The organism is Flavobacterium xizangense (genome assembly GCF_054075145.1).
This window is the reverse complement of sequence record NZ_JBSIPG010000014.1, coordinates 1-57,671: the sequence shown is the minus strand read 5'-3', so window position 1 is coordinate 57,671 and position 57,671 is coordinate 1. Positions and strand designations below refer to the sequence as shown.

48 protein-coding genes and 1 other RNA gene (1 of these 49 running past the window's edge) are annotated in these 57,671 nt (G+C 33.2%); 24 read left to right on the top strand and 25 right to left on the bottom strand.

Annotated features, from left to right (window positions below; genetic code table 11):
• The 3 genes from ACWA1B_RS20775 to ACWA1B_RS20765 form a co-directional block, all read left to right on the top strand.
• On the top strand, nt 1–125 hold the 3' end of the coding sequence (locus ACWA1B_RS20775; RefSeq protein WP_456910276.1) for a c-type cytochrome. 220 nt of this gene lie to the left of the window's left edge; 125 of the gene's 345 nt are visible here — the last part of the coding sequence; its start codon lies off the left edge, out of view; the stop codon is at nt 123–125.
• Between the two features lie 72 nt (nt 126–197).
• Complete coding sequence (locus ACWA1B_RS20770) at nt 198–677, top strand: YceI family protein (RefSeq protein ID WP_456910274.1); 480 nt, start codon at nt 198–200, stop codon at nt 675–677.
• 28 nt (nt 678–705) lie between these two features.
• Nucleotides 706–1,197: a CHRD domain-containing protein gene (locus ACWA1B_RS20765; protein ID WP_456910272.1), complete on the top strand. Its 492-nt coding sequence runs from the start codon at nt 706–708 to the stop codon at nt 1,195–1,197.
• Between the two features lie 137 nt (nt 1,198–1,334).
• On the opposite strand, the gene ACWA1B_RS20760 is transcribed toward ACWA1B_RS20765, so the two are convergent.
• The 5 genes from ACWA1B_RS20760 to ACWA1B_RS20740 form a co-directional block, all read right to left on the bottom strand.
• Nucleotides 1,335–2,762, bottom strand: coding sequence for a TlpA family protein disulfide reductase (locus ACWA1B_RS20760; RefSeq protein ID WP_456910270.1), 1,428 nt, complete (start codon nt 2,760–2,762; stop codon nt 1,335–1,337).
• A 304-nt stretch (nt 2,763–3,066) separates the two neighbouring features.
• Entirely contained in the window at nt 3,067–5,070 is a 2,004-nt protein-coding gene (locus ACWA1B_RS20755) for a RagB/SusD family nutrient uptake outer membrane protein (protein WP_456910268.1), read from the bottom strand.
• A 13-nt stretch (nt 5,071–5,083) separates the two neighbouring features.
• On the bottom strand, nt 5,084–8,452 hold the full coding sequence (locus ACWA1B_RS20750; protein WP_456910266.1) for a SusC/RagA family TonB-linked outer membrane protein: 3,369 nt from the start codon (nt 8,450–8,452) through the stop codon (nt 5,084–5,086).
• A 512-nt stretch (nt 8,453–8,964) separates the two neighbouring features.
• The gene (locus ACWA1B_RS20745; RefSeq protein ID WP_456910264.1) at nt 8,965–9,657 is read right to left on the bottom strand and encodes an SIMPL domain-containing protein; all 693 of its coding nucleotides are present in this window, start codon (nt 9,655–9,657) and stop codon (nt 8,965–8,967) included.
• A 52-nt stretch (nt 9,658–9,709) separates the two neighbouring features.
• Complete coding sequence (locus tag ACWA1B_RS20740; RefSeq protein ID WP_035650852.1) at nt 9,710–10,348, bottom strand: rhomboid family intramembrane serine protease; 639 nt, start codon at nt 10,346–10,348, stop codon at nt 9,710–9,712.
• A 112-nt stretch (nt 10,349–10,460) separates the two neighbouring features.
• On the opposite strand from ACWA1B_RS20740, the gene ACWA1B_RS20735 reads away from it, so the two are divergent.
• Both ACWA1B_RS20735 and ACWA1B_RS20730 read left to right on the top strand, forming a co-directional pair.
• Entirely contained in the window at nt 10,461–11,336 is an 876-nt protein-coding gene (locus ACWA1B_RS20735) for a lysophospholipid acyltransferase family protein (RefSeq protein WP_456910262.1), read from the top strand.
• A 225-nt stretch (nt 11,337–11,561) separates the two neighbouring features.
• Nucleotides 11,562–13,046, top strand: a complete 1,485-nt coding sequence (locus ACWA1B_RS20730) for a glycosyl hydrolase (RefSeq protein ID WP_456910260.1) — start codon at nt 11,562–11,564, stop codon at nt 13,044–13,046.
• 72 nt (nt 13,047–13,118) lie between these two features.
• Here ACWA1B_RS20730 and glmM read toward each other — a convergent pair whose 3' ends face one another.
• Nucleotides 13,119–14,507: a phosphoglucosamine mutase gene (gene glmM, locus ACWA1B_RS20725; protein WP_456910258.1), complete on the bottom strand. Its 1,389-nt coding sequence runs from the start codon at nt 14,505–14,507 to the stop codon at nt 13,119–13,121.
• 195 nt (nt 14,508–14,702) lie between these two features.
• Here glmM and ACWA1B_RS20720 point away from each other — a divergent pair, with 195 nt between their 5' ends.
• The 8 genes from ACWA1B_RS20720 (at nt 14,703) to ACWA1B_RS20685 (ending at nt 28,807) form a co-directional block, all read left to right on the top strand.
• Nucleotides 14,703–15,287, top strand: coding sequence for an acyl carrier protein phosphodiesterase (locus ACWA1B_RS20720; protein ID WP_456910256.1), 585 nt, complete (start codon nt 14,703–14,705; stop codon nt 15,285–15,287).
• A gap of 29 nt (nt 15,288–15,316) precedes the next feature.
• On the top strand, nt 15,317–16,999 hold the full coding sequence (gene ggt / locus ACWA1B_RS20715; protein ID WP_456910254.1) for a gamma-glutamyltransferase: 1,683 nt from the start codon (nt 15,317–15,319) through the stop codon (nt 16,997–16,999).
• 85 nt (nt 17,000–17,084) lie between these two features.
• Nucleotides 17,085–18,869 carry a chloride channel protein gene (locus ACWA1B_RS20710; protein ID WP_456910252.1) on the top strand — a complete coding sequence of 595 codons (1,785 nt, stop codon included), beginning with the start codon at nt 17,085–17,087 and terminating at the stop codon, nt 18,867–18,869.
• Nucleotides 18,870–18,985: 116 nt separating this feature from the next.
• Nucleotides 18,986–21,817 (top strand): excinuclease ABC subunit UvrA, encoded by a 2,832-nt coding sequence (gene uvrA, locus ACWA1B_RS20705; RefSeq protein WP_456910250.1) that lies wholly within the window; start codon nt 18,986–18,988, stop codon nt 21,815–21,817.
• 460 nt (nt 21,818–22,277) lie between these two features.
• Complete coding sequence (locus ACWA1B_RS20700) at nt 22,278–22,427, top strand: hypothetical protein (protein WP_456910248.1); 150 nt, start codon at nt 22,278–22,280, stop codon at nt 22,425–22,427.
• A 28-nt stretch (nt 22,428–22,455) separates the two neighbouring features.
• Nucleotides 22,456–23,184, top strand: a complete 729-nt coding sequence (locus ACWA1B_RS20695) for an LOG family protein (protein WP_320567991.1) — start codon at nt 22,456–22,458, stop codon at nt 23,182–23,184.
• A 272-nt stretch (nt 23,185–23,456) separates the two neighbouring features.
• A complete protein-coding gene (locus ACWA1B_RS20690) occupies nt 23,457–26,207 on the top strand; it encodes a gluzincin family metallopeptidase (protein WP_456910366.1) in 2,751 nt (916 codons plus the stop codon).
• 188 nt (nt 26,208–26,395) lie between these two features.
• Nucleotides 26,396–28,807: an alpha-ketoacid dehydrogenase subunit alpha/beta gene (locus tag ACWA1B_RS20685; RefSeq protein ID WP_456910246.1), complete on the top strand. Its 2,412-nt coding sequence runs from the start codon at nt 26,396–26,398 to the stop codon at nt 28,805–28,807.
• A 213-nt stretch (nt 28,808–29,020) separates the two neighbouring features.
• On the opposite strand, the gene kdsB is transcribed toward ACWA1B_RS20685, so the two are convergent.
• On the bottom strand, nt 29,021–29,755 hold the full coding sequence (gene kdsB / locus ACWA1B_RS20680; RefSeq protein WP_456910244.1) for a 3-deoxy-manno-octulosonate cytidylyltransferase: 735 nt from the start codon (nt 29,753–29,755) through the stop codon (nt 29,021–29,023).
• A 214-nt stretch (nt 29,756–29,969) separates the two neighbouring features.
• Nucleotides 29,970–30,782 (bottom strand): class I SAM-dependent methyltransferase, encoded by an 813-nt coding sequence (locus ACWA1B_RS20675; RefSeq protein ID WP_456910242.1) that lies wholly within the window; start codon nt 30,780–30,782, stop codon nt 29,970–29,972.
• Nucleotides 30,783–31,202: 420 nt separating this feature from the next.
• On the opposite strand from ACWA1B_RS20675, the gene ACWA1B_RS20670 reads away from it, so the two are divergent.
• Nucleotides 31,203–32,531, top strand: a complete 1,329-nt coding sequence (locus ACWA1B_RS20670) for an outer membrane protein assembly factor BamB family protein (protein ID WP_456910240.1) — start codon at nt 31,203–31,205, stop codon at nt 32,529–32,531.
• A gap of 4 nt (nt 32,532–32,535) precedes the next feature.
• Here ACWA1B_RS20670 and ygiD read toward each other — a convergent pair whose 3' ends face one another.
• The gene (gene ygiD, locus ACWA1B_RS20665; protein WP_456910238.1) at nt 32,536–33,366 is read right to left on the bottom strand and encodes a 4,5-DOPA-extradiol-dioxygenase; all 831 of its coding nucleotides are present in this window, start codon (nt 33,364–33,366) and stop codon (nt 32,536–32,538) included.
• Nucleotides 33,367–33,441: 75 nt separating this feature from the next.
• Nucleotides 33,442–34,851, bottom strand: a complete 1,410-nt coding sequence (locus ACWA1B_RS20660) for an ATP-dependent DNA helicase (protein ID WP_456910236.1) — start codon at nt 34,849–34,851, stop codon at nt 33,442–33,444.
• A 241-nt stretch (nt 34,852–35,092) separates the two neighbouring features.
• Here ACWA1B_RS20660 and ACWA1B_RS20655 point away from each other — a divergent pair, with 241 nt between their 5' ends.
• From ACWA1B_RS20655 to ACWA1B_RS20645, 3 genes are all read left to right on the top strand, one after another.
• On the top strand, nt 35,093–35,914 hold the full coding sequence (locus ACWA1B_RS20655) for a DUF3822 family protein (protein WP_456910234.1): 822 nt from the start codon (nt 35,093–35,095) through the stop codon (nt 35,912–35,914).
• Nucleotides 35,911–36,516, top strand: a complete 606-nt coding sequence (locus ACWA1B_RS20650; protein ID WP_035650813.1) for an RsmD family RNA methyltransferase — start codon at nt 35,911–35,913, stop codon at nt 36,514–36,516. Before ACWA1B_RS20655 ends, ACWA1B_RS20650 begins: the two co-directional genes overlap by 4 nt.
• A 148-nt stretch (nt 36,517–36,664) precedes the next feature.
• Complete coding sequence (locus ACWA1B_RS20645) at nt 36,665–37,084, top strand: hypothetical protein (RefSeq protein WP_456910232.1); 420 nt, start codon at nt 36,665–36,667, stop codon at nt 37,082–37,084.
• 54 nt (nt 37,085–37,138) lie between these two features.
• On the opposite strand, the gene ACWA1B_RS20640 is transcribed toward ACWA1B_RS20645, so the two are convergent.
• Nucleotides 37,139–37,762, bottom strand: coding sequence for a hypothetical protein (locus ACWA1B_RS20640; protein WP_456910230.1), 624 nt, complete (start codon nt 37,760–37,762; stop codon nt 37,139–37,141).
• Between the two features lie 125 nt (nt 37,763–37,887).
• The gene (locus ACWA1B_RS20635) at nt 37,888–40,005 is read right to left on the bottom strand and encodes a TonB-dependent receptor domain-containing protein (protein ID WP_456910228.1); all 2,118 of its coding nucleotides are present in this window, start codon (nt 40,003–40,005) and stop codon (nt 37,888–37,890) included.
• A gap of 136 nt (nt 40,006–40,141) precedes the next feature.
• Between ACWA1B_RS20635 and ACWA1B_RS20630 the strand changes: the two genes are divergently transcribed.
• The 3 genes from ACWA1B_RS20630 (at nt 40,142) to ACWA1B_RS20620 (ending at nt 42,485) form a co-directional block, all read left to right on the top strand.
• A complete protein-coding gene (locus ACWA1B_RS20630) occupies nt 40,142–41,500 on the top strand; it encodes a sensor histidine kinase (RefSeq protein ID WP_456910226.1) in 1,359 nt (452 codons plus the stop codon).
• A gap of 10 nt (nt 41,501–41,510) precedes the next feature.
• Nucleotides 41,511–42,197, top strand: a complete 687-nt coding sequence (locus ACWA1B_RS20625; protein WP_456910224.1) for a response regulator transcription factor — start codon at nt 41,511–41,513, stop codon at nt 42,195–42,197.
• A gap of 93 nt (nt 42,198–42,290) precedes the next feature.
• Nucleotides 42,291–42,485, top strand: a complete 195-nt coding sequence (locus ACWA1B_RS20620; RefSeq protein WP_035650797.1) for a hypothetical protein — start codon at nt 42,291–42,293, stop codon at nt 42,483–42,485.
• 125 nt (nt 42,486–42,610) lie between these two features.
• Here the strand turns inward: ACWA1B_RS20620 and ACWA1B_RS20615 are convergent, their stop codons facing one another.
• Nucleotides 42,611–43,861, bottom strand: a complete 1,251-nt coding sequence (locus ACWA1B_RS20615; protein WP_456910222.1) for a cation:dicarboxylate symporter family transporter — start codon at nt 43,859–43,861, stop codon at nt 42,611–42,613.
• 31 nt (nt 43,862–43,892) lie between these two features.
• An RNA gene (gene rnpB, locus ACWA1B_RS20610) (RNase P RNA component class A) lies at nt 43,893–44,229 on the bottom strand.
• Between the two features lie 124 nt (nt 44,230–44,353).
• On the opposite strand from rnpB, the gene ACWA1B_RS20605 reads away from it, so the two are divergent.
• Nucleotides 44,354–44,647, top strand: a complete 294-nt coding sequence (locus ACWA1B_RS20605; protein ID WP_456910220.1) for an SH3 domain-containing protein — start codon at nt 44,354–44,356, stop codon at nt 44,645–44,647.
• Between the two features lie 105 nt (nt 44,648–44,752).
• Here ACWA1B_RS20605 and ACWA1B_RS20600 read toward each other — a convergent pair whose 3' ends face one another.
• From ACWA1B_RS20600 to ACWA1B_RS20580, 5 genes are all read right to left on the bottom strand, one after another.
• Nucleotides 44,753–45,124 (bottom strand): LysM peptidoglycan-binding domain-containing protein, encoded by a 372-nt coding sequence (locus ACWA1B_RS20600; protein ID WP_456910218.1) that lies wholly within the window; start codon nt 45,122–45,124, stop codon nt 44,753–44,755.
• A 6-nt stretch (nt 45,125–45,130) separates the two neighbouring features.
• On the bottom strand, nt 45,131–45,607 hold the full coding sequence (locus tag ACWA1B_RS20595; protein WP_456910216.1) for a BON domain-containing protein: 477 nt from the start codon (nt 45,605–45,607) through the stop codon (nt 45,131–45,133).
• Nucleotides 45,608–45,777: 170 nt separating this feature from the next.
• Nucleotides 45,778–46,257 carry a cupin domain-containing protein gene (locus ACWA1B_RS20590; protein WP_456910214.1) on the bottom strand — a complete coding sequence of 160 codons (480 nt, stop codon included), beginning with the start codon at nt 46,255–46,257 and terminating at the stop codon, nt 45,778–45,780.
• 53 nt (nt 46,258–46,310) lie between these two features.
• Nucleotides 46,311–46,760, bottom strand: coding sequence for a nuclear transport factor 2 family protein (locus ACWA1B_RS20585; protein ID WP_456910212.1), 450 nt, complete (start codon nt 46,758–46,760; stop codon nt 46,311–46,313).
• A 224-nt stretch (nt 46,761–46,984) separates the two neighbouring features.
• The gene (locus ACWA1B_RS20580; RefSeq protein WP_456910210.1) at nt 46,985–47,365 is read right to left on the bottom strand and encodes a hypothetical protein; all 381 of its coding nucleotides are present in this window, start codon (nt 47,363–47,365) and stop codon (nt 46,985–46,987) included.
• 418 nt (nt 47,366–47,783) lie between these two features.
• Between ACWA1B_RS20580 and dnaX the strand changes: the two genes are divergently transcribed.
• Nucleotides 47,784–48,869: a DNA polymerase III subunit gamma/tau gene (dnaX, locus tag ACWA1B_RS20575; RefSeq protein WP_456910208.1), complete on the top strand. Its 1,086-nt coding sequence runs from the start codon at nt 47,784–47,786 to the stop codon at nt 48,867–48,869.
• 386 nt (nt 48,870–49,255) lie between these two features.
• Complete coding sequence (locus tag ACWA1B_RS20570; protein ID WP_456910206.1) at nt 49,256–49,543, top strand: DNA polymerase III; 288 nt, start codon at nt 49,256–49,258, stop codon at nt 49,541–49,543.
• 20 nt (nt 49,544–49,563) lie between these two features.
• Here the strand turns inward: ACWA1B_RS20570 and ACWA1B_RS20565 are convergent, their stop codons facing one another.
• From ACWA1B_RS20565 to ACWA1B_RS20540, 6 genes are all read right to left on the bottom strand, one after another.
• Nucleotides 49,564–50,142 (bottom strand): NAD(P)H-dependent oxidoreductase, encoded by a 579-nt coding sequence (locus ACWA1B_RS20565; protein ID WP_456910204.1) that lies wholly within the window; start codon nt 50,140–50,142, stop codon nt 49,564–49,566.
• 200 nt (nt 50,143–50,342) lie between these two features.
• On the bottom strand, nt 50,343–50,903 hold the full coding sequence (locus ACWA1B_RS20560; protein WP_456910202.1) for a Crp/Fnr family transcriptional regulator: 561 nt from the start codon (nt 50,901–50,903) through the stop codon (nt 50,343–50,345).
• 3 nt (nt 50,904–50,906) lie between these two features.
• Nucleotides 50,907–51,488, bottom strand: a complete 582-nt coding sequence (locus tag ACWA1B_RS20555; protein ID WP_456910200.1) for a TMEM175 family protein — start codon at nt 51,486–51,488, stop codon at nt 50,907–50,909.
• Between the two features lie 17 nt (nt 51,489–51,505).
• Nucleotides 51,506–52,396: a Ppx/GppA phosphatase family protein gene (locus tag ACWA1B_RS20550; RefSeq protein WP_035650761.1), complete on the bottom strand. Its 891-nt coding sequence runs from the start codon at nt 52,394–52,396 to the stop codon at nt 51,506–51,508.
• A gap of 31 nt (nt 52,397–52,427) precedes the next feature.
• Nucleotides 52,428–54,506, bottom strand: coding sequence for a polyphosphate kinase 1 (ppk1, locus tag ACWA1B_RS20545; RefSeq protein WP_456910198.1), 2,079 nt, complete (start codon nt 54,504–54,506; stop codon nt 52,428–52,430).
• A 5-nt stretch (nt 54,507–54,511) separates the two neighbouring features.
• The gene (locus tag ACWA1B_RS20540; RefSeq protein ID WP_456910196.1) at nt 54,512–54,997 is read right to left on the bottom strand and encodes a SixA phosphatase family protein; all 486 of its coding nucleotides are present in this window, start codon (nt 54,995–54,997) and stop codon (nt 54,512–54,514) included.
• 823 nt (nt 54,998–55,820) lie between these two features.
• Here ACWA1B_RS20540 and ACWA1B_RS20535 point away from each other — a divergent pair.
• Nucleotides 55,821–57,671 (top strand): HYR-like domain-containing protein (locus tag ACWA1B_RS20535; RefSeq protein WP_456910194.1); only part of this gene is annotated, 1,851 nt, incomplete at its 3' end.

Sequence of the window (57,671 nt, the reverse complement as noted above, 5' to 3'; positions counted from 1 at the left end):
CCAATTTAATCTGCAGAATAGAATCTCAATCCTGCGGAGCAAGAATGCCTTTAGGAGGAAGTTTACCTCAAACAGATATTGACATGATAAAACTTTGGGCAGCAAACGGATTTGTAAAAGAATAAATTACAACGATGAAAAAAACAGCATTTTTAATTCTATTATTTTTATTGGGAAACACCATTTTCTCCCAAAAAATGATAACCCGAACCGGACAAATAAAATTTGAAGCTTCTGCACCTTCTTTTGAACCTGTTGCAGCTGTAAATAATTCTGTTTCAGCAATTCTTGATAAATCTAATGGTGAATTTGCTGTACTGGCTTTGGTAAAAGCTTTCAAATTTGAAATTCCGCTTATGGAAGAACATTTTAATGAAAATTATATGGAATCTTCCGTTTATCCAAAAGCCACATTTAAAGGGAAAATCATAGATTTTGATACTTCTAAATTAAGCACTTCAAAAAAATATGATGCAGAAGGTGATCTGACTATACATGGCGTTACAAAGAAGATTAAAATTAAAGTCAGTTTAGCCTTGAAAGATGGAAAATTATATCTCTCCAACAATTTTACAGTAAAAGCCCAAGATTTTAATATCAAAATACCAAGTGTTGTAAAAAGCAAAGTTTCGGAAGATGTAAATATTGCCCTGAATTTTATTCTCGATGGAAAATAATCTTTTTAAACTCTAAAATTATACAATTATGAAATCTCTATTTAATTTTTCAGCGCTCTTACTGTTATTATTTATTGGAGTTTCGTGCTCTAGTAATGACGACAATTCTAGTCCGCCCTCACCTATTATTGTAACATTTAATGCTACTTTGAGTGGTGCAAATGAAGTTCCTGCAAACGCTTCAACAGCAACAGGAACAGCAACTTTGAGTTATAATAAAACCACAAAAATCTTTACGGTTACTGTGACATATTCCGGTTTAACTCCAACTATGGGACATATACATATGGGAGCTGCGGGTACTAATGGTCCTGTAATATTTCCGTTTTCTAGTTTGGCATCACCTATTAGTTATACTAGCACTGCTTTGACTGCAGCTCAAGAAACGGATCTTATGGCTAATAATTATTATGTCAATCTACATTCTGAAGCTTTTGCAGGAGGTGAAATAAGAGGACAACTTGTTACTGCTAATCCAGCCGGAAGCCCTGCTGGTGGCGGCGGTGGTGGAGGCTATTAATCTCCTTTTTTACAATTTATGTTAATTACAAAAGCCTTACTGTTTAATTAGTAAGGCTTTGGTATTTTTAAGAGTTTTTAATTATTTCTAGCATATTGAACTGGATAAAACGATCCTTTATAATACTTTACATATCTTTATTCTTGTAATAATTTATCTAATTCTATTTCAATTTCTTTACTTTCAGGATGTGGTGCTGTGTTGTTAATTAATTCTCCTTTTTTATTGTAAAGTAAATATCTTGGAATTGTTTTCAACAGCAGATTTTGATAAAACTGCGCATTTGGATAATTCACAGCAAATAAATTATTGCTGCTTGAAAATAATTTTTCTTTATCAGAAGCCATTTTCCAAGCTGATAAATCTTTGTCGATGGAAATATTGACAAAAACAACTTCTTTATCCTTATACATTTTTTTTAAATTATTGAATGCCGGAATAGAAACTCTGCAGGGTCCGCACCAACTTGCCCAAAAATCAACATAAATTACTTTGTTTTTATTTTTTGAAAGAATTTCATCCAGTGTGAATTTTTGTTTAGCTGAATTGAGGAAATAAGTAATCTTCTTTTCTTCTTTCATTTTAGAAAGATCGAAAGCATATTTCTCAAAAATTTCATTGCACATTTCTTTATTATGCACTTCTTGCTTGAATTTTTCAAAATACATTTCTGAATCTACATTTGATGATGATTCTATAATTCGACACAAAGTTGTGTACAATAAATAATCTTTTACTATGACAGAAAAAACTTTACTCTTCAAAACATAATCAAATGCTATTTTAGGATTATCTGGTTGTGATTTTGTATTTGTTTCTTTTATTTTTTTGGTAATATAATTGTCTAAAAAAAACTGATAACCTCTCATATACAATAAATCATCCTGTTTTAAATCATCGGCAGAAACTTTAGAAAGAAGTTCTTTGTTTACATTAATCTCGTAATATTTTGTATGCTCTTTATACAATTCCATGACATTTTTAGAAATTAAATCTTTAGCAAACAAAGAGTCGAGAGTAGCATGTATTTTTACTGTATAATCACGTATTTCTGTCTTATATTTTTTGCTTTCCAATTCATTCCGCATTCTTTTGTTTTGATCAAAAAACTCAAAATCATCCAGTGGTTTTTGAATTTTGAAAGAAACTTCAAAATTGCAGTCAAACTCTTTAGTTTTACGACCAAATATCGTTGCTTTCGGCACACCATTTTCATAATCAAAAATTATAGTATCTCCTTTTTGAAACAAGTAATAATACGTTTTGGGAGAATCATAAATATAAGTCATACAAATTAAATCTCCTTTGACTGATCTACTGATTGTATCGGTTTTTGATTTATTATTAATAATCAATTCCGAACGTTTAAAATCCCCTTGTTCTGAAATATAAATTGGGTTAATAGTTCCGCTGATAGTGCGATACTTTGTGGTTGGAACGTGATCATTTTTTTTGAATATAAAAACAATTTCATTGTCTTGCTGACAAGAATTTGTATTTGCTTTTGCCGAGTTTATGGCTAAAAACATAAAAAAAAAGGAGATAAAATGAAGATTTTTGAGCATTGTTTAAATTGGTTTATTGGCTGTTATATAACTTTTTAATAGTTTTAGTTTAATCTTTAAGTTTTCAATTACGTTCAAAGTGACTAAATCTATTATTTCATTTATCAAAATTTATTAGATATATGTCGGCCTCATAACTGACTTTTTAAAATTGTTCTTTGAGTTAAAGCGGGACAATACATTCTAAAATAAAGACAAAAAAACGAGTTAACTATATAAATTAACTCGTTTCTTGTTTTAGCTTTATTTGGGGGCTTCAAGCTATTTTTTCATTTTATATCTCAAATTTTATTTTGAGAAAAAATTAAATTTTACTTTCGTCATCAACAGCATCTTGCCATTTATCCCATACTTTGACAGCTTCATTGTAGCCATCATAACCATAGTTTTGACTTAGCTGACCTTTGATGTTAGGCTCTATAGCAAGTCTATAAGGAATTGGCCAGTAATTATTACGTTTATCCATAGTATAAAACTTTACACCTGGCTTAAGCGAAATACCATTTGGATATTTATTGTAAAGCGTGTAATGAACAATACGTTGCCACCAGTAGCTTCCTCCAGATGCATCTTTACCAGATTGTTTATCCCAAGTTGCTTTATTATAGGTATTACCCCACTCATCAGGTTTTCCACTCATAGCTAAACAGTGCGAAATACGTTTTAACTCCACATTTCTCCATTCTTCCATGTAAAGCTCTCTTCCTCTTTCTGCACAAATATCACCAATAGTTACAGTAGTATACATTTGTGTTGCTTTTGCTCTCGCTCTTACAACATTAACATCCTGAGCTGCTCCAGTCGCATTGCCTTGATAAAAACGAGCTTCAGCACGTAACAAATAAGTTTCAGCTAAACGATAAATGTACATATGTGCACTTGCTCCTGCAGTAGCTCCTTGAAAATCATTTGCTGCTGGATTAGCCTCGGCTACAACATCATGATAAAAGATTTTATAATGAGGAAAATCAAACCAATCGCGAATGGAATCTGTTGCTAGCAATTTACCAGCTGCATCTTTCATTCTGAAATTTTGTCCAGCCCATGTAGCACTTCCCCCCGCTCCTGGAGCATATTTAAGGTCTTCCATGTTTACCCAGTTACCAACAGTACTGTTATGTCTAAGATCCACCTTATCCTCAACACCATTTACAACCCACATAGGATGCTGCGAATAATAAGATCCACTTATAGTCCCGATACCACGTCCTATTGCTCTTTGGTAATCGTATTTTGCATTATAATTCGTTTTGTCTGTCAATGGGAAACGCGGTGCCGCTGTTTTACCATCAGGAGTAATCAAGTTGGCATCGTTCCAGTTAGGCCCAAAAATTCTCATTGAAGCAAATGCTAAAAATGATTGTGCTCCTCCGTTTGGTGCAACTAATATCGCTTCAGTATTAGCAGATATTACTTTGTTCTCTGGTCGGTGTAAATCCCAAATTACATTTCTTGTAATTGGCCATGCCGTAGGATTTCCTCCCGGATCAAAAATACCTAAAGAGTTTTGTACCAAAGAATAACCTGATTGATTGATCAAAATATTAGCTTGTGCTTCAGCATCAGCAAATCTTCCAGATGCCAAATAACACTTAATTAGCAATTGACGACAAGCACCTTTACTAACCATACCTACATATCCTATTTTTGATTGCTCTGGTACCCATTGTACAGCTTTCTCCATATCAGCCGTAATCATTTCAATGATCGCTTCTTTTTTTGTAGAATAATAACTCTGTTTAGGAACCGACAAGATCTTAGTAATCAATGGTATATCACCAAATTCATACACTAAATTAAGATAACGGTATGCTCTGTGAAAATAAGCCTGACCGATATATTTATTTTTAACCTCTTCCGATAAACTTTTTACATTACCAATATAAGTTAATACTGTGTTAGCATTTTTGATACCTGTATAAGCTTCAGTCCATAGGAATCCAAGATAAAGTGATTCACCACTTGGGTCTCTTCTAAAATCTCCAGTTGGAACGATCGTAGCAGCATAATCAGCAATGTTACTTCCTGTATCTGTTTTACCATATTGCGCCATGTCTGAGAAAAGATATTCTGTACCAATAGGCACACTCACACCAGAAAAACCGTAATGAATATAATTATTACGCAACTGTTTATCACATAGTGCTAAAGTTGCCTGCAAACCAGCTTCTGTAGAAAATGTAGTTTCTGGTTCGTAAAACGAAAGCGGGTCAGATTCCAAAAAATCTTTCGAACAAGAACTGGCCAATACTGCCAATAAAGCAAAAGGCACTAGTCTTGTTATTTTATTTTTGATATATTTTTTCATTGTTGAATAATTTTTAAAGTTGGAAATTAAAACCTAAATTAAACTGTCTTGTAGCCAATCCTCCTGTTTCCGGATCTCCAAAATATTTCCATTCTTTAGAAGCAGACCATGTTGCTACGTTTTGAACTGAAGCGTAAATTTTTATATTTTTAATATGCGCGCGATCTAAAAGATCTCTAGGAAGCGTATAAGCAACCGAAATGTTATCCAAACGAATAAAGCTTCTATCATACAATCTTCCTGGTGCAACCGGAGTTCCTGCAGGTCCTTTAGCGTCAAGACGGGCCCATTCATTAGTTGGGTTATCAAGTGTCCAATAAGGGTTTACATATGGATTAAAGTTGAATTTATACAAACTGGCATCGTTGAAAGTGTTCATGTAAATTGAACTAAGTGATTTACCTCCATTGTAAGAATACATACTGATACCCAAATCCCAATTTTTATAAATCTTAAAATCATTACGCAAAGTCCATTGTACTGGAGGATTTGAATTACCTAAAAACTGTTTATCTTTTTCATTATAAACTGCTTTTTTATAAGCAACACCATCTGCGTCTACTGCATCTACGTCATCTGCCGTATAACTGTTATCAACTTTTGGATCTCCAGGACGCTGCCCGTATCTTTGAGCTTCTTTCCACTCATCCTTCTGCCAAATTCCAGTTACTTTATAATCCCAGATTTGAGAAATAGGTCTTCCTATAAACCATCCATTAGCTGAATCATCACCCTCTTTTTTTCCAATAACATTACCACTGGCATCTTTAATATCTACCATATTGCCATACAATGAGATAATTTTATTTTCGTTATATGAGATACCAAATGTAGTACGCCATTCAAAGTTTGGTGTTTTCATATTAAGTGTATTAACACTCAACTCAAAACCTTGATTTTGAACCTCTCCAAGGTTAGTTGCAATTGATGAGAATCCAGTGAAACCAGGTAATGATTGACTCATAATCATGTCATGAGTAGATGCTTTATAAAGATCTAAAGTGGCCGTAATACGATCGTGTAAGAAACCTAAGTCAAGACCAATATTGGTTGATGTTGTTTTTTCCCACTCCAAATTTGGATTGGCCATACGGTCAAGTGCTAAATATTTCAACTCAAGTGCTTTTCCTGAAGGATCTAAGTATCCCATTGTTCCAGTATTTACTAAGTTTGCAAGAGAAATATACGGATCAGCAAGCGATCTGTTACCATTTTTACCCCAAGACAAACGTAATTTACCAGTACTCATCGCATCCCATTTAAACCAGTCTTCATTTTTAAAGTTCCAAGCCACTCCAAAAGAAGGGAAAACTGCATAAGGATTTGAAGCTCCAAATGCTGAATATCCATCACGACGAACAGTCGCTGTCAACATATAACGATTATCAAATGAATAAAAAAGTCTTGCCATCAGACCATCTGCTGTTTCATGTGTATCGTTTGATCTAAGCGCACTGTTTGCCATTGTTGCTGTACTAACATTGTGAAACCCTAAAGCATCTGAAGGTTGAATATTATAAGCATCCATTCCATCTGACCAATAACGACGTTCTTCAGCTTCCTGAACAAAAGTTGCAATGAAGTGATGTTTTTCAGCAATTGTATAATCCCACGTTATTGTATTATTCAAGTTATACTCAAATCTTGTAGCATTATTTCTGTTTACTCCTGTAGTAGCTGCCGGCCAGTTTGGATTTTGTGTTGATCTGAAATAACGATCATGATAAAACTGATAGCGAGGAGCAATATTAAATGAATACGTGATTCCTAACGGCAACGTTACCTTTGTATTGAAAATAGCATTCAATGTTGTAAATCCTGTTTCCTTGTCAATATATTGGCGTTCGTAGTAATAATTATAATTCTGTCCTGAAACATTTTTTCCCATTGGCTGTCTCTCATAGTTTCCATTTGCATCTATAAAAGTTCCGAATGGACTCGTTCTCATCATATTATTATCCCCAGCATTTGTACCTAAAGAAGGCGTAACATCTCCATCTGATCGATCCTGAAAATTAATATTTGCACCAAAGTCAAGCCAATCAGTAATTTTAGCATCAACTTTCATATTAGAACGAGCCGATTTGTAATCATTTCCAACAATAGCTCCTTCTGACGTTAAATAACCAAACGACATGTAATAGTTAACCTTGTCTCCTGCTCCCGAAATACTTAAATTATTATCATGATTAATCCCTGTTCTAAAAGAGCTGTCACTCCAGTCATGCGTTTTATCAGCTAAGAAATTAGCCATCAACGAAGGGTCAAAATTTAATCCTAAACGTGTTCCCCATACTTCTTTACTGCTTTTTCCTGCTGTTTGAGTAGCCGGCTGATATGCTAACCATTGCGCTTCAGTAATACCCCATTTCGCTAAATCATTTGGATTTGAAAAATATCCAGGTTTACCGTTAGCAACTGTTCCTGCAATCCACGCTTCGTATTGCTTAGTTGTTGGATTAACACCGTAAGTTTGGGCTGTTTCCCAGTCTTCACGGTATTTTAAGTATCCTTCTGGAGAATACACACCACGATAGGCACTCTTATTACTAATTGTTGTGTTTGTAGTAAAACTAACAATAGGTTTACCTGTTTTTCCTTTTTTAGTTGAAATAAGAATAACTCCTGCTGCTGCTCTCGATCCGTATACAGATGCTGCCGAAGCATCTTTTAAAATATCAAGTTGCTGAATATCATCAGGATTTATTTCTGAAAGCTCACCATAAAACTGCATTCCGTCTAAAATAATAAGCGGTGAATTATGACTACCTCCTGTATAAACTGAAGTCTGACCACGAACTTGTATGCTTCCTCCTCCTTTTGCTGAAGGGTCATATCCTACTCTTACACCAGGCGTACCTCTTAAAACATCCTGAACTGTTTGTGGATTTTGGTTCGCCAATTTATCGGGCGTTACCTGAACAATTGCTCCCGTTAAATCCTTTTTCTTCATTTTACCGTAACCTACTACAACAACCTCATCTAATGAAGTAGTCGCTTTTTTCAATTTTACAGTAATTGAAGCTTCACCTCTTACGCTAACTTCTGCAGTTACATAGCCTAAATAAGACACAACGATTACTGCATTGTCGTTATCTACCTTTAAAGTAAATTTTCCATCAAAATCTGTTGAAGTACCATTTTTACTCCCTTTTTCTAAAACTGAAACTCCCGGCATCGGCATACCGCTTTCATCTACTACTATTCCCTTAATGCTTTTTTGTGGAACTACATCGTGAGACTCCATTGTACTTTTAGAACTAATAGCGTAGCCATGAACTTGTGATAAAGAAAACAAGACGCAAAATATCATCATTTTCTTTTTCAAATTAAATCCTGATCCACCATTAGGACTTTTTTTAATCCTAGTAAAATTTGTCATTTTTGGTTTGTAATTTGTTGGTTAATTAATTAGTTAGTTTTCTAAAATCTTCTGAGCTTCGGTCAAAACCGATTAATGATTTTATTGGGACAAATTTGATTAATTAATGGTTTTCAGAGGGAGCAATAAAATCCGTTTTTGGGTATAATAAAGTCTGACCTATACATTTTACCCATGTTTTGTAGCTAAAAAATGACGTTCTTGTAAAAAATATCTGGAAAAATTACAGAACACATAAATAATTAAGAATCTATTATGAAATGCAAATTCAAAATAGCATTTAAATAAAAAAGCAGCAATGTCATATTGCCGCTTTCTTTCAACTAGATTCAAATTACTATTCAACCCGATTAATTTTTCATCAAAAGTGTTTAAGTATTTTTTATAATTCCTATCAAGTTTTTATTCAAACCTTATTTGTTTAAACTTTCTATTTTAGTTTTAAACAAAAAAAATCCAAATCCCAATTTGAATTGGAATTTGGATTTTTAAATATGTGGAATTCTATTTTTTTAGTCCAAAATAAAACTTACACTTACATTCGCTGTAATTTCAATTTCGCCGATTGCTAAAGTTTCATTTGAGGCTCCCATAGCATCCGCTGATTCTTTCATTCGCATAGCAGCATACATTGGTTGTGGATGATAAACTTGGGAATTATCAGAAATAACAAAAGCTTTTCCAACTTTTTGACCTAAAACAGAAACATAATCGTCTGCTTTTGCTTTAGCATCTTTCATTGCAAGTTTTCTAGCTTCAGCTTGTAATTGAACTTCTTTAGAAGATTCAAAAGTTACCCTATCAATTCGGTTAATTCCCTGCTGAACCAAACCTTCCATCAATTCATCATATTTAGATAAATCTTTTACGATAATTTCTACAGTTTGTGTCGCATTATAACTCGTTTTTTTCTTTTCGTAATCATACTGCGGGTTCAAAGCAACTTGTTTTGTTTTGAAATCAGCTGTTGGGATATTCATCTTTTTAATGAATTTTAAAACAGCGTCCATTTTTTCGTCATTTTGTTTTTTGACGTCTTTAGCATTATTCCCTTTTGTTTCAACCGTAGCCGAAATACAAACCTGATCAGGTGCTACTTTTACTTTTCCTTCCCCATTAACGTTAATAAGAGGTATTTGTTTGGTTTCTTGGCCGTAAGACATAGTCATAAACATGATTGTTAAAAATAATACTAGTTTTTTCATTTTTGTTATATTTTAAATTATTGATAAGGACATTTCAAAAGTTATGCCAGCCTTACAATTTTCCTAATTTAGCCATCCCGAAAAGTATAATAATTGGAATTGCCAATAGAATTGTCATTAAAGTATGATCCACAATTAAAGAAGGATCTTTGATCAAAGTAATCAAATACCCGCCTATGGCACCTCCAAAGTGTGCTGTATGTCCAATATTGTCATTTTTGGCTTTCATTCCATAAATAGAATACAATAAATATAAAATTCCGAACAAATAGGCCGGAATCGGAATTATGCCATAAATTCCTAATGTCATATCGGGCTGCAATAAAATAGCCGAATACAAAACTCCTGTCACAGCGCCAGAAGCACCAACTGCACGATAACTATAATCGTTTTTATGAAAAAGCATGGTAAGCAGATTTCCAAAAATCAAACTTCCAAAATAAATCAAAACAAAAGAAAAATCACTCAGCAAGTTTGAAACAACAGGCGCAAAACACCAAAGTGTAAACATATTAAAAGCCAAGTGCATAAAATCAACATGCAAAAATCCCGAAGAAAGCATTCTTATCTGCTCTCCTGAGCGAATGCTTCCAACATGAAATTCATATTTTCTGAAAAAAGCATAATCATTAAAACCTTTATAACTAAAAAGAACATTGGCAACTATAATTCCAATCAAAATAGCATTCATAAAACATATTTATTGTGAATGGTAAATATAGTCATTCTTAAACACAAGTCCGCTACTAACCAAAATATAGGCATCTATTCATTTTTACTTTATATTTGTAAAAAAAAATTACATGCAATTTCTTGTCTATATTTTAGCCTATCCTTTACTTTGGCTTATCTCTATACTTCCATTTCGGTTATTTTACTGGTTTTCAGATTTCGTTTATTTCCTGGTTTATCACGTTATTGGCTACCGCCGAAAAGTAGTTCGTGAGAATTTGGCTTTGGCTTTGCCACATTTAAATGACGCTGAAAGAAAAGTTATTGAGAAAAAATTCTACAGTCATATGTGTGATATGTTTTTAGAAATGATCAAAACCATGAGTATTTCTCCGGAAGAAATGGAAAGAAGATTCAAAGTAACGAATCTTGACTTGGTATTGGATTATGCGAAAAAAGGAAAAAGCGTAATTCTCGTTGCTTCTCATTATGCAAGTTACGAATGGCTTATGACAATCAATCCAAAAATTGGCTTTCAGGGTGTTGCTGTTTATAAAAAACTAGCAAATCCTTATTTTGATAAATTAGTTCGAAAAATTCGCTCTAAATACAAAACAGAAATGATCGAAACCCGAAAAGCAATTCCGACAATGGCACAAAATCAACGCGACGGAACTTTGAGCATGTACGGTTTAGCAAGTGATCAGTCTCCTAAATTAGATCGAATTTTCCACTCGATGGAATTTATGGGAGTTGAAGTTCCTGTACATACAGGCGCCGAAATGCTGGCAAAAAAATATAATCTAAGCGTCATTTTTGCCAACGTTAAAAAAACAGGAAGAGGTTATTATGAAGCTACATTTATACCTATTGCTGATAACCCAAAAGATTTCCCGGATTTTGAAATTACAGAAATGTATTTGAAAGAAGTCGAAAAACAAATTCTTGTAAAACCAGAATATTATTTATGGACACACAAGCGATGGAAACATCGGGTTGATTCCTAATTTATAATTAAAAAAAAAGAGTCCAAAAAGAAGAAATACTTTTTGGGCTTTTTTATTTGTGAAAGTACGTAACAATAAAAAACGATGTTTTAAAACACTCAAACAAATTTTTGATGTGTTTTTGTAATGATTTTTGTTAAATTAAAACATAGGCAAATTTAGACAAACAATATACATTTGAGATTGACTAAAAACTATCCAAAAACCATTGCAAAATTAATACCCATGATCAAAAAATTACTTTTCACAATTTTAATAACTTGTTTTTCAAAACCCGTTTTTGCGCAAAGTCCAAAACGAGGTATTGCCTACGGACAAAACAGTGCGGCTGATTTAATGGCGCTCAAACCTGGAATTTCATGGTGGTACAACTGGGGAAGAATTCCTGAAAATGATGCCAATGCTAATTACGCTTCTATTGGCGTTGAATATGTTCCGATGGCTTGGGGAAAATTAAATGATAATGAAGTACAAAGTTTTATCGACAATATTAAGCCCGGAGCAAAATATTTGTTAGCATTTAACGAACCTAATTTTAACGACGGCGCGAGATTAACACCACAAGAAGCTGTTAATGCGTGGGCAAATGTAGAAAAAGTGGCTGCCGCAAAAAACTTAGAAATCGTCAGTGCATCTCCAGCTTATAATGGGCCAAACAATTATGGCGGATACAGCGATCCCGTTGCATGGCATAATCAATTTTTTCTTTTATGTCCAAACTGCAAAGTAGATTATATCGCTTTTCATACTTATGATGCTACTGCAGGTTCTGTCGTGGGAGTTACAGGAAACTTAAAAACATTCAATCGCCCAATATGGGTTACAGAATTTGCTAATCGAGTTATTCAAAGTGAAGCCGACAAAATCAATTTTATGAAAAATGTTGTGAGCAGTTTTGAAAACGATCCGGATATTTATAGATACTCGTGGTTTACGGGACGTGTTCCTTCAAATTGGACTGATATGCTTGAAGGACAATTATTAAGTCCTACAAGCGGAGTTTTAAAACCAATTGGTACAGCCTATATCAACGAAAGCTATACTTCTAAAAAAATGAATGTTCCAGGAAGAATTACTGCAAATAAACACTATCGCAGAAAAGGAACGGGATTACAAAACACAGCAGATTCTAATACCGGACAAAATGTATGTTTTATTGAAAATGGAGACTGGAATGAATTTTTACTTAACATTACTGATGCAGGAACTTACAATCTCTCTTTTAGAGTAGCAGCGCCTGCTATAAATGGAAAATTTGACATTCTGGTAAACAATGTAGCGGTAAAAACAGATGAAACATTTCCTGCAACGGGAGGATGGCAGACTTATGCAGATAAAATCGTGAGCGGTGTTACACTCCCTAAAGGAGAAGTGTATCTTAAAATTAAATTCAAATCAAACGCCATGAATTTTAATTATATTGATGTTACTGCCGGAAATCTAGGAGTAAATGATCCAATTGCTGAAAAAGATTCTTTTACGATTTATCCAAATCCGGTTAAAAATCAATCAACGCTTCATATTAAATCTTCTGAAACTGAATCTATAATTTTGAAAATCGTTGATATGAGCGGAAAAGTTTGTTTCGAATCTAAAGATTATTTCACGAATCAAGATATTAAAATTGGCGAAAAACTTGCTGCTGGAATTTACATTGTAAACGCTTCTTACGGGAAAATCCAAAAATCAATTAAAATCATCAAAAACTAAATATATCTAGCCAAAAAGAAAAGCCTCTTTTGAAATTTCAAAAAGAGGCTTTTTGTATTTAAAATAATAAAATTATAATCCTGCGATTACTTTAATTTCATCAATAATTCTAAGTGCTAATTTATCCGCTGATTCTTGCGTTGCTGATTCAGTATAAATACGAATAATTGGTTCTGTATTCGATTTTCTTAAATGAACCCATTCTTCGGCAAAATCAATTTTTACACCATCAATTGTCGAAATATCTTCGTTTTTGTATTTGTCTGTCATTGCAGCTAAAATTGCATCAACATCAATTTGTGGTGTCAATTCAATTTTATTTTTGCTCATATAATATTCAGGATAAGAAGCTCTCAATGCAGAAACTGATATTTTTTTGTTTGCTAAATGCGTTAAAAACAAAGCAACTCCAACCAAACTATCTCTTCCGTAATGCAATTCAGGATAAATGATACCGCCGTTTCCTTCTCCACCAATAATTGCATTATTTTTTTTCATCAATTCCACAACATTCACCTCTCCTACTGCGCTTGCTTCATAACCTCCATTATAAGATTTAGTAACATCTCTTAAAGCACGTGAAGACGACATATTCGAAACCGTATTTCCTGGAGTTTTGCCCAAAACATAATCTGCGCAAGCTACGAGCGTATATTCTTCACCAAACATTTCACCGTCTTCGCTAATGAAAGCTAAACGATCAACATCTGGATCAACTACAATTCCGAGATGCGCTTTTTCTTTAACAACCAATTCTGAAATATCAGTCAAATGTTCTTTTAATGGCTCAGGATTGTGTGGGAAATGTCCGTTTGGTTCGCAATATAATTTGACAACTTCAACACCCATTTGTTCCAAAAGTTTCGGAATAACAATTCCTCCTGATGAATTTACACCATCAACTACCACTTTAAATTTAGCCGCTTTTACAGCTTCAGCATCAACTAACGGAAGATTTAAGACTTCATCAATATGAATATCCATATAAGCATCGTTCACTGTGATTTCGCCTAAACTGTCTACATCAGAAAAATCAAAAGCTTCTGCTTCGGCAATTTCAAGAATTTTTGCACCATCGGCACCGCTTAAAAACTCCCCTTTTTCATTCAATAATTTTAAGGCATTCCATTGTTTTGGATTATGAGATGCTGTCAAAATAATTCCGCCATCTGCTTTTTCTAAAGGAACAGCAACCTCTACTGTTGGCGTTGTCGAAAGTCCAAGATCAATAACATTAATTCCTAAACCTATTAAAGTATTCACTACAAGATTATGAATCATTGGACCTGAAATTCTGGCATCGCGACCAATTACAACGGTTAATTTTTCTTTTGAAGTATTATTTTTTAGAAATGTTCCATATGCCGATGCAAATTTCACCGCATCAACAGGAGTAAGGTTGTCACCAACTTTTCCTCCTATCGTTCCACGAATTCCAGATATCGATTTTATTAAAGTCATTTTTTTGAGTTAAGGTTATTTTATTACAAATATAAAAAAGTTACTAAGGTTCTAAGATACTAAGGCACTAAGATTTTTAAATTATCGTTAAACTTCCGAGCCAAACAGCCTAATTTTATAACAAAACCATTTAAAAAAGTTTTTATACATTTACTAAAATAACTTAGTGCCTTAGAACCTTAGTATCTTAAAAAAATGAATTTCCTAGCCCACATATATCTTTCAGGCGATAATGATTTAATCAAAATTGGTAATTTTATGGCCGATGGCATTCGCGGAAAACAATTTGAGCATTTCCCAAAAGATGTTCAAAAAGGAATTCTTTTGCATAGATTTATAGATACTTACACTGATTCTCATGATATTTTTAGACAAAGTACCAAGCGTTTGCATGAAAAATACCATCATTACGCAGGCGTAATTGTGGATATTGTTTATGATCATTTTTTAGCCAAAAACTGGACAAAATATTCCGATGAAAATCTGGAAAGTTTTATAAACCGTTTTTATAAATCATTAGACGAAAATTATTCAATTTTAACCGAAAAAACGCAAGGTTTAATGCCTTATATGATCGAAAGAAATTGGCTTTTAAGTTATAGAACAGTCGAAGGAATTCATCAAATCCTTACACAAATGGACCGACGATCGAAAAACATGTCAAAAATGCAATATGCCAGCGAAGAGCTAAAAGAATTTTATGCCGAATTTGAAGAAGAATTCACGCTGTTTTTTGAAGATCTTCGTCTGAATGCCAATCAAAAATTAATCTCCTTATAAATTCAAATCGATAGATTACAGTTTCTGTTATGAAAAAAATTTCGTTTTTACTCTTTTTTATATCGTTATACAGTTTTGCGCAGCAAGCTGTTCACCCAACAGGTTTAACAGCTTCAAAAGCAATGGTTGTTTCGGCTCGCGAAGAAGCCTCAAAAATTGGTGTCGAAATAATGAAAAAAGGCGGCAATGCCTTTGATGCAATGGCCGCTACAGAATTAGCATTGGCTGTTGCTTATCCTTATGCAGGAAATCTTGGCGGAGGGGGATTTATGGTTTACAGAAAAGCAAACGGCGAAGTTGGAAGTCTTGATTATCGAGAAAAAGCACCGCTCGCTGCCTCAAAAAATATGTTTTTAGACAAAGACGGAAATGTCATAAAAGGAAAAAGTACCGAAACAGCCTTGGCAATTGGAGTTCCGGGAACTATTGCAGGTGTTTTTGCCGTTCATAAAAAATTAGGTTCGCTGCCAATGTCGGAAATTTTGAAACCTGTAATTGCCCTTGCCGAAAAAGGAGTTGTAGTAACATTAAAACAACAAAAACAACTTGAATCCTACCATGACGCCATTGTAAAAGCCAATGGACCAAATACACTTATGGCTGGAAATTTCAAAGAAAAAGACACCATAAAGTATCCTGCACTTGCCAGTACCTTAAAACGAATTCTGAAAAATGGAAAAGATGAATTTTATAAAGGCCAAACAGCAAAAATTTTAGTTGATTATCTAAAGAAAAAAGGCGGTATTATTACACTTAAAGATTTGGCGCTTTATGAAGCAAAATGGAGAAAGCCGCTTCAGTTTGACTATAAAGATTTAAAAATAACTTCGATGGCTCCACCAAGCAGCGGCGGAATCTGTCTGGCGCAAATTCTTAAAATGGTTTCACCGTTTTATCTTTCAAAAATGGGGCATAATTCGGAACAATCTATACAAGTTATTGTAGAGGCTGAAAGAAGAGCATATGCCGACAGAAGCCAGTTTTTAGGAGATCCTGACTTTGTAAAAATTCCAATAAACGAACTTTTATCAGACAGTTATCTAAAAGAACGAATGTCAAATTTCAATTCCGAAAAAGCCACTTTATCATCCGATATTAAAGAAGGAAAAATAACGTATAGCGAAAGCACAGAAACAACACATTACTCAATTGTAGATCAATTTGGAAATGCAGTTGCGGCCACAACAACAATCAACGACGGATTTGGTTCAAAATATTATTGTGATGAACTGGGCTTTTTCCTAAATAATGAAATGGACGATTTTAGTGCAAAACCAGGATCTCCAAATATGTTTGGATTGGTTGGAAATGAAGCCAACAGCATTGCGCCACAAAAAAGAATGCTGAGTTCCATGACCCCAACTATTGTAGAAAAAAACGGAAAACTTTATATGGTTGTAGGTTCACCAGGCGGATCAACCATTATTACCTCTGTATTGCAAACTATTTTAAATGTTTACGAATATAATTTGAGCATGCAGGAAGCTGTAAATGCACCTCGTTTTCATCATCAATGGCTTCCTGATTTAATTACTTTTGAACCTAAAACTTTTAGCGACAAAACATTAGAAAGTTTAAAAGTAAAAGGATATCTGATCAACGAAAAAACGACGCCAGTAATTGGCAAAGTCGATGCTATCCTGGTTTTGCCTGACAATACTCTAGAAGGAGGTGCCGATTTTCGTGGTGACGACAAAGCCGCAGGATTTTAAACAAAAAAGATTTACATCAAAAAATTATACAAAATTGAATGTTTAGAGCTAAATTTGTATTCCCCTGTACCTTTGTAATAAAATTATGATAAAACGACTTTTTCGAAAACTAGAAAGCATTATTGCGTTAGCTCAATCCTTGTTGACGCCAAAGCAATTTATTTTTTTATCGAGCGTGCTAGTTGGCATTTCATGCGCTTTTGCTGTAATTGTTTTGAAAACTTTTGCGCACAGCGTTTTTTCGTTTGCAACTTATATCAACGGGACTTTAAAGTTAAGCTTCATCAATAGTATTCTTCCCATAATTGGAATTTTATTGACCGTTTTTGTAATTAAAAAGGTTTTAAATGGTACAATTCAAAAAGGAACGTCACAGATTTTATATGCAGTTGCCAAAAAAGCGAGCATAATTCCGAAAAAACAAATGTATGCGCAGATTGTTACAAGTTCTTTGACTGTTGGTTTAGGAGGTTCTGCCGGATTAGAAAGCCCAATTGTAATTACAGGAGCGGCTTTTGGATCAAATTATGCCCAAAATTATAAATTAGCTTACAAAGACCGGACTTTATTAATTGGATGTGGTGTTGCTGCCGGAATTGCTGCTGCTTTTAATGCTCCAATTGCGGGAGTTCTTTTCGCAATCGAAGTTTTATTAGTCGATGTGAGTATTTCTGCGTTTACTCCAATTATGATTTCTGCAGCTACGGGCGCTTTGGTTTCTGCAATTGTTTTAGATGAAACTATTTTGCTGTCGTTCAAAAAACAAGAAACTTTTAACTATCATAACATTCCTTTTTATGTGATATTGGGAATCTTAACTGGTTTGGCTGCAATATATTATTCACGAAATTTTCAGCGTGTTGAGCATTATTTTAGCAAAATGGAGATTGGCCCATATAAAAAAGCATTGATCGGTTCATCCCTTTTAGCTTTGCTTATTTTCGTTTTTCCAACTTTATTTGGTGAAGGATATGAAAGCATAAAAACCTTATCTGAAAGCGATCCAGGGCAATTATTGGACAATACATTGTTTGCGGAATTTAGAAATAACCAATGGATTTTACTTTTATTTGTTGGCTGTACGATGATGGTAAAAGTATTTGCTTCTGGGCTTACAATTGGAAGCGGTGGTAATGGAGGGAATTTCGCTCCTTCTCTATTTCTTGGTTCTTATTTGGGATATTTTTTCTCAAAACTGATAAGCTTAACCGGTTTATCGCATTTGCCGATCAGTAATTTTACTATGGTTGGAATGGCTGGAATTTTGAGTGGATTATTTCACGCGCCATTGACCGCGATATTCCTTATTGCCGAAATCACTGGAGGTTACGGACTTATGATTCCACTTATGATCGTTTCATCAATCAGTTTTGCGATTTCTAAACGTTTTGAAAAATATTCGCTTGACGTAAAAAATCTGGCAAAAAAAGGTCACGCTTTTACCAGCAACAAAGATTCTAATATTCTATCGACTTTAGATATTGATACAATTATTCAATGTGATTATCTTACTGTTCATCCTGATGAAAATTTAAGCAAACTGGTTGATCTTATTTCGCATTCTAATCAAGTTGTTTTTGCTGTTGTCAATAACGAAAAAGAATTGGTTGGCGTTGTACATTTTAATGACATTCGAGAAATCATTTTTAATACCTACAGAGTAAAATACACACAGATAAAAGATGTTATGAAAACTCCAGCTGCAACCATTTCATCTTACGACAGCATGGAAATTGTAATGACAAAATTTGAAAACTCAAAGTCTGCATTTCTGCCAGTTTTACGAAATGACAAATATTATGGTTTCATTTCAAAATCAATTGCACTAGAAGCCTATCGAATGAAACTTCGATCGATGACAATCGAATAAATAATTAACAGACTTTAATTGAGATACTTATTTTGTTACTATTTGTAACATAAACTTTTGCTATCGAGCACAAAAAGAACAAATCAAAGTGGTAACTTTGCGTTTTGCTCAAAATTATGCTAGATAAAGACAATACTATTGAAGTTCTTGGTGCAAGAGTTCATAATCTTAAAAATATCGATATATCTATCCCGCGTGAAAAACTGGTTGTAATTACGGGTTTATCTGGTTCGGGAAAATCTTCTTTGGCATTTGATACGATTTATGCTGAAGGGCAACGTCGTTATGTTGAAACTTTTTCAGCATACGCAAGACAATTCCTTGGAGGTTTAGAGCGTCCGGATGTCGATAAAATCGACGGGCTTTCTCCTGTAATTGCAATTGAACAAAAAACGACAAGTAAGAGTCCGCGTTCTACGGTTGGAACCATTACTGAAATTTACGATTTTCTTAGACTTTTATTTGCGCGTGGTGCCGACGCGTACAGCTACAACACCGGCGAAAAGATGGTTTCTTATTCTGATGAGCAAATTAAAGATTTGATTATTCAGGATTATAACGGAAAACGAATTAATATTCTTGCCCCTGTTATTAAAGCCAGAAAAGGGCATTATGCTGAATTATTCCAACAAATCACCAAACAAGGATTTCTAAAAGTTCGTGTAAACGGAGAGGTTCAGGATTTGGTTTCAGGAATGAAATTAGACCGTTACAAAACACATGATATCGAGATTGTTGTGGATAGAATGCTTATTGAAGATAATCCAGATACTCAAAAAAGATTATCGGAAAGTATCAATACAGCCATGCATCACGGTGAAAACGTTTTAATGATTTTAGATCAGGACTCGAATGAAGTACGTTATTTCAGTAGAAACTTGATGTGCCCTACAACAGGTATTTCGTATCAAAATCCGGAACCTAATTTATTTTCTTTCAACTCACCAAAAGGTGCTTGTCAGCATTGCAACGGGTTGGGAACTGTGCACGAAATCAACGTAAAAAAGATTATTCCGAATCCAAAATTATCTATAAAAAGCGGCGGTTTTGCACCACTTGGCGAATATAAATCTTCTTGGATTTTCAAACAATTAGAAACCATTGGAGAAAAATTCGGATTTAAAATCACGGATCCGATCGAGAAAATTCCAGAAGAAGCCATGACCATGATTTTATATGGCGGAAAAGACAAATTTGCTATTAATTCAAAAGATCTTGGGGTAACCAGAGAATATAAAATAGATTTTGAAGGAATTTCTAATTTCATCAAAAATCAATACGACGAAAGCGCTACAACCAGCATAAAACGATGGGCAAAAGATTTCATGGATGAAATTGACTGCCCGGTTTGTGAAGGATCTCGTCTTAAAAAAGAAGCTTTATTTTTTAGAGTAAATGAAAAAAATATCACAGAATTGTGTGATATGGATATTTCAGATTTAACAGCATGGTTTCTGGACCTAAATAGTCATTTAACTGATAAACAGCTTTTAATCGCTTCTGAAGTTGTAAAAGAAATCAAAGACCGCCTGAACTTCCTGATGAATGTAGGTTTGAATTATTTGGCTTTAAGCCGAAGTTCAAAATCACTTTCTGGTGGAGAAGCGCAACGTATTCGTCTGGCAACACAAATTGGTTCTCAATTGGTTGGTGTTTTATATATTTTGGATGAACCAAGTATTGGTTTACACCAAAGAGATAACGAAAAATTGATTAAGTCTTTAGAACAATTACGCGATATTGGCAACTCTGTAATTGTTGTTGAACACGATAAAGACATGATCGAAACTGCCGATTATGTAATTGACATTGGACCAAAAGCCGGAAAATATGGCGGAGAAATTATCAGTATTGGAACTCCGGCAGAAACTTTAAAATCAGACACTATTACCGCTCAATATTTGAATGGTAAAATGAAACTTGAAATTCCGAAAAAGCGTCGCGAAGGAAACGGAAAATTTTTAAAACTAACCGGAGCTACAGGAAACAATCTAAAAAATGTTTCGATCGAAATACCTTTGGGACAATTAACTTGTGTTACAGGAGTTTCAGGAAGTGGAAAATCGACTTTGATTAATGAAACGCTGTATCCGATTCTGAATGCTTACTATTTTAATGGCGTAAAAAAACCTCAACCTTATAAAAAAATTGAAGGCTTAGAACATATTGATAAAGTAATTGATATCGACCAAAGTCCGATTGGAAGAACACCACGTTCGAATCCGGCGACTTATACTGAAGTTTTCACTGAAATCAGAAACCTTTTTACTATGACTTCTGAAAGTATGATTCGAGGTTACAAAGCCGGACGTTTCAGTTTCAACGTAAAAGGCGGACGCTGTGAAACCTGCGAAGGTTCTGGTGTACGAACGATTGAGATGAACTTTTTGCCAGATGTTTATGTAGAATGTGAAACCTGTCAGGGAAAACGTTTCAACAGAGAAACTTTGGAAATCAGATACAAAGGAAAATCTATTTCGGATGTTTTGGACATGACAGTGGATGAAGCAGTTCCTTTCTTTGAAAACATTCCTAAGATTTACAGAAAAGTAAAAACAATTCAGGATGTTGGTTTAGGATACATCACGCTTGGTCAGCAAAGTACAACACTTTCTGGGGGTGAAGCTCAACGTATTAAATTGGCAGGAGAATTATCCAAAAAAGATACTGGAAACACATTTTACATTCTAGATGAACCAACAACGGGATTGCATTTTGAGGACATTCGCGTTTTAATGGATGTTATCAATAAATTGGTTGACAAAGGAAATACCATTTTGGTTATCGAGCATAATATGGATGTGATCAAACTTGCCGATTATATTATTGATATTGGCCCAGAAGGCGGAAAAGGCGGCGGGCAATTAGTCGCGAAAGGAACTCCGGAAGAAGTAGCGAATAATAAAAAAAGCTATACTGCGAAGTTTTTGAAGAAAGAGCTAGAGTAAGTAGTAGATCTTTGTCAAAGTTTAAAACTTTGACAAAGATTATCACCTTCATTTTCGACACACGAAAGAAGATAGAGAAATTCCTAGAGAACATCAAAAAATTGTCTTAGCAAGAATTGAAAAAAGTAAAGTTTCACCCGAAAGGATACTAGATTGAGATGAAATCTCAGAAAAATTAGAAGGAGAACTTAAATAAACACTGCACAATCAAAATTTTCTTAGCCTAATTTAAGGTTTCGATTAAAATCCTCCATACTATTAAATCAACTATAAATTCATTCCCTATAATCAACTGATAATGAAATCAAAACTCAAATTTCATTATTAACTAAACATTACTTTTAGATTATAAACTTCCTTTTTCATAACAATTATGGGAAAAAGTGTTAATTTAGCACCCGCTCTTTTTTAAAATTTCAAACTTTGAAGAAAAGTATTTCAATTTAATCACTTGCTTATTTTGAAACCCATTGCCCTAGCCTTTATGGGAGGAGAAATCCTTATGTACCGGTCCCAATCGGTATCGAGAGATTCAAAAGATTTGGAAGAAGAGCAGGAACTAAATCATTCCTTCGACTATGCTCAGGATGACATAAAAGAAACAGCTTAATAAAATATAAATAATTAAAATACCTAAAATGAGATTAGAAGATTTTGATAATGATGAAGATAAAGTAATTCAAGACAGTTTAAAACAAAAAACATGGAATGAAATAAGAACCAATGACAGCTGGGCGATTTTTAAAATCATGTCCGAATTTGTGAATGGTTATGAAAGCATGGGACGTATTGGTCCTTGTGTTTCGATTTTTGGATCGGCGAGAACAAAACCGGATGATAAATACTATCAATTGGCTGAAAAAATTGCTTTTAAAATCAGTAAAGCCGGTTACGGTGTAATTACGGGAGGAGGCCCGGGAATTATGGAAGCCGGAAATAAAGGTGCACATTTAGGAGGCGGAACTTCGGTTGGTTTAAATATCGAACTGCCTTTTGAACAGCATTTTAATCCATATATTGATCACGATAAAAACCTTAATTTCGATTATTTCTTTGTGAGAAAAGTTATGTTCGTTAAATATTCACAAGGATTTGTGGTTATGCCTGGAGGTTTTGGAACTTTGGATGAAATGTTTGAAGCGATTACTTTGATTCAAACAAAGAAAATTGGAAAATTCCCAATTATACTTGTTGGAGTTGAATTTTGGTCGGGTTTAATTGATTGGGTAAAAACGGTTTTAGTTGAAAAAATGCATACTGTAAGCCCTGAAGATTTGAACTTATTTAAAATTGTTGATACTGAAGATGAAGTTGTTGATGTTTTAGATAAATTCTACAAGAAATACGATTTAAGTCCGAATTTCTAATTTTTTCACGATATAAGTCATACAAGCTATTTAGTTGATATTTAGTAGTCTCAACTTCATTTGCTTATAATATGATTAAATTTTAAGAGCTGTTTTTTAAAACAGCTTTTTTTATGCTATTTTTACAAAAAACCGAAACATCTTTATACTCGTAACTATAAGATATATCAATAATTTTTTTGTACCACTATTTGAAATCATTTTATAAAATTATAATCCTGTTTTTTGTTTTATTGAGTTCGATAAAACAATATGCACAACATCAATCTAAGATGGAAGTGGCGATAAACCTTGACCTTAAAACGCTTAATATTAGACAGGATATTACGTATTACAACACTTCAAACGATACATTGATTTCGATTGTACTGAATGATTGGAACAATGCTTTTTCGGATAAAAATACGCCGCTTGCGAGACGATTTTCAGATGAATTTTATAGAGGTTTTCATGTCGCAAAACCAGAAGAAAGAGGAAATACAACTATTTTGAATCTTAGTGATTCTGATAATATGGCGCTCGAATGGGAAAGAACAGATAAAAATCCTGATTTTATTGTTGTAAAACTAAACCGAAAGTTACGTCCTGGTGAAAAAATGGATTTACATTTGATGTACATTGCAAAAATTCCGAGCGCAAAATTCACACATTATGGCTTTGAACAAAATGGTGACATGAACTTAAAAAACTGGTTTTTAACTCCTGCCCGATTTGAAAATCATCGTTTTGTAAAAAACAACAATTTCAATCTTGATGATATTGCCAATGCTGTTGTGGATTATCAGCTTGAAATAAAACTTCCTACCAATTATTCTATCAGTACCGATTTGGATTCGGTTTCAAAAGACCAATCAAATCCATCGTTCACGAGTTATTTTTTTTCAGGAACTAACAGAACCGATTTTAGCGTTATTATTGAAAAACAAAATAGCTTCAGAAGTTATACAACTGGTAATTTAGAAGTAGTTTCAGATTTAAAAACAAAAAAGCTAAACGAAATTCAAAGAGCCCTAGTGATCAATAGAGTTGCTTCTTTTGCAAATGAATTTATTGGAAAATATCCACATTCAAAAATCACTGTTTCACAGGCAGATTATGATCGAAATCCGTTTTATGGATTGAATCAGCTTCCTTCCTTTATTAGTCCGTTTTCAGATGAATTTATATTTGAAATTACGTTTCTGAAAACCTATCTGAACAATTATCTGAAAAACAGCCTTCGATTGGATCCAAGACAAGACAATTGGGTTTATGACGGAATTCAGATTTATGCAATGATGAAATACATGGAAGAAAATCATTTAGATCAAAAAATGCTAGGAAGGCTTTCAGACATGAAACTCTTTAAAAGTTATAACATTACCAATCTGACTTTCAACGAGCAATACAGCTATTATTATATGCTTATGGCCCGTAAAAATTTAGATCAGCCACTTGGTGATCCAAAAAATACGCTCATTAAATTCAACGAACAAATCGCAAGTAAATATCGGGCCGGTTTAAGTTTGAGTTATTTAGATGATTATTTAAATCATAATATTGTTCCTGAAAGTGTTCAGGAATTTTATACACTGAATAAATCACAACAAACGAATCGATACGATTTAGAAACAATACTAAACAAAAAAAGCAATAAAGATATTGAGTGGTTTTTTAGAACTATTATAGAATCACGTGATATAATTGATTATAAATTCACTGATGTTTCGAGAACAAAAGACAGCGTTCAGTTCTCAATAAAAAACGTTACAGGAGTTTATGCCCCAATTCCAGTGTATGGAATGAAGAAAAACGAAGTAGTTTTCAAAGAATGGATTGAAACAAAAAGCAGTGATTCTGTTTATCATTTTGACCGAAAAAATGCAGACAAATTAGTACTTAATTACGACAATGAAGTTCCGGAATACAATCAGCGTAATAACTGGAAATCCTTAAAAAGCATTGCGATTACCAATCGTCCTATCAAATTTAATTTTGCTAAAGATTTAGAAGATCCTTATTACAATCAAATTTTATATATCCCGACTTTAACCTATAATTATTATGATGGATTTACTCCAGGAATTCGTTTTCATAACAAAACAATATTAGACAAACCTTTTAATTTCGATATAAATCCTGCTTATTCTATTAAAGCCGGGACAATATCAGGTTCTTCTGCATTTTCGTGGAATCAATATTACAGAAACAGTACACTTTTTAATGTTAGATATTCTATCAGCCAGAATTACTTTCATTATGCGCCAGATGCAGCTTATTTTAGATTAAACCCGATGGTGCAGTTGCGCATTCGTGAAGAAAACCTTAGAGATAATAGAAAGCAACTTATTATGTTTCGCCAGGTAATTGTAAATCGCGAAGCAAGCCAATATATTACTGATAATTCAAAACCAAACTATTCTATTTTTAATGCAAGATATTCGAATATAAAAACAGAATTGGTTAATCATTTCAGTTATATGAATGATATTCAGTTTTCTGGAGATTTTGGAAAACTTTCAGGCGAAGTTGAATACCGACGCTTATTTGAAAACAATCATAAATTAAATTTACGATTATACGCTGGAGTGTTCCTTTATAACACAACAAATTCAGATTATTTCAGTTTTGGTTTAGACAGGCCGACTGATTATTTATTTGATTATAATCTTTTTGGGAGATCAGAATCTACGGGATTTTTCAGTCAGCAATATGTAATTGCAGAAGGTGGATTTAAGTCACAATTAGAGCCATCATATGCAAATCAGTGGATGACAACTATGAATGCCAGTTATGCCATTTGGAACTGGGTTGAAGTTTATGGAGATGTTGGTTTTCTGAAAAATAGACATCAAACAGCATTCTTTGCCTACGACAGTGGAATCCGGTTAAATTTGGTTCCAGATTATTTTGAACTCTATTTTCCGGTTTATTCAAATAATGGATGGGAAATTGCACAAAGTAATTACAACGAAAAAATACGTTTTGTCATCACTTTTTCTCCAAAAACATTACTCAATCTTTTCACTAGAAAATGGTTCTAATCGAATAAATTTTAAACAAAAAGTTATATTATTATCACATAAATTGATTTTTTACTGAAAATTACATAAATAAAATACGTAGTTTTTTGATTTTAAATACAAATAATTAAATTATATTTATTTTAAAGAATTATGATTATTGATTGTTTTTAAGTAATTTCGCAGTCTAAACATGACCATTAAAGATTATGATAAAAGAAAAAAACAATACTACTTTGACATTTGAAGATTTCAAAACTGAGGTATTGAACGACTACAGAATTGCAGTAACTAGCCGTGAATGTAGTCTTTTAGGTCGTAAAGAAGTATTAACAGGAAAAGCCAAATTTGGAATATTTGGAGACGGAAAAGAAGTACCGCAGCTTGCAATGGCAAAAGCTTTCAAAAACGGTGATTTTCGTTCAGGATACTACCGCGATCAGACTTTTATGATGGCGATTGGCGAACTGACTCCTAAACAATTTTTCGCTGGTCTATATGGTCACACCGATTTGGATTTTGATCCAATGTCTGCCGGAAGACAAATGGGCGGACACTTTGTAACGCACAGTTTAAACGAAGACGGTTCGTGGAAAGACTTAACAAAACAAAAAAATTCAAGCTCAGATATATCGCCTACAGCCGGGCAAATGCCAAGATTATTGGGATTAGCACAAGCCTCAAAAATTTATAGAAATGTTGACGGAATTTCCATCAAAGATAAATTTACTGTAGACGGAAATGAAGTTGCATGGGGAACTATTGGTAATGCAAGTACGTCTGAAGGATTATTTTTTGAAACTATAAACGCTGCCGGAGTTTTACAAGTTCCGATGGTAATGAGTGTTTGGGATGATGAATACGGAATTTCGGTTCACGCAAAACATCAAACTACAAAAGAGAATATCTCTGAAATATTAAAAGGATATCAGCGTGATGAAGATTCTAAAGGTTATGAAATTTTTAGAGTGAAAGGCTGGGATTATGCTGAACTTGTTTCAACATATGAAAGAGCCGGAAAAATTGCACGTGAAGAACATGTGCCGGTTTTAATTCACGTAAACGAATTGACGCAGCCGCAAGGCCATTCTACTTCTGGTTCTCACGAACGTTATAAAAACGGAGAAAGACTGGCTTGGGAAAGAGATTTTGACTGTATTCGCCAAATGCGTTTATGGATGATTGCAATTAATATTGCATCTCCAGAAGAACTTGAAGTGATTGATTTTCAATTAAAAAAAGAAGTTCTTGAAGCTAAAAAAGAAGCTTGGAATTCCTTCATTAATCCAATTATTGAGGAACAAAACAATCTTTTGGCTTTACTGGAACAAATTGCAGAAGCAAGCATCAATCACAAAGACAGAATTAGAAAATATATTTCGGAATTAAGTGCAATTAAAGCGCCGCTTAAAAAAGAATTGCTGGTTTACGCTAGAAAGATTCTTCGTTTCATTGAAGTTCCAAATAGCAAAGTGATTTTAAGAGAATGGATTACTAGATTTTTGAATGAAACTCAGGAAAAATTCAGCAGTAATTTACATTCTGAATCAGATAAAAATGTTTTCTCTGTTCAAAAGGTACTTCCTGAATATGGAGAAAATGCCAAAGCTGATATTGACGGAAGAATGTTATTGCGTGATAACTTTGACGCTTTATTTGCTAAATATCCAGAAACTTTAATTTTTGGTGAAGATGTTGGAAACATTGGCGACGTAAACCAAGGTTTAGAAGGCATGCAGGAAAAATACGGCGAACTTCGTGTTGCCGATGTTGGAATTCGTGAAGCAACAATTATCGGTCAGGGAATCGGAATGGCTTTAAGAGGTTTGCGCCCAATTGCTGAAATTCAATATTTAGACTACTTATTATATGCTATCCAAATCATGAGTGATGATTTGGCTACCTTACAATATAGAACTGTTGGAAAACAAAAAGCTCCATTAATAATCAGAACACGTGGACACCGTTTAGAAGGTATTTGGCACTCTGGTTCTCCTATGGGAATGATCATCAATGCGATTCGCGGTATTCATGTTTTGGTTCCGAGAGACATGACACAAGCTGCAGGTTTTTACAACACACTTTTAGAGTGCGACGAACCAGCTTTAGTAATTGAATGCCTAAATGGTTACCGTTTAAAAGAAAAAGCGCCGTTGAATTTTGGTGAATTCAAAACACCAATCGGTGTTGTTGAAACCATGAAAGAAGGTTCAGATATTACTTTAGTTTCTTACGGATCAACTTTAAGACTAGTTCAGCAAGCAGCAAACGAATTATTAGATCTAGGAATTGACTGTGAAGTTATCGATATTCAATCTTTACTTCCTTTTGATGTCAATAAGGATATTGTAAAAAGTATTGCAAAAACCAATCGTCTTTTAGTAATTGATGAAGATGTTCCTGGAGGAGCTTCAGCATTCATTTTACAACAAATTTTGGAGGAACAAGACGCTTACAAATATCTTGACAGCAAACCACAAACTCTTGCTGCAAAAGCCCACAGACCAGCATACGGAACTGATGGTGATTATTTCTCAAAACCTTCTGCAGAAGATATTTTCGAGAAAGTATACAGCATGATGAATGAAGTTAATCCTTCTAAATTTCCAAGTTTGTACTAACATATAGAATGGTTTAGATAAAAGAAAAAGCTCCAAAATTTTGGAGCTTTTTTTGTTTTATAGACTAAAGTAACCCTAACGTTTGTCATTCCGAGGAACGAGGAATCTCCAAAAGAAACTCCGCACAGTTAATCACCAATCTTTGTCGAGCTACTCGTGGAGATTCCTCGTTCCTCGGAATGACAAGATTATGGATAATTTTATTCAAATTAATTAAATATCCCTCAACATCATTCTCGCCTTCTCTAAATCCTCAGCCGTATCAATACCAATTCCAACGTGCGTTGTCTCGACCATTTTAATACGTTTTCCAAACTCTAAATAACGAAGTTGCTCTAACTTCTCAGAAGCTTCTAAAGATTTCATGGGAAGGCTGTAAAAATCTAATAAAGCCTGTTTTCTAAAAGCATAAATTCCGATGTGCTGAAAATAACGAACGCCAACATCTTTATCTCTTGGATACGGAATCACGGATCTTGAAAAATACAAAGCAAATTGTGATTGGTCAACCACAACCTTCACATTATTTGGATTATTGATTTCGTCTTCATTTGTAATTTCACGCATCAACGAGGCTAAGTCTATCTTTTTATCATAATCATTTTTGAAAACTGACAAAACCTGTTCTAAAGGTGCTGCTTCTGTAAAAGGTTCATCACCTTGTACATTAACTACAATATCAACATCAAGATTGGCAACAGCTTCTGCGATTCGGTCACTTCCAGATTCGTGCTCTTTAATGCTCATGATGGCTTTCCCACCATTTGAAACAATTTCATCATAAATCAAATCAGAATCGGTTACAACAAAAACATCGTCAAATAAATTTGTTGCCACTGTAGCTTCATACGTTCTTAAAATTACTTTCTTGCCTCCCAAATCCTGCATTAGTTTTGCAGGAAAACGTGTTGAAGCATATCTGGCTGGAATTACCGCTATTATTTTCATTCTTATATTTTGCTGAGTTTAAAAAACTCAAAATTTAGTAATTTAATTTTCACCGATTTTAAGTGTTTGCAAATATGCAAAAATTACTTTTAAATTTTCTGTTTTTCTATTTCTGTAAAGGATGAAAATCATGTTCAAGAATTTCCTGTATACTAGCAAACAATACATTGATTGTTATTAACAACTTTCTTGTTTTATTTAGTAAGACAAAAAATTAAACCAAAACTGTAACATGAAGATAAGTTGCGGGAATTAATGTAGAATTTTCGTCATTACTTTGGTTTTGACTATTAACTAATCTTTCAAGTTTAGCATACAAATCTGAAGTTTTTCCATCTTGTTCTGCAGCTTCAAAAGCATTCATAGTTGGGCCATAATAATTTTTCAATCGATCTAGCCACTCCGAAGGTGGGAATGCTGCTTTAAATGTAAAAGTATCTTTCTCAAAAGAAATATTTTCTTTAGGAACACCCGCATTTGTAAATCTTTCGATTACGTTATCCTCAATACCCCAAAGCATTGGGCTTACAAAACCCTCAGGAGGCGGTGGTGTAAATTCAGCACTAATCTTTAAGATTTGTGCAACCAGCGTTGGATCTCCCGGTATCCAATTACCCATAATAATTTTACCTCCAGGTTTTGTGACACGAACCATTTCTTTAGCAACATCAAAAGGTTTTGGAGCAAACATTGCTCCAAAAATACTCATCGTAACATCGTAAGATTGATTTTCCAATTCATTCAAATCGGTTGCATCACCTTCTTTAAATATAATATTATCCAATCCTTCTTTTTTTGCTCGAAGATTGCCAGCTTCAACTAAATTTCTTGCTATATCAACACCTAAAACATTGGCTCCTAATTTTGCCGAAGGTATTGCGGTAGTGCCATCGCCACAGCCAAGATCTAAAACGTTAGTATTTTCTTTAATTCCAATTTTGGCAACCAATTCCGCACCACTTTCTCTCATAGATTCTGCAACGCGCGTAAAATCGCCTTTTTCCCATAATGCTTTGTTTGGATTCATCTTAGTTTTATCAGTGATTATAGTGCTGATGCCGCACTTTTACTTAATTTATAAACATCTTCTATCCATTTTTAAATTATCACCAGTTAATCACAAAAGGCATTTAAAAAACTACTTAAAAAGAAGACATAAACTTAATAATCAACTGATAAACAATTACTTATGTAAAAATAAACAAATTTAGATAAAACATTTTACTATCGCACCAAATTTATTTTTTAAACAAATTGTGTAGATTATAACTTTTAGACCATATCACATAAATGGAAATGATTGGAAAACTTTGAGGTGTTCTTTCGCTATTTCCATATAAAAACAAATATGCTATTCACAAAGAGCTTTCGAAAACATTTTTATAACATTTTCATTAAAGCTGTGCTATTTAATTTCTTAGAATCTTTTTATTTTTATGTAAAAAACATGAAAAGAATCTTTACTTCTATCCTGCTCTATTTCTTTTTAATTTTTACTACCAATACTTTTTCCCAGAACAAAACCATCAATGCATTTACAAATCGATTTTTTGATGGAAAAGGTTATCAACCATTGACTGATTTAAAATGGAAATTTAAAACAGATGGCAAAATCTTTTCCTCTCCAATTATTAAAAACGGAGCAGTTTATATAGGAAGTGAAGACGGTTTTTTATACTGCATCGATGATAAATCAGGAAACATCAAATGGAAATTCAAAACCAATGGCGCAGTTCACAGTTCGGCTAGCATCGAAAATAATGTTGTTTATTTTGGAAGTTTCGACGGGTATTATTATGCCGTAAATACAACAACCGGAAAAGAAATATGGAAATTTCAAACTAAAGGCGAACATTGGTACCAAGAAATCGGAATGTGGGGAATGAAGCCAAGCGACATGCTAATGAACGATCTATGGGATTTTTATTTGTCATCGCCGGTTATTTACAACGACAAAAATAATGCTTTAGTAATTTTTGGAAGCAGTGACGGAAACCTATACGCTGTCGATTCAAAAAACGGTACTTTAAATTGGAATTTCAAAACCAATGAACCTATTCACAGTACTCCTGTTATCGAAAAAGAGAATTTGTATTTTGGAGGATGGGATGGAAATTTCTACGCATTAGATTGCAAAACCGGAAAAGAGAAATGGCATTTTTCAACTGAAGTCAAAACTGGATTTAAGGGTATTCAAGCTTCTGCTGTTGTTGCAGATGGATTAGTTTATTTTGGTGCCAGAGACCCTTTTTTGTTTGCACTTGATACAGAAACTGGAAAATTAGTTTGGAAATACAATGCCGAGAATTCCTGGATTTTGAGTTCGGCTGTTGTTCAAGGTAATACGCTTTACGTTGGAACTTCCGACACTTATGCCTTATTAGCCCTTGATTCAAAAACTGGTCAAGAAAAGTACCGATTTAAAGGAAATGGCTATATTTACTCTTCGCCTGCAATATTAGGAAACACGGCTTATTTTGGGGATTTTAGCGGCAATTTTTTCGCTTTAAACTTGCTTTCTAACGGAAAAGAATCTGATTTTATAAGTACTGAAAATAGAAAAAAATATGCTCCTGAAATTTTAAACAACAATCATCTTGATTTTACATACACTTCCAAACAAGCCAATTTATCTGTTTATGCCGAAAACCAAAAAGTAATGGATGAGTTTTACAAATTAGGCCCTATTGTTTCATCGCCTTTCATAAGCAACAATACAATTTACTTTGGAAGTGCTGATGGCTATTTATATGCCTATAATCTAAAAAAAGAATAACGCTTTACAATATTTTTACCGAAGTCATACTCAAAGAACCTGCTAATAATTTATCATTAAAAAGTTCCAATTCATCAATTTTATCTTTTAAACCTAAAGTATACAAAAGCGGCAAATAATGATCAGGAGTTGGAATTGCAATTTGAACTGCCTTGCTCATTTTTTCAAAATCAATTAAAGGCTGAAAATTTCCGTCTAATAAATAATTATTTACAGTTTCTCTGGCTTCAATTGCCCAGTCGTAACCGTAGTTATCTTTGTCAAAATTCCTGAAATCGACCAAACGAAGATTATGCACAATATTCCCGCTTCCAATTATCAAAACGCCTTTGTAACGCAAGGCTTGTAATTTCTGCGCCAATTCAAAATGATATTGACCCGATTTTGTGTAATCAATACTCAACTGAATTACAGGAACATCTGCATTTGGATATAAATGTTTAATTACGCTCCACGCACCATGATCCAAACCCCAATGCTCGTCTAATTCGACCTGAACCGGATCTAATATTTTTTTAGTTTCCAAAGCCAATTCCGGACTTCCTTTTGCTGGATATTGAACATCAAAAAGCGCCTGCGGAAAACCCCCAAAATCATGAATGGTTCTTGGCATTTCCATAGAAGTTACTTTGGTTCCTTTTGTAAACCAATGCGCCGAAACACATAAAATCGCATTTGGTTGCGGTAAAGTTTTGGCCAAATCTCTAAAACCAGCTACAAACTGATTTTCTTCAATGGCATTCATTGGGCTTCCATGTCCTAAAAAAAGAACCGGCATTTTATCTGTATTCGAAAACGTTGACGAAATCGAATGTAAGTCATTTAGTGTTGTCATTTGCAAAGCATTTATTAGCCACGAATTCACGAATTATTTAAATAAAAATTCGTGAATTCGTGGCTATCAAAAAAATCATTCCTCAAAACTCTCGTCTTTAAATCCTATCAAATATAACTTATTTTTAGCACGCGTCATAGCCGTGTAAAGCCATCTAATGTAATCTCTATCAATTCCGTCCGGCAAATAAGGTTGTTCAATAAAAACCGTATTCCATTGCCCTCCCTGCGATTTGTGACACGTGATTGCGTAGGAGAATTTTACCTGAAGGCCATTGAAATATTCGTTCTCTTTTACCTTTTGGAATCTCTTATATTTTGTTGGTTCGTCTTCGTAATCTTTCATTACTTCTTCATACAAACGATTTGATTCTTCATACGTTAACGATGGAGATTCGCTTTTTATGGTATCTAAAATCAAAACCGTTTCAAAAGGTTTTTGGTCCGGATAATCGACCATTCTGATTTTTACTTTGGCAAAAGTAAAACCATATAATTCTTTGATTCCGAACATTTCCAGCACTTCGATAATATCACCATTTGCAATAAATCCTGCTTCATCGGTTTCTTTTAGCCAGAAATAATTGTTTTTAACAACCATCAAAAAATCACCAACTGAAAGTTCACTTTCCTTAAATAGAATTCGGCTTCTGATTTGTTCATTATACTGATTTGCTCTTTTATTTGACCGAACAATAAAAGCCGTGTCTTCAATACTATAATTGCTATAAGCCGAATTTATAGCGTCCTGAATATCATAACCGTCAGTCAAACGAACAATATCTTTGAACTTTTTTACATTGAATTTAAACTCTGTAATAAAGCTTTCTTTCAGCAATTCACGAAGTTCTGTTGCATTAAATAAAATTCCTGAACTTTCTTCCTGACGCATAACTTCGTCTAACTCGATATGTTCAATTTCTTTATCGTAATGCACACCAAGCGTCTGAATATCAAGCGCCGGAGAAATATCTAAATTCACAGGAGGAAGCTGAGCCGTATCTCCCAAAAGAATCATTTTGCAATTGCTTCCGGAATATACATAATTGATTAAATCATCCAGAAGTGATCCGCTGTCAAGCGTGCTGTCTGAAATCATCGAAGCTTCATCGACTATAAAAATCGTGTTTTTATGTTTATTGACTTGTTTGGTAAAAGCCACTCCGCCGCCCGATGATTTTTTAGGAAAATATATTTTTTTATGAATCGTAAATGCTGCTGTATTAGAGTAATTCGAAATCACTTTTGCTGCACGTCCTGTTGGCGCAAGCAAAACAAATTTTTTATTGATTTCTCCAAGATTGTTTACAATCGTTGAAATCACCGTTGTTTTTCCGGTTCCGGCATATCCTTTCAATACAAAAATCGTATCGTTTTTAGGTTCAGTTAAAAAAATTGCGATTTTCTGAAAAAAAACATCTTGTTTGTATGTGGGTGCAAAAGGGAATCTTTTTTGTAAAACGCTGTAAAACAATGTTGAATTCATAGGGTAAAATTGGAATACAAAGTTCGGCTTTTTTAACCGCAATTTCAACTTTAAATAGTTTAAACCATGATAAGTGATATAAGTTCATTAAAAAAAATAATAGTACCGTAACATCTTCCTAACTTTTCTTTAAAATTGTTTTTTGAAATTGCAATTATTATTGTTGCTTTTTAATTTGTAAGTTTGTGGTCGCTCAAATTCTTTCTTGATTCAAAAACAGGTAACGAGTTGTAAATCAGATATGTCATTACAAAACACTAACATTACTTCCAAAAATTACAAAAAACTTTCTATTCAGGTTTCTCTGACTGGATTTTCATTTTGTTGTTTTGACACTTTAAATAATGTCATTACAACCTATAAAGATATAAAGTTTGATACGTCAGGCAAAACCGGTAAAATTGAAGACTTGTATAGTGAGGCTTTTAAAAGTAATCGTGAATTAAAGGACATTTACGATGAAGTAATGGTGATTCACTCCAATAATCTTTCGACTTTTGTTCCAGAGCCTTTGTTTGATGAGGAATATCTTGGAAGTTATTTGCAATACACTACAAAAGTTTTTGAAACCGACTTTTTTACGTTTGATCAAATCTCAAATTATCACATGAATTCGGTTTATATTCCGTATGTGAATATCAATAATTTTTTGATTGATAATGTTGGGTCATTTGATTACAAACATGCCAATAGTATTTTGGTTGAAAAAATTCTGGACAATTCAAGAAACAACGACGAAAAGAAAATGGTGGTCAATTTTAACCCTGGCCATTTTGAAGTTATAGTGGTTCAAAACCAGAAACTTCTTTTTTTCAACTCATTTGAATATCAAACCCCTGAAGATTTCCTATATTACCTACTATTTACTGCCGAACAATCGAATTTAAATCCGGAGATTTTTCCTCTCGAATTATTAGGCACGATAGACCAAAACGATCCATTTTATGCCATCGCGTATAAATACATTCGTAATATATCCTTCCTGGATGTAAGCACATTACAGCAAAAAAACAGCTTCTCTTTAAAAGAAAATCAAAAACATTATATTTTATTCCAATCATGAGAATTATTTCAGGAAAACACAAAGGGCGTCGAATTTCTCCACCAAAAAACCTTCCTGTAAGACCAACAACTGATATGAGCAAAGAAGCATTATTCAATGTTTTGAACAATCATTTTAGTTTTGACAGCTTAAAGGTTTTAGATCTATTTTCAGGAACTGGAAATATCAGCTATGAATTTGCTTCACGCGGAAGCGCTCCTATTACCTCCGTTGATGGTGATTTTGGATGTGTAAAATTCATCAAACAGGTTTCGTCAGAATATGACTTTGATATTGCGGCAACAAAAAGCGATGTTTTCAAATTTTTGGAAAGTTGCAAAACTTCTTATGATATTGTTTTTGCCGATCCTCCTTACGGACTCGATCAGGCGACTTTTGAAAAAATTGTACTAACTGTTTTTGAAAGAGATTTGCTTCACGAAGACGGCATGATGATTATTGAGCATTCAAAATATACAAAGCTCGATCATTTGAGTAATTTTTCTTTTCAGAAAAGTTATGGAGGTTCTTTTTTCAGTTTCTTCGAATTAAACTCAACTGATGATGATGAAGAACTTCCGGGAGATTCTCCAATAAAAATTACTGAAGAAGACGAAGGATAGTTTTTCCTTTCATGATATTAAAAACCCTTTGTAATTGAATTTACAAGGGGTTTCTTTTGAGTTTACAAAAGTCTTAAACTATCACATTAAAGTCTTTTAGAGATGTTTGTAGAAAGCCATTTCTATTTTTTTTGTAAAAAAATTTTTTATGAAAAAACTAGTATTATTTTTTGCATTAGTAGCTTTAAGTTCATGTTCTCATGATGACGACTATAAAGAAAAAAACTACCAAGGTCCAAGATATATGGATCCGCCTGTTTGGCTACAAGGAGTTTGGATGGATGACAAACAAAGGCAATTTAAATTTACTGAAGACGATATATTATATAAATATCCTATGCAAAACTATATTTCTGCTAGTGATGAAATACATGATTTTGAAAGAAAATATTGGGATGATTATCAACATTATCAAAATCCAAATGTTCAAGAAATTGAAATATTAGATTATTATAGTTTGAAATATAATTGCTACAACGCACCAAGCAAAAAATTTATATTCACAAGAATTTCAAAAAACCAAATTGAATCAACAGGTTTTATGCCTGGAATATATACGAGGCAATAGCTATCTATTTTTAATAAAAAAAATCCGTTGAAGTTTTCAACGGATTTTTCATTTTTATTTTCTTATTCCAAAATAATAAGAAATTCCAGCCCCTACCCCAATTGTACTATAATCTGTATTATTATAAGGAAGTCTATTTAAAGTTTTTCCTAAACTGATTTTGTTAAAATTGAGACTTAACGCAATAGCATCTGAATTAAATATCGGAAATTCCATTCCAAGGGTTAGACCAAAAGAATGCTGCCAATCTGCAGATTTACCATTTACACTAAAATTATTCTCAGGATTGCTATAATCTATAAATCCATAAGTTCCATTAGCAACAATTCTAGACATGTTTATTTTGGGAACTACATAATACCAACAGGCAGCATTGTCATAATCTTCTCCACTGTACCAAAAATATATTTTAGGTCCTAAATTAAAGTTTAGCATATAAACATTTCCAGATGTTTTTTCTAAAGTATTACTGTCAAAATCATAAAACTCTTGATCTTTAAGCCTCATTATAGAATAACTAATTCCAACTTCAGGTTTAAATAGAGGATGAAACTCAAATTCTGCTCCTCCACCTACATCTACGATTGCTCCTTTTTTAAAGTCGTTACTTACGCTGTAAGCTGTTACATTTCCAAAACCTCTAATTACTTGCGCATTTACAAAAGAAAATGATAACATTATAGGGATTAAAAAAATCCTACTTTTTAAATTACAAAACTTCATTACTTAATTTTTTAATTGTTTAAATTTAAAAATCAAGCATTCAAAAATCATTCCTAAAAAGAAAGAATTAACCTACTTTTTTATCTAATCCTATTTTCACTTTCATTTATGTTCTTCTGCTTATATTTGGAATCTTTTATCTTTCCGAACGAATATTTAATAGCAATCGAAACTTCATGAGCATCAACTACATATCTTGCTCTCGAACTAATGTTATTTATTGTAAACTCTTCTTTTTCAATTACATTTTTAAAAACATTATTCCAACTCAAAGTACAATTCCAGTTTTTAAAAAACTTTTTTGACAGCGCCAGATCAAAAACAAATCTGGGATTTCGTTCAAAAACGCCTTTGTATTGCGTTGTAGCGCCCCACCAACCAATCATTATATTATAATCTTTTGGAAGCTTGAATTCATTATTAGAATAGAAATACAAATAAGGTTTCGAGGATAAAAATACAGCTGAGGCATCTTCAATTTTTTCCAGAATAAAAATAACCGAATTATTCATTGTCCAAAATTTATAAGTAAAAGGCACTTCAAAATCAAGGTTTAATCCCCATTCTTTATCAAAATTTACATCTTTAAAAGTCATGACATTTTGCTCATTGTCAAAAAAGAAACTATTGTAAACCGGATTTTTATTTTGATAATAACTCAGTTTTACCGATTTATCATGATATTCAAAAGATGTCGAAATTTCATTAATAATTGTTGGATCCAGAAAAATATTTCTGGAATATAAAAAGTACGGATTAATGTATGTTGCGCCTTGACTTAAAGAAGAATAATTAGGTCTCGAAATGCTTTTTGCGTAATTTACGTTAATACTTTTTGTACTATCAATTGCATAAGTAAACTGTGCTTTCGGAAAAAAGTTTGTGTAGTTTTTATCAATTAAAGGCGCCAAATCGGTTTTAAATTTGCCGTTTACATTTGTATTTTCCACTCTTAATCCAACTGAGAAATTGACTTTTTTTATTTTTCCGGAAAGCTGTGTATAGCCGGCCAAATTTTGTTCTTCAAAATCATAATTACTGATTTCGTTCGTATTTGTTTGATTATAAAAAATAGCAATATCTGACTTTGAGTTTGCCGACGAAAATAACCCGCCAGCTTCTAATTTCATTTCGTTTTTAAACTTTTTATCCGCATCTATTCTTCCTGAAAAGACATTAACTTTAAATTTCTGATTACGAATTTGTGTCAAATCAAATCGTGTCTCATTAAAATTATCCTGAACCTCGCTCCAAGATTTTTGATCGAAATTAGAAAACTGCAATCCAGTAAAAACTTGTGTATCAATAGATTTTATCTTCTTAGAATAATTCAAAAATGAGTTTATAAAATTCTTTTGCCCCTCATTATCACTATACGTTACAACACTATTTACTTCATCTTTATTTTTATTATTCGTGATTGTATTAATCGGAAAAGAATCACTTTGCAGTTTACTGCTCACATTAAACGAAAAATAATCTTCATCATTTATTTTGAAAAAGAAACCTCCACCAAAAATATATTGTTTCCTTTTTGTACTCGCAGTTACATCATATATAGAAGCAATTTCGGCAGCTGGAATCCGATAATCAATACTATGATTCTCCCACGGATTCAAGCGGTTGTAATTAAAATTAGCTTTCCATTCAATTTTGTTTTTTTTGAAACTAGAGTCGAATCCTAAATAATTATTGTAGTTTTTTTTAAAAGAAGCCGTTTCAGAAATTTCGGTTCTAAAACCATCCTTTTTGCTAAATTTTCTGGTAATTAAAATCACGGCGCGACCTTCAGCTTCATATTTTGAAGATGGATTTTGAATGATTTCAATTGTTTTGATATCGGCGACAGCCAAAGCATTCAGATCATTCATTGTCACTTTTTGATTGTCAATATAAATCAGCGGAGTTCCTTTGCCGACAACCGTAATTTTTTCGCGATCTGAACTCACTTGCACCGCTGGCAATTTTGCAAGCAAATCAACTGAATTTGGAATTGAATTATAAATTGAATTCGCAACATCAACTTTTATATTTCCGTTTGAATTGGTAAACGTTTTTTTGTTTTGATTGATTACAACTTCTTTCAAACGATTTGAAATCGAGTCTTTTGGCTTTTCATTTTGGGCATTCGAAAATAATGAAAGAAGAAAAAGAAAAATAATCAAAAAGATTTTTACAGGCAAATAAATAAAATTCATCTTAAAAAATATTGGTTTGTGATCCTGCAAAAATGATTTGAAAAAACAATTCCGAAAGTTAATTGAAGGTTAATGCGCGGTTAATCTCTTTTTTGTTGCCCAAAAGCATTATTTTTGAAACAGATTTAAGATTGGTATGAAACAAAGAATCAATTTATTAATAGCATTTTCTGTCGTCGCATTTATTGTTTTGACGACGGTACAATGTTATTTGGTAAAAACCACTTACGACTACAAAGTGGCGCAATTTCATACTCAGATTAAAAATGAAATTGCTCAAATCACCAATAATTACAGCGATATTGATTCGGTATTGGTATCTAAAAAAGAAGCGCTTTACAAGCGTTTATCAGAAAATTATATTCTTAAGAAAAACAGCAAATCGTCTGTTAAAACGGGAATTTTAGAAAATGAATATAAAGATGCTTTAACCCAAAAAATTCAGCGAAAGTTTGAACGAGATCTGCCTAATTTTAAAATTGATTTTGCGATTGTTCTCAACAAATTTATCCTTTACAAAAACACCAAAAAAGCCGATACAATTTTCTCTGAAAAGCCTTTTATTGAAAATAAATTATACGGAAATCTGGCTTCTCTGAATCATGCTTTTTTAGTTAGAAGTTATGTTGGAACTACAAACGGAAGCTTTCAAAATCAGAACTATCAATTGCTGACTGAAGATTCGATGTATGTTTCGGTAATTGATTGGGAAATGATTATTTTAAGACGAATGACTTTTATTTTGATTTTGTCTTTGTTTTCGATTGCAACGATTATCAGTCTTTTTGTGATTGCGATTAAAGCATTGATTAAACAGAAAAAAGTTAGCGATGTCAAAACTGATTTCATCAACAATATCACACACGAACTTAAAACGCCATTGGCAACTTTAGGAATTTCTACAAAAATTTTAGAGCAAAAAAATATTCGTGACAACGACGAAAATTTCAATTCCATTGTCAATACAATTTCGCGTCAAAACAATCGACTTCAAAATTTGATTGATCAGGTCATGGCAAATTCATTGGCAGAAAATGAAATTGAACTGAAGAAAGAAAAAATTGAAACCGAAGATTTTCTGCTTTCGATTGTCAACGATTTCAAAATTACATTTCCGAAAATCAACCTTAAAACAGATTTTCAAACACAGAAAACCGTTTTAATTTTAGATAAATTTCATTTAACAACTGCGTTTCTAAATGTCTTGGAAAATGCTGTAAAATATGGTTCCAAAACCATTATCGTTAAAACTAGAATAGTTGAAAAACAATTATCCATTATTTTTGAAGATGACGGAATTGGCATTTCAAAAAACAAACAATCACTGCTTTTTGAGAAATTTTATCGTGTAGAACAAGGAAACCTTCACAACACAAAAGGTTTAGGTTTAGGACTTTATTATGTCGATCAAATCGTAAAAGCGCACCAGGGAACTGTTAGTGTGATTAGCGATTTAGGAAAAGGAGCTCAGTTTACTATTTTATTAAAAGTTTAAATATCTTATTTTGAAAAAATTACTTTTGGCCGAAGACGATTTTGATTTTGCTGCAATTTTAAAACAGTATTTAGAACTGCATCAATTTGAAGTAATCTGGGCGGAAAATGGTGAAATAGCTTTAGATTATTTTAAAAACCAAACTTTTGATATTTGTGTTCTTGATGTAATGATGCCCAAGCTAGACGGATTTTCATTGGCAGAAAAAATAGTCGCCATCAATCCTGAAATTCCATTTATTTTTCTGACTGCGAGAAAATTAAAAGAAGACAAAATCATCGGATTAAAACTTGGAGCAGATGATTATATCGCAAAACCTTTTGAAGTCGACGAACTAGTTTTACGTTTGAAGAATATATTAAAGAGAATTGAGCAAAAAAGAAGTCTGGAAGGAAATAATATTATCGAAATTGGTTCTTATATTTTTGATAATGAACGCCTAACACTCACGACTCAAAATCATATTCAACAACTCACAGAGAAAGAGGCTTCTCTTATTGAATATCTGTATCTAAATCACAATCAATTGCTAAAGAGAGATCAAATTTTAATGTCTATTTGGAAAAAAGATGATTATTTCTCAGGACGAAGCATGGATGTTTTTATCAGCCGACTAAGAAAATATTTTAATTCTGATCCAAAAATCAAAATTGAAAGTGTTCGAAATATTGGATTAGAATTTAAGATTCAGAAGTAAGTCTGCAAATGATATAAGTTTACTAAACAATTGTGTAACAACATTTAATAGTTATGACAATAAATTTGTTATATAACTTTAAAACTAATAATCATGAACCTAAAAAGATTATTCGGCGGACTACTTACTGTTCTCGGAATTATAGGACTTATTTATACTGCTGTAATTTTTGCCGGCACTAGCGGAGAAACCAGAGATGTAAAATCTTTAATTATTTATGGAATTTTAGGAATCGTATTTTTTATGTCTGGAATCAGCTTGGTTCGAACTACAAAAGACGAATCTTAAATTTTAAAGTGCAACGTTTCAGAGTTACAAAGTGACAAAGTTTTAAATTCTTTGTGTCTTTGTAACTCTGAACCTTTGTTACTTTGTCCCTTTGTCCCTTTGTTCCTTGTTCCTTTGTCAAAAATTTATTCTTCAAAAACGGTACTCAAATTCAGTACTGTAAAATCTCTTTCGGTTTTTGAAATGATGATTGTTGCAACTGTATTCCCTATTAAGTTTGTAATGGCTCTGGCTTCGCTCATGAATTTATCGACACCTAATAAAAAAGCCAAACCTTCAACCGGAATTTTATGCAATGCCGTCAATGTCGACGCTAGAACTATAAATCCACTTCCGGTTACGCCCGCCGCTCCTTTTGATGTAATCATCAAAATTCCTATTACCGTCAGGATTTCAAAAAAATTCAAATGCACATCATACAGCTGCGCCAAAAATATCACCGACATCGAAAGATAAATTGAAGTTCCGTCAAGATTAAAAGAATAACCTGTCGGAATCACCAATCCCACAACCGATTTACTACAGCCCATTTTTTCCAATTTTACCATAATACTCGGCAAAGCTGCTTCAGAAGATGAAGTTCCAAGAACTAATAAAAGTTCTTCTTTTATATATTTTAAAATGGAAAGAATACTTATTTTATAATATCTCAGGATACTTCCTAAAACCAAAAAGACAAACAACGCCATTGTCAGATAAACGCAAAGCATCAATTTTCCAAGCGGAATCAAAGTTGCTAAACCAAATTTCCCAATCGTATAAGCCATTCCGCCAAAAGCGCCACTTGGTGCCAAATACATAACATATTTTAAACCTCTAAAAACGACATTCGAAATTCGTTCTAAAACTAAAATTGTTTGTTCTCTTTTTTGATAAAAATTTAAGGCGATTCCGCAGATAATTGCCGCGACTAAAACCTGCAAAGTGAAATTTGAAAAGAAAAACTGCAACCACGAAAAATGCTCTGCTGAACTATTCGTATATTGGCTTGCATCGCCAATTTGCAATCCCGATTTGTCAATTTTTCCTGGCTTAAACAAATACGCCACTGCAACTCCAATTGCCAAAGCAACAGTCGAAACAACTTCAAAATAACCTAACGCTTTTACGCCAATTCGACCAACTTTCTTCAAATTTCCCATTCCGGAAATTCCTAAAACAATCGTCAGGAAAATAATTGGCCCAATAAAAAGTTTGATAAGATCAATAAATCCTTTCCCAACTTTTTCCATTTTAATTCCATTTTCAGGCGAAAAATGTCCGAGCAAAATTCCGGCAATAATTGCAATCAAAACCCAGAAAGTAAGATTGGTGAGTATAGTTTTTAAGAGACTTTTTTTATTTTTTGAAGAAGTATTTGGGCTAGAAATATTCATGAAAATTAGTTAGATAGTTTCACAAATATATAAAAAAAGCAGACCTATAAGCCGGATTCTGTTCTTGTCTCATTTTGCAACGAGACAATACCTTATCATTTATCTAGATCGAACATTACTGCGCGACTCAAGCTACCTACCCTTCAACAACGGACGAGAAGCCCTTAAATGCTGATATACTTGGTATTTCACCGCATAGAGTTTACCTGGTTTCACTACAGCATTACCTGTACATACTTTCTGTTGCACTTGTCCTTGTCTCGTCAGTAAAGACGAGACCGACGGGTGTTACCCGCTATGCTTCTCTATGGTGTCCGGACTTTCCTCCCCTCCGATAAAATCGGAGCGACGATAAGGCGGTCTGCGGTGCAAAAGTAACACTTTATGAGTGAAGAATAATGAATTTAAATTTTCCATTTTACGAATTTTATCATAACTTTTTAATTTTAAAATAGTTATCTTTAAAATTCCATAATTTTAAATTCGGTTATCATGAAAAGAATGTATCATTACGCAACTGTTTCAAAGGCTTTAGATCAATTGAATGAGAAAGGATTTACGTGCGATTTTAATCGAAATGCTGACATGATTAAAAAGAATCCTGAGAAATTTGAAATTGTTCATGTGTATCGATACGAGGGTGAATCAGACCCAGGCGATGAGGCAGTTGTATACGGAATTAAATCTATTACAGGCAAAAAGGGAGTGTATGTTGCTGGCTTTTCGGCCGATTCAGATCAGGAAACAGCAAAGTTTTTATTTGATTTAAGTATTAGGGGAAGGTAATTTTTTAAATCCCAATCTGAAGTTTGGGAAAAAGAAAAATCCAAATTCTAATCTTACAAGGTGTAAAATTGGAATTTGGATTTTTTTATTGGATCTTTTTCAATATTATACTATCGGAATTTTCAATTTCCAACCAGGCTGAATCAGATCTGGATTTGAAATAATATCTTTATTGGCTTCGAAAATATCCTGCCACGAAACTCCATATGCTTTTCCAATTTTCGAAAGAGAATCACCAATTTCAACTGTGTACTCTCTTGAAATTTTTTCTTGGACTTCAATATTCATCACCACGTCTGCCGATCTGTATTCGGGATCTGCTTTTTCATAAGCATCCCAAAGTTTGTCTTTGTCGGCTGCTGATTTTGCTACACCGTCAATATACAATACATGATCTTGTTCGCGTATTTCCAAATTTTCAATTCCTAATTCAAAAGCTAAATCCACCACCGTTTTATATTTGTCTTGTAAACTCATAACCTTTTATTTAATAGTTAATTGATTATCAACTTTTTTAGGTTTCAATTCCTGTACACTTTGAATTAAAGGCTGAAGTTGCTCTTTTTTGATTTCTCCAGATAACGTTACAACACCTCCTACTACGGTAGCATTCACGCCATCATAAGCTTTTATAACTTTACCCACCGATTTATCGAGATCATTATCCGGGTTAATTACAACTGCTGCAGCTGCGGGTTCTACATTTGGTTCCGGAATCTGACAGTTGTTTATAACCGATTTAACTCCTTCAACTGATTTCACTGAACGTTCGATATTTTTTTTGAAAGCTTCATCATCACATTTTCCAACAATTGTAGCAACACCATCATGCACAGTTACATGTATACCTGGTGTATTTAATTTTTCGCTGATTGCTTTTTCTAAGTCAGCATCCTTTGGAGTGCAAGACAATAAAGAAATGGCAAGCCCTATTCCCAATATAATTGATTGAATTTTCATAACGCTATATTTACTAATTAACTATCTAAAATTAAATAGATTACGCGCTAAAACTTTATACGATATGCTTATGTGTTTTATATTATTTCCAGTACTTTTTTTTAAAAGAAGTCAAAGCTTAAAAATAAGATTTAAGCTGTAAACTGGAATTGAAGTTAAAAAACAAAAAATTAATCCAAAAAATCTGGTGGAAACATTTGCTGTCCGTATTTCAGAAAAATGGAGTTTATTTTTTCTTTTTTTTCAATTTCTGAGTCTGAAGAATTAGTTTCCATATAACTTGCAATTTCTTCAAACAAATCATCTAAACCAGCGGGACTAACCGTACATAACAATTTGGCAGGTTCGTTGCTCAGATTTTTAAATCCATGAACAATTCCACCTTTTGGAATATTGACAAAAGCATTTTTCTTCGCAACATAAATCCCTAATTCCGATTTAAATGTAACCTCGCCTTCCAACACAAAAAAAGTCTCTGTAAAATCAGGATGCACGTGCGGATTCGGCCCGGCACCAGGCGGAACTGACATTTCGATTACAGCATATTCCCCATTGGTTTCTTTTCCTGAAATGACAATACGGTAATTTCCTCCGGCAATTTTTAGTTTATGACCTTGGGTTTCGTCGACAGTTAGTATTGGATTTTTCATTTTGGATTCTTTTATATTTTTTCGCTTTAAACTTTTGCAAAAGACAAAATTATCTATTCATGTTGTGTCACGTCATTATATTGCCAAAGCACATTTATAATTTTCCATTCGCCATTTTCCTTCACAATGTGCATATAATCAATCCATGCATCAGCAAGTAATTTAACTGATGCTGTTTTAGCAGAAACATCTAGTAGCTTGATTTCTTTTCTTGGGTTCTTCGGGAATTTATCTCCTTTCACATTATAAGTTTCTGCCAGAATAACCATGTTTTCTGAGAAGAACTCTGAGATATAATCTTTTTGAGCAACCTTGTTTCTAAAAACAGATCTTTTCACCATTCTTGGATGTAGTGCACTTTCCATTAGTTTAGGATTCGGATTATGTTGCGCTTCAATATATGCCAAAGCTACACGCTTAATATCTAAAGTATCTTGTGCAGTTTGAGCCTGGATTTTAAAAGAATAAAATATAATTGCAATTAGTATTAGATATTTTTTCATCGGAAATGGGTTTAGAATTTATTATTTAAAGCGTTCCAAAACTGTTATTAATTCTTCTAATTAAAACATTGGAATTTTAACCCCTGATTCTATTTTAGCTTCTTTTAATGCCCTAATAAAAACGAAGTTTTTTTTACTTTTAAAAGTAAAGTATAATTATCTAATACAGTTACATGAAAATTCAAGTTTAACATTATAAAAAATTGTTAAGAATTTAATCTTTCTCAATTATATCTTTTGTAATGCAATTCAGTATTTCCGCAAACTATTTCGGTTCTACCATTATTAGTTTCTTCTCCAGTATTAATTTGTCTCAAAATATTCCTACTTTCATCAAAATAAAATGCCCACAAAGACTTATCCTTAAAAACAAAATCAATAAAACTGTAACTAAAATCTTTTTGCGTAGTTAAAGATATCTTTTCTATTGTTATTAGTTTATTTTCTTTCGTCTCAATATCTTCTTCGTAAAATTGAAACTCATGCTCAGTTATTACCAGTATTTTCCTTTTCGACATATTCTCTTCGGAGGTAAATCCCCAATTTGAACCACTTTCAAATAAAACCCATTTACCAATATATTTTCTAATTACTTGATATTGCACTATTGAATCAGATTTAATAAGGGCTAGTTGACCTAATTTACTTTAGAATCTAATTTATTTGCATAACGAAATACATCAACAGCAACTTCTATTTGATTGTTTTTCAAAAATTTTTGAGCTTTTTTAAAAGCCAATTCTTGATCTTTTAAAATTGAGTTTTTCTGACCGTAATTTAATAGAGAAATAAATATAAAAAAAAAGGGTAATCACATTTTTCATTTGAACAAATCTAAGTTATCAGAAAATCTCTTACTTTGTAAAAATACTAAAATTACTATTAAAGAAAAAGTATGATTTCAAGCTAAAACCTGTTTTAAAAATGAAAACAGCAATGATTCAACTACTTAAAAATCTTTCAATTTTTAAATTTTTAAATCATTAAATTATACTCTATATTTGCTATCGAATAAAAAAGAATATGGAACAATTTGTAGTATCGGCACGTAAATATCGCCCGCAGACCTTTAAGGATGTTGTGGGGCAAAAAGCCATTACAAATACGTTGTTGAATGCTATTGACAGCAATCACCTTGCTTCTGCCCTTTTGTTCACTGGACCACGTGGAGTTGGAAAAACTACATGTGCTCGTATCTTGGCCAGAAAAATAAATCAGCCTGGGTATGACGATCCAAATGAAGATTTTGCATTTAATGTTTTTGAGTTAGATGCTGCTTCAAACAACTCGGTTGATGACATTCGTAACTTGATTGATCAAGTTAGAATCCCGCCACAAACCGGACAATACAAAGTGTATATTATTGACGAGGTTCATATGTTGTCTTCGGCTGCTTTTAATGCTTTTCTGAAAACATTGGAAGAACCGCCAAAGCATGCAATTTTTATTTTAGCAACAACAGAAAAACACAAAATCATCCCGACGATTTTATCTCGTTGCCAGATATTTGATTTCAAAAGAATTACAGTAAAAGATGCTAAAGAACATTTAGCCGATGTTGCTGCGAGTCAGGGAATTAATTTTGAAGATGATGCACTTCACATTATTGCTCAAAAAGCTGATGGTGCAATGCGTGATGCTTTGTCTATTTTTGACCGTGTAGTTTCGTATTGCGGAACTAATTTAACGCGTCAGGCTGTAACTGAAAACCTAAACGTTTTAGATTACGAAACTTACATTTCAATCACCGACTTGATTCTGGAAAATAAAATTCCAGATTTATTGATTGCCTACAACGACATTCTTTCAAAAGGTTTTGACGGACATCATTTTATTGCCGGATTAGCCTCTCATTTTAGAGATTTGTTAGTGAGCAAAACCCCTGCAACTATTGCTTTATTAGAAGTTGGAGAGCACGCACAACAAATGTATGGCGTTCAAGCGCAGAAATGTTCGCAGGACTTTTTATTAAAAGGAATCGACATTGCAAATGACTGCGATTTAAAATATAAATTAAGTCAAAATCAGCGACTTTTAGTTGAATTATGCTTGATGCAATTGGCCTCTATCAATTTTGATGGAGAAAAAAAAAAGCTGAGCAATTCATAATTCCGCCCGTTTACTTTAAAAACGGAGGCTATTCTATTGTCGAAGTTGAAAGCTCAAAATCGAAAGTTGAAAGTCAGGCTGTTTCCGAAAATATAAAATCAGAAAATGTAACTGCTTCGACTGAAATTGAAAGTCCAAAAAACACAACTATTTCTGAAACTCCAAAAGTTCAGATTCCGCAAACTCCAGAAAAAGAGTCAAATAGCACTCCAAAAGTTTCAGCATTTTCTTTAGCTAGTATTCGCAAGAAAAAGGAATTAGAGGCCAGCAGCAAATCTTACGTTAAACCTTCTTCTGTATTACCGACCGAAGAATTTAACGAAACAGACATGCGTCTTCATTGGACTAAATATGCCGAACGCTTAGGCCAAAAAGGCTTAAAGATTATGGAATCTATACTTTTGATCAGTGATCCGATTTTGAATGGCACAACGATCACTTATGAACTACCAAATGAAGGGTCAAAACTGGAATTTGAAAGCCAGATGAATGGATTACTTGGACATTTAAAAGGACATTTGCACAATCACGACATTACTATCGAGGTAATTGTAAATGAACAAGCTGAAACCAAAAGGACTTACAATAATCAGGATAGATACAATCGTCTTGTTGAAATCAATCCAAACCTTGAACTTTTACGCTCAACATTTGGACTGGATTTAAAAGATTAATCTTTTTTTATTTCAGAAATTTATTTGTTTTGAAATCCGAAATTATACACTTTTTCAAGCCATTTTTTTCTTCGAATTTCATTAGCCGTTTTTATAATTCCGATGTAACTCACTTTTACAGGTTTTACACCACAAAACTCTAAAGTTGATTTTCTTAATTGATTCACACTCGGTCTTCCAAAAAAAAATCGATAATACCAGCCTGGCTGATCTAAAGTTGTTATAATATATGCTGTTTTTCCTTTAAGAAGTTTATCCCACCAAACTGAATTTTCTCTGTATTGAAAAGCCATTCCAGGTAAAAATAAACGATCAATAAAACCTTTTGTGATTGCCGGAAGCCCGCCCCACCAAACAGGATGAATCCAAACTAAATGATCTGCTCTTTTAATTTTCTCCCAGGATTCCATTAAATCCGGTTCTAATTCAGTTCGTTTTTGATAACCAAACTGCAAATTCGGGCTGAATTTTAAATCGGCAATTGTAACTGTTTCAACTTGAGCACCAGAAGCAATTGCGCCGTTTTTATAAGATTCAGCAATTGCAAAGTTGAAACTTGCTGGATTAGGATGTCCGTTTATAATTAGTATTTTTTTCATATCAATGTTTTTTCAAAAATACCATTAGGACACATTATTTTACTAGACAAATGTCCTAAAAAAACCACTGAGATTTATTCCTCTCGCAGATTTAGCAGATTTGGCTGATTTAAAATAATTTAAAAATTCTTGCTGACTTATAACTATAACATTGAAAAAACAAATCTGTTTAATCTGCAAAATCTGCGGGAAACAAAAAATCAAACTACAGACTTTCTTATTCGGCTTAAATGTCTTGGAGTAATTCCTAAATAAGAAGCTAAATATTGCAATGGAATTAACTGCAAATATTTTTGATGATTCTGATATAATTCTTCGTAACGCTGTGCTCCAGATAATTTCTGAAAAGAAACCATTCTTTTATGAAGATTGACAAATTCCAGTTCGGTTAGCTTTCTACCGGTTTCCTGCCATTTGAAACCCGATTTGTAAAGTTTATCCAAAGCACTTCTGCTTAAAATCTGTAATTCGGTTTCGGCAAGAGCCTGAATGTTTTCTTCGGCTTTTTCTTCAGTAATGAAACTGGCAAAAGAAGCCATAAATTCATTTTCGAAAGCAAAACAATTTGTGATTTCGTCCCCTTTATGATTTACAAAAAAAGATCTCAAAATGCCTTTTTTGATAAAAACAACCTCATTGCAAACCTGATTCTCAGTCAATAAAAGTTCCCCTTTCTTCAAAGTTCGAAAAGTTATTAAATCATCTAAGAGATTTAATTCCTCCGGAGAAAAGTTTTGAATGGACTGAAAAACTGATTTCATGAATTAATCATTAGAATAGAAAGCTCTTTCAATACGTTTGTCCGGAATAAGCCATAACAGCGCTACAATAAAATAAGCAGCACCAGAAATCCATTCGCTATAAAACGAAGAAATAATCCCAATTATATACAAAACGGCTGATACTTTACCTTTTACATCTCTATTAAGGGCTTTTCGCAATCGAGAATCTTCTCCTTCATTGCACATAATTACATATTGCAAAATAACATAGGAAATGGCGCATAAGAGCAAAATAACACCATACAAAGCCATTGACGCTTTTGCAAAATTATGTTCACCCATCCAGCCCGTTGAAACTGGAATCAATGAAAGCCAAAACAATAAATGCAGATTGCTCCAAAGCACTTTTCCGTTTACTTTAGACAAGCCATGAAGTAAATAATGGTGATTGTTCCAATAAATTCCAACATAAATAAAACTCAAAACATAACTTAAGAACTTAGGAATAAGCGGTTTTAAATCAGCAAATTCATGTCCCGCCGGAACTTTGATTTCTAAAATCATAATAGTTATGATAATAGCCAAAACGCCGTCACTAAAGGCTTCAAGTCTGGTTTTATTCATTTATTTAGAATATAAAATTAAATTTTCCCATAATACATTGCTTTTACGATACCATCAGAAAGCCCAATTTTTGGAACATAAATCTGGCGCGCTCCACTCCATTTCATTGCGTTTAAATAAATACGCGTTGCATGTATGATAACGTCGGCACGGTCGGAATTCAATCCTAATTCGGCAATCCTTTGTTCATAAGTTAATGAATTCAAGAAAGCATATTGCGAATTAATATAAATGTATGAAAGCGGTTTTTCCTGTTGCTTTCCAGACATTTTAAATAATTTATTGATGTTTCCTCCAGATCCAATCAAAGTAACCTCATCATAATCGGCAGTATTGGTTTTAATCCATTTTTCAATTTCATCCCAAACTACATCGCAAACCATATTATTTAACAAACGTACCGTTCCGGCTTTAAATGATCTTGAATTGATCATTTTTCCGTCAGAAAACAATGTAAACTCGGTACTTCCACCTCCAACATCTACAAATAAATAGGTTTCATCTGTTTTTAATAAATGATGTAAATCTGTCGAAGCAATTATGGCAGCTTCTTTTTTACCGTCAATAATTTCTATTTTAATATCGGCTTTCTTTTTAATCAAAGCCACGACTTCTTTGGCATTGTAGGCTTCACGCATTGCCGAAGTTGCAAACGCCATATAGCGTTCTACTTTATGAACTTTCATCAAAAGATTGAATGCTTTCATGGCATCCACCATTCGATCTGTATTTTCTTGTGATATTTCTCCAACAGTAAAGGCATCTTGTCCCAAACGAATTGGCACACGGACAAGCGAACTTTTGTTGAATTGTGGTTCTTTGCCTTCTTGTTCTACAACATTCGATATCAGAAGCCTCATGGCATTTGAACCGATATCTATTGCTGCAAATTTTCTAATATTAATCATGCTCACTTATGATTTGAAAAATTGGTTTTAATTAGTCTATTTTTTGAGGAACTGTTTCAGCTATCTCAATTTTGTTTTGGTAATATTTATAGGTTTCAAATTGCGCTCTAAATGGGGCATGATGATTTCGAGGCTTGTATTTGTTATCTAATTTATACGAATGATATCTTACTTTAACATTACCTTTCCATGCAATATTAAAATTATCAATCAGTTCTTTTTTAATTTCAAGATCATAAATTGGACAGGTTACTTCTACTCTTCCATCAAGATTTCTAGTCATAAAATCGGCAGATGAAATGTAAACTTCAGTTAAACCTGCGTTTCCAAAAATATAAACTCGTGAATGCTCTAAGTAATTATCTACGATACTGATGGCTTCTATATTTTCGCTCATTCCGGGAATTCCGGGAATAAGAGAACAAATTCCTCTTACCTGAAGCTGAATTTTTACGCCCGCATTACTTGCTTCGTAAAGTTTATCGATCATTTTAAAATCAGACAAACTGTTCATTTTTAATTTTATATGTGTTTTTCTGCCGGCAAGAGCGTGCAAAATTTCACGATCGATTAATTTAATGAACTTGCTTCTTGTATAATGAGGCGATACAATTAAATGCTTGTATCTGTGAACTCTATAATTGATATCGAAGAATTCAAATATTTTTGATGTGTCTTTTAAAATTCCCTGATGACATGTAAAAAGTGTAACATCAGTATAAATTTTTGCTGTTGATTCATTAAAGTTTCCAGTAGAAATAAATCCGTAACGACGTGTTTTACCATCTTCGATTCTTTCAATTACGCATATTTTACTGTGCACTTTTAATCCTTTAATTCCAAAAATAAGATCAATTCCTTCCGTTTGCATTTGCTCTGCGTACGAAATATTACTTGCTTCGTCAAAACGGGCCTGAAGCTCAATTTGCACGGTTACTTTTTTACCATTTTTCGCCGCATTTATTAAAGAACTGATGATTTGTGAATTCTTTGCTAAACGATATAACGTAATTTTAATACTTGTAACCTTTGGATCTAAAGCTGCTTCACGCAAAAATTTAGTCAAATATGAAAAAGATTGATAAGGAGCATGTACCAAATAATCTTTTTTGTTGATTTTTTCCAGAATACTTCCATCGAGACTTAAACCAGGAACCGGTAAAGGCTCATTTGGTTTATACAATAAATCGTAGCGTCCTAAATTTGGAAATCCCATATAATCACGACGGTTGTGATATCTTCCACCAGGAATTATACTGTCTGTTTCTACAATTTTCATTTTTTCCAAAAAGAACTGCAGCGTATCTTCCTCAATTAAATTGTCATAAATAAAACGAACAGGCTCTCCAATTCGGCGGTCTTTTACTGAAGTTGATATTTTTTCCAACATACTTTTACTTAAGTCGCTGTCTATATCTAACTGTGCGTCACGCGTAATTTTGATCATATGCGCCGAAACACTTTTATAATCAAAAATATTGAAGATGCTTTTCAATTTATAACGAATTACATCATCAATTAAAATTACATATTGTTTATCGTCTTCTGAAGGAAGTACAACAAATCGGTTTATGTTTTTTGGAATTTCAATTAAAGCATATCGAACTTCATCATTTGCCAATTCTAACCGAACTGCCAAGTAACCCAAAGTATCTTTTAAAACTGGAAAAACCGCAAGATCATTCAAAATAATGGTCACCAGCTCCGGACTTAATTTTTGTGTAAAAAAGTCTTTTAAGAAACATTCCTGTTTTGGGGAAATTTGAGTTTCGTTGATTATAAAAATATTTTCGGCTTCCAGCTCTGCTTCAATATTTCCAAGAATACGCAAACTTTCGGATTGTTGCTGAATTACGATTTCGGTAATATCCTTAATTAATTGATGGGCAGAAATTCCGCCTAAATACTTTTCGCCAGAAATACCCGAAAGACTCAATCTTCGAATTGCAGCATACCGAACTCTGAAAAATTCATCTAAATTGTTTGAAAAAATCCCTACAAAACGCAGCCTGTCTAAAAGAGGAACTGTATTATCTCCAGCTTCCTGAAGCACTCTTGCATTAAACGCTAACCAACTTTTTTCTCTATCGATATATTTCTGTTCGTACACTTTATTTATTTTAAATCTTTGGGGAAAATTGTTTTATGTGTCTTGCCTTTATTGAGCGCATCCCAGCTTTCTGTGTCAAATTGAAGGGAGACAAAACCTGAAGTTGGGACATTATCTATAAAAACATCCCCAAATTTATTAACAAAATTTGTAATAGCCTCGTTATGTCCAAAAAGAATAACGCTTTCTAAACTATTATCACACGATTTGATAACTTTTTCGAGTTGTCGTTCATCAAATGTATACAGCTCATCTTTGAAAATAATACTTTCTAAAGGGTAAGAAATATTTTGAGCAAAAATAAGAGCCGTTTCTGAAGCACGTGCCGCAGTACTGCTCCATATAATATAAGTTTTCGGTAGGTATTTTGAAATATTTGAAGACACTTCGTGCGCATCCAAAATCCCTCTCTTCATCAAAGGTCTATCAAAATCTTTTAGAGGTGCTTCCCAGCTTGATTTGGCGTGTCGTATTAAAATTAAGTTTTTCATAAAAGATATTATTTAAAATAAATACATCGAGAAAACTATTTTCTAAGTTCTAATTTACAAAAGAAATTTTAATACTCTCCCTTTTTTTATTTCTGTTAACATTCTAACAAAATTTTAACAAGAATTACAATTCGCAAAATGTAAATATTAGATAAAAATAAAAAATGTGATTTTATGCATTTTATGTACTTCATCTATAAAATTAGTTTTTAGTCGATATTTTACTTTTATTCAAAATTTTAACCAAATACCTGATTATTAATCATTTAAATCTTTTAAAAAAACTCATTATCGCTAATAAAGCAAAAAAAAGAGACAGAAAAATTTTACTTTTTGTATTTAAAAAAAATATTTTTTACTCAATTTTTAATAAAAAAACAACACTTCAACGAGTTTTTAGGTTAGTTACAGATAAAAAAAACATATTAGAAAAACTCTAATATAACTTTGATTCTGTTAAAATATTAAATATATCACAAAACAGAGAAGTAATTAGCAAGAATCTAAAAATGACACTTCATAGATCTCAAAAGCGTCAAAATTGTAAGTTATTTTTTTGGTTAGAAATGTACGATGTGATTAAAAACCTATTTGTCCCATTTAAAAAAATAAATAGAACCGTTTTTACATCTTCTTGAGAAATTTTATTAAACATTAATCTAAAACCTATTAAAAAACACACGCTCTTTTTTTACAAGCCGACTAAATCAATGTTATAATTTTTATTAAAAAAAAGCCTTGACAAATTAAAGATCAGTTAAACAATTGATTATTAATTAAAAAATCTCAAAATATGATTACTAAAGTTTAAAAATTAGAGATTATGAAAAACATTACTTTAATGAATATGAATATTAAATACGTTTATGTTGCGTTGCTTTTAATATTTATTACAAGTGGCTATTCTCAAAACACATATGATGGCAATTACTGTCCTGGACCAGGTGCAGTAGGTGATGAATATGCGACTGGAACGGTTTATAGTACAGTATTGTTAGCTAACCCTTCTTCAACATGCAACATTGGGACGATTCGCGCCAAAGTTGATACCCAAAATCAAGTTTTAAGATTAGGTATGGACATTGGTAATGGTGGTTCGGCACTTTTTAGATTGTACTTAGACACCGATAATAATTCAGCAACAGGATTAACCTCAGATTCATTTGGAGGAACCATTAGTGTAGCTGGTGCTGAGTATATCTTAGAAATTAATTCTAACGGTAGTGGTTTTACTTTATATACGGGAAATGGTAATGTTAAAACTCAAACTAATGTTATCCCTGCAGGTCTTGCTGCTAAGGCAGGTAATGCCAATTGCAATTCTGGCGCTACATTTTTAGAGTTTAATGTTCCGTTTGGAAGCTTGGGAATTAACATTTGCGATCCCAATAATCCTGGCGTAATTAACGTTACAAAATTAGCTTCTGTTAGTGGTAACTCACCTAATTCAAGTCTATGTACTAATACTCCACTTACTTTTGGAATTCCACTAAAAGGAACAGTTGGACCAAACACAACTATTTGTTCAGGAGCTAGTGCTGCCTTAACAATAACAGGCCTCAATGCTGGTTCTACTGTAAGTAAATGGCAATCATCTGTTGCTCCTTTTTCAGTGTGGGTAGATATTGCTAATACTGCAGGCTTAACAGCTTACAATACAGGTAATTTAACAGAAACTACAAAATTCAGAGCAATATTTTCTAATTCAGGTTTATGCTCTGGAAGTAATATTGCAACAAGTGAAGCAACCGTAACAGTAAATGCTCCAACTGTTTGTTCTATTACTGGCACTACCGGCCCTGTATGTTTATCTTCTTCTAATGTTTATTCGGCTCCAGCCAATATGACGACTTATTCATGGTCTTTGCCTTCGGCAACTGCAAATGGTGCTACAATCACATCAGCTACAAATTCACAAAACGTAACTGTCCAAGCTGGTTCCACTTGTAATACAACCTTTAAATTAGTATTAACCACTACTTTGAATGGATGCAGTTCTACTTGTGAAAAAATAATAACAGTAAACGACACAACGGCGCCAACTTGGACAACTACAGCAGGTTCATTAAATGCTACTTTGGAATGCAGCGATACAGCAGGATTGACAGCGGCACAAAATCAGGCTCCTGTTGCCACAGACAATTGCGGAGGAACTATAACTTATACAAAAGTGAGCGGAACTTTCGTCGCTGGAACTTGTGCAAACTTTGGAACTTACACCAACACTTGGACCGCTAAAGACGTCTGCAATAATACTTCAACAGTTTTTACTCAAGTGATCACTATTCAAGATACTACTGCTCCAACTTGGACAACTACTTCAACAGCTTTGAATGTGACTTTAGAATGCAGCGATACTGCAGGATTGACGGCAGCACAAAATCAGGCTCCTGTTGCCACAGACAATTGCGGAGGAACTATAACTTATACAAAAGTGAGTGGAACTTTCTTAGCTGGAACTTGTGCAAACTCTGGAACTTACACCAACACTTGGACCGCTAAAGACGTCTGCAATAATACTTCAACAGTTTTTACTCAAGTGATTACTATTCAAGACACTACGGCTCCAGCTTGGACAATTACAGCAGGTTCATTAAATGTTACTTTGGAATGCAGCGATGCGGCAGGTCTTGCCAATGCACAGGCTCAGTTTCCAACAGCTTCCGACCTATGC

Excerpts from the sequence above, each read along its gene's own strand:
- ACWA1B_RS20710 (WP_456910252.1), top strand. The coding sequence starts at position 17,085 with ATGATAAAACGACTTTTTCGAAAACTAGAAAGCATTATTGCGTTAGCT.
- glmM (WP_456910258.1), bottom strand. The coding sequence starts at position 14,507 with ATGACTTTAATAAAATCGATATCTGGAATTCGTGGAACGATAGGAGGA.
- ACWA1B_RS20630 (WP_456910226.1), top strand. The coding sequence starts at position 40,142 with ATGAAACAAAGAATCAATTTATTAATAGCATTTTCTGTCGTCGCATTT.
- ACWA1B_RS20695 (WP_320567991.1), top strand. The coding sequence starts at position 22,456 with ATGAGATTAGAAGATTTTGATAATGATGAAGATAAAGTAATTCAAGAC.
- ACWA1B_RS20670 (WP_456910240.1), top strand. The coding sequence starts at position 31,203 with ATGAAAAGAATCTTTACTTCTATCCTGCTCTATTTCTTTTTAATTTTT.
- ACWA1B_RS20570 (WP_456910206.1), top strand. The coding sequence starts at position 49,256 with ATGGAATCTATACTTTTGATCAGTGATCCGATTTTGAATGGCACAACG.
- ACWA1B_RS20740 (WP_035650852.1), bottom strand. The coding sequence starts at position 10,348 with ATGAATGCTATTTTGATTGGAATTATAGTTGCCAATGTTCTTTTTAGT.
- ACWA1B_RS20585 (WP_456910212.1), bottom strand. The coding sequence starts at position 46,760 with ATGAAAAAATATCTAATACTAATTGCAATTATATTTTATTCTTTTAAA.
- ACWA1B_RS20560 (WP_456910202.1), bottom strand. The coding sequence starts at position 50,903 with ATGAAATCAGTTTTTCAGTCCATTCAAAACTTTTCTCCGGAGGAATTA.
- ACWA1B_RS20645 (WP_456910232.1), top strand. The coding sequence starts at position 36,665 with ATGAAAAAACTAGTATTATTTTTTGCATTAGTAGCTTTAAGTTCATGT.
- ACWA1B_RS20635 (WP_456910228.1), bottom strand. The coding sequence starts at position 40,005 with ATGAATTTTATTTATTTGCCTGTAAAAATCTTTTTGATTATTTTTCTT.
- ACWA1B_RS20650 (WP_035650813.1), top strand. The coding sequence starts at position 35,911 with ATGAGAATTATTTCAGGAAAACACAAAGGGCGTCGAATTTCTCCACCA.
- ACWA1B_RS20590 (WP_456910214.1), bottom strand. The coding sequence starts at position 46,257 with ATGAAAAATCCAATACTAACTGTCGACGAAACCCAAGGTCATAAACTA.
- ACWA1B_RS20720 (WP_456910256.1), top strand. The coding sequence starts at position 14,703 with ATGAATTTCCTAGCCCACATATATCTTTCAGGCGATAATGATTTAATC.
- ACWA1B_RS20595 (WP_456910216.1), bottom strand. The coding sequence starts at position 45,607 with ATGAAAATTCAATCAATTATATTGGGAATAGGGCTTGCCATTTCTTTA.
- ACWA1B_RS20730 (WP_456910260.1), top strand. The coding sequence starts at position 11,562 with ATGATCAAAAAATTACTTTTCACAATTTTAATAACTTGTTTTTCAAAA.
- ACWA1B_RS20605 (WP_456910220.1), top strand. The coding sequence starts at position 44,354 with ATGAAAAGAATGTATCATTACGCAACTGTTTCAAAGGCTTTAGATCAA.
- ACWA1B_RS20540 (WP_456910196.1), bottom strand. The coding sequence starts at position 54,997 with ATGAAAAACTTAATTTTAATACGACACGCCAAATCAAGCTGGGAAGCA.
- ACWA1B_RS20685 (WP_456910246.1), top strand. The coding sequence starts at position 26,396 with ATGATAAAAGAAAAAAACAATACTACTTTGACATTTGAAGATTTCAAA.
- ACWA1B_RS20565 (WP_456910204.1), bottom strand. The coding sequence starts at position 50,142 with ATGAAAAAAATACTAATTATAAACGGACATCCTAATCCAGCAAGTTTC.
- ACWA1B_RS20600 (WP_456910218.1), bottom strand. The coding sequence starts at position 45,124 with ATGAGTTTACAAGACAAATATAAAACGGTGGTGGATTTAGCTTTTGAA.
- ACWA1B_RS20745 (WP_456910264.1), bottom strand. The coding sequence starts at position 9,657 with ATGAAAAAACTAGTATTATTTTTAACAATCATGTTTATGACTATGTCT.
- ACWA1B_RS20765 (WP_456910272.1), top strand. The coding sequence starts at position 706 with ATGAAATCTCTATTTAATTTTTCAGCGCTCTTACTGTTATTATTTATT.
- ACWA1B_RS20755 (WP_456910268.1), bottom strand. The coding sequence starts at position 5,070 with ATGAAAAAATATATCAAAAATAAAATAACAAGACTAGTGCCTTTTGCT.
- ACWA1B_RS20760 (WP_456910270.1), bottom strand. The coding sequence starts at position 2,762 with ATGCTCAAAAATCTTCATTTTATCTCCTTTTTTTTTATGTTTTTAGCC.
- ACWA1B_RS20660 (WP_456910236.1), bottom strand. The coding sequence starts at position 34,851 with ATGAATTCAACATTGTTTTACAGCGTTTTACAAAAAAGATTCCCTTTT.
- ACWA1B_RS20640 (WP_456910230.1), bottom strand. The coding sequence starts at position 37,762 with ATGTTATCATTTTCTTTTGTAAATGCGCAAGTAATTAGAGGTTTTGGA.
- kdsB (WP_456910244.1), bottom strand. The coding sequence starts at position 29,755 with ATGAAAATAATAGCGGTAATTCCAGCCAGATATGCTTCAACACGTTTT.
- ACWA1B_RS20770 (WP_456910274.1), top strand. The coding sequence starts at position 198 with ATGATAACCCGAACCGGACAAATAAAATTTGAAGCTTCTGCACCTTCT.
- ACWA1B_RS20690 (WP_456910366.1), top strand. The coding sequence starts at position 23,457 with ATGGAAGTGGCGATAAACCTTGACCTTAAAACGCTTAATATTAGACAG.
- ACWA1B_RS20620 (WP_035650797.1), top strand. The coding sequence starts at position 42,291 with ATGAACCTAAAAAGATTATTCGGCGGACTACTTACTGTTCTCGGAATT.
- ACWA1B_RS20735 (WP_456910262.1), top strand. The coding sequence starts at position 10,461 with ATGCAATTTCTTGTCTATATTTTAGCCTATCCTTTACTTTGGCTTATC.
- ACWA1B_RS20550 (WP_035650761.1), bottom strand. The coding sequence starts at position 52,396 with ATGATTAATATTAGAAAATTTGCAGCAATAGATATCGGTTCAAATGCC.
- ACWA1B_RS20675 (WP_456910242.1), bottom strand. The coding sequence starts at position 30,782 with ATGAATCCAAACAAAGCATTATGGGAAAAAGGCGATTTTACGCGCGTT.
- dnaX (WP_456910208.1), top strand. The coding sequence starts at position 47,784 with ATGGAACAATTTGTAGTATCGGCACGTAAATATCGCCCGCAGACCTTT.
- ACWA1B_RS20555 (WP_456910200.1), bottom strand. The coding sequence starts at position 51,488 with ATGAATAAAACCAGACTTGAAGCCTTTAGTGACGGCGTTTTGGCTATT.
- ygiD (WP_456910238.1), bottom strand. The coding sequence starts at position 33,366 with ATGACAACACTAAATGACTTACATTCGATTTCGTCAACGTTTTCGAAT.
- uvrA (WP_456910250.1), top strand. The coding sequence starts at position 18,986 with ATGCTAGATAAAGACAATACTATTGAAGTTCTTGGTGCAAGAGTTCAT.
- ACWA1B_RS20615 (WP_456910222.1), bottom strand. The coding sequence starts at position 43,861 with ATGAATATTTCTAGCCCAAATACTTCTTCAAAAAATAAAAAAAGTCTC.
- ACWA1B_RS20655 (WP_456910234.1), top strand. The coding sequence starts at position 35,093 with ATGTCATTACAAAACACTAACATTACTTCCAAAAATTACAAAAAACTT.
- ggt (WP_456910254.1), top strand. The coding sequence starts at position 15,317 with ATGAAAAAAATTTCGTTTTTACTCTTTTTTATATCGTTATACAGTTTT.
- ACWA1B_RS20750 (WP_456910266.1), bottom strand. The coding sequence starts at position 8,452 with ATGACAAATTTTACTAGGATTAAAAAAAGTCCTAATGGTGGATCAGGA.